The sequence below is a fragment of the Hyphomicrobium sp. genome, assembly GCF_041674905.1.
Classification (GTDB): domain Bacteria; phylum Pseudomonadota; class Alphaproteobacteria; order Rhizobiales; family Hyphomicrobiaceae; genus Hyphomicrobium_B.
The window spans coordinates 1-42,974 of record NZ_JBAYUV010000032.1 but is presented as its reverse complement, the minus strand read 5'-3'; the positions used below and the strand labels follow the sequence as shown (position 1 = coordinate 42,974).

41 protein-coding genes and 2 tRNA genes are annotated in these 42,974 nt (G+C 61.1%); 28 read left to right on the top strand and 15 right to left on the bottom strand.

Going from position 1 to position 42,974, the window contains the following annotated elements; translation table 11 throughout:
* The first annotated feature begins 568 nt into the window (after window positions 1-568).
* From WC026_RS12830 to WC026_RS12815, 4 genes are all read left to right on the top strand, one after another.
* Window positions 569-967 carry a hypothetical protein gene (locus WC026_RS12830; RefSeq protein WP_372711403.1) on the top strand — a complete coding sequence of 133 codons (399 nt, stop codon included), beginning with the start codon at window positions 569-571 and terminating at the stop codon, window positions 965-967.
* A 4-nt stretch (window positions 968-971) separates the two neighbouring features.
* The gene (locus WC026_RS12825) at window positions 972-2,444 is read left to right on the top strand and encodes an ATP-binding protein (protein ID WP_372711402.1); all 1,473 of its coding nucleotides are present in this window, start codon (window positions 972-974) and stop codon (window positions 2,442-2,444) included.
* The gene (locus WC026_RS12820) at window positions 2,441-3,091 is read left to right on the top strand and encodes a response regulator (protein ID WP_372711401.1); all 651 of its coding nucleotides are present in this window, start codon (window positions 2,441-2,443) and stop codon (window positions 3,089-3,091) included. Before WC026_RS12825 ends, WC026_RS12820 begins: the two co-directional genes overlap by 4 nt.
* 110 nt (window positions 3,092-3,201) lie before the next feature.
* The gene (locus WC026_RS12815; protein ID WP_372711400.1) at window positions 3,202-3,849 is read left to right on the top strand and encodes a hypothetical protein; all 648 of its coding nucleotides are present in this window, start codon (window positions 3,202-3,204) and stop codon (window positions 3,847-3,849) included.
* Between the two features lie 66 nt (window positions 3,850-3,915).
* Here WC026_RS12815 and WC026_RS12810 read toward each other — a convergent pair whose 3' ends face one another.
* A complete protein-coding gene (locus tag WC026_RS12810; protein ID WP_372711404.1) occupies window positions 3,916-4,332 on the bottom strand; it encodes a DUF3617 domain-containing protein in 417 nt (138 codons plus the stop codon).
* A gap of 288 nt (window positions 4,333-4,620) precedes the next feature.
* Between WC026_RS12810 and WC026_RS12805 the strand changes: the two genes are divergently transcribed.
* Complete coding sequence (locus WC026_RS12805) at window positions 4,621-4,923, top strand: hypothetical protein (RefSeq protein WP_372711399.1); 303 nt, start codon at window positions 4,621-4,623, stop codon at window positions 4,921-4,923.
* 830 nt (window positions 4,924-5,753) lie between these two features.
* A complete protein-coding gene (locus WC026_RS12800) occupies window positions 5,754-5,969 on the top strand; it encodes a hypothetical protein (protein WP_372711398.1) in 216 nt (71 codons plus the stop codon).
* A 330-nt stretch (window positions 5,970-6,299) separates the two neighbouring features.
* On the opposite strand, the gene WC026_RS12795 is transcribed toward WC026_RS12800, so the two are convergent.
* Window positions 6,300-6,385, bottom strand: a tRNA-Leu gene (locus tag WC026_RS12795).
* Between the two features lie 167 nt (window positions 6,386-6,552).
* Here WC026_RS12795 and WC026_RS12790 point away from each other — a divergent pair.
* Window positions 6,553-7,527 carry a complex I NDUFA9 subunit family protein gene (locus WC026_RS12790; RefSeq protein ID WP_372711397.1) on the top strand — a complete coding sequence of 325 codons (975 nt, stop codon included), beginning with the start codon at window positions 6,553-6,555 and terminating at the stop codon, window positions 7,525-7,527.
* Between the two features lie 74 nt (window positions 7,528-7,601).
* Here WC026_RS12790 and WC026_RS12785 read toward each other — a convergent pair whose 3' ends face one another.
* Window positions 7,602-7,886 (bottom strand): DUF1150 domain-containing protein, encoded by a 285-nt coding sequence (locus WC026_RS12785; protein ID WP_372711396.1) that lies wholly within the window; start codon window positions 7,884-7,886, stop codon window positions 7,602-7,604.
* 141 nt (window positions 7,887-8,027) lie between these two features.
* The gene (locus tag WC026_RS12780) at window positions 8,028-8,474 is read right to left on the bottom strand and encodes an Hsp20 family protein (RefSeq protein WP_372711395.1); all 447 of its coding nucleotides are present in this window, start codon (window positions 8,472-8,474) and stop codon (window positions 8,028-8,030) included.
* 276 nt (window positions 8,475-8,750) lie between these two features.
* On the opposite strand from WC026_RS12780, the gene WC026_RS12775 reads away from it, so the two are divergent.
* Window positions 8,751-9,398, top strand: coding sequence for a hypothetical protein (locus WC026_RS12775; RefSeq protein WP_372711394.1), 648 nt, complete (start codon window positions 8,751-8,753; stop codon window positions 9,396-9,398).
* Window positions 9,399-9,547: 149 nt separating this feature from the next.
* Entirely contained in the window at window positions 9,548-9,637 is a 90-nt protein-coding gene (gene pqqA / locus WC026_RS12770; protein ID WP_015598624.1) for a pyrroloquinoline quinone precursor peptide PqqA, read from the top strand.
* 92 nt (window positions 9,638-9,729) lie between these two features.
* Here pqqA and WC026_RS12765 read toward each other — a convergent pair whose 3' ends face one another.
* The 3 genes from WC026_RS12765 to WC026_RS12755 all read right to left on the bottom strand — a co-directional run bounded on the left by WC026_RS12765 (window position 9,730) and on the right by WC026_RS12755 (window position 13,897).
* Entirely contained in the window at window positions 9,730-11,553 is a 1,824-nt protein-coding gene (locus WC026_RS12765) for an ABC-F family ATP-binding cassette domain-containing protein (RefSeq protein ID WP_372711393.1), read from the bottom strand.
* Between the two features lie 73 nt (window positions 11,554-11,626).
* The gene (locus WC026_RS12760; RefSeq protein WP_372711392.1) at window positions 11,627-11,842 is read right to left on the bottom strand and encodes a YbdD/YjiX family protein; all 216 of its coding nucleotides are present in this window, start codon (window positions 11,840-11,842) and stop codon (window positions 11,627-11,629) included.
* Window positions 11,843-11,845: 3 nt separating this feature from the next.
* On the bottom strand, window positions 11,846-13,897 hold the full coding sequence (locus WC026_RS12755) for a carbon starvation CstA family protein (RefSeq protein WP_372711391.1): 2,052 nt from the start codon (window positions 13,895-13,897) through the stop codon (window positions 11,846-11,848).
* A gap of 168 nt (window positions 13,898-14,065) precedes the next feature.
* Here WC026_RS12755 and WC026_RS12750 point away from each other — a divergent pair, with 168 nt between their 5' ends.
* Complete coding sequence (locus WC026_RS12750; RefSeq protein ID WP_372711390.1) at window positions 14,066-14,428, top strand: excalibur calcium-binding domain-containing protein; 363 nt, start codon at window positions 14,066-14,068, stop codon at window positions 14,426-14,428.
* 185 nt (window positions 14,429-14,613) lie between these two features.
* Here the strand turns inward: WC026_RS12750 and WC026_RS12745 are convergent.
* Window positions 14,614-14,689: transfer RNA gene (locus WC026_RS12745), tRNA-Ala, on the bottom strand.
* 92 nt (window positions 14,690-14,781) lie between these two features.
* Entirely contained in the window at window positions 14,782-15,162 is a 381-nt protein-coding gene (locus WC026_RS12740; RefSeq protein ID WP_372711389.1) for a TIGR02300 family protein, read from the bottom strand.
* A 220-nt stretch (window positions 15,163-15,382) separates the two neighbouring features.
* On the opposite strand from WC026_RS12740, the gene aroA reads away from it, so the two are divergent.
* Both aroA and cmk read left to right on the top strand, forming a co-directional pair.
* Complete coding sequence (gene aroA / locus WC026_RS12735) at window positions 15,383-16,723, top strand: 3-phosphoshikimate 1-carboxyvinyltransferase (RefSeq protein ID WP_372711388.1); 1,341 nt, start codon at window positions 15,383-15,385, stop codon at window positions 16,721-16,723.
* Window positions 16,720-17,361, top strand: coding sequence for a (d)CMP kinase (gene cmk, locus WC026_RS12730; protein WP_372711387.1), 642 nt, complete (start codon window positions 16,720-16,722; stop codon window positions 17,359-17,361). The genes aroA and cmk overlap by 4 nt, the downstream gene beginning before the upstream one ends.
* Window positions 17,362-17,398: 37 nt before the next feature.
* Here cmk and WC026_RS12725 read toward each other — a convergent pair whose 3' ends face one another.
* Window positions 17,399-17,662 carry a hypothetical protein gene (locus tag WC026_RS12725; RefSeq protein WP_372711386.1) on the bottom strand — a complete coding sequence of 88 codons (264 nt, stop codon included), beginning with the start codon at window positions 17,660-17,662 and terminating at the stop codon, window positions 17,399-17,401.
* A 182-nt stretch (window positions 17,663-17,844) separates the two neighbouring features.
* On the opposite strand from WC026_RS12725, the gene WC026_RS12720 reads away from it, so the two are divergent.
* The 16 genes from WC026_RS12720 (at window position 17,845) to WC026_RS12645 (ending at window position 33,411) form a co-directional block, all read left to right on the top strand.
* Window positions 17,845-19,074: an MFS transporter gene (locus WC026_RS12720; RefSeq protein ID WP_372711385.1), complete on the top strand. Its 1,230-nt coding sequence runs from the start codon at window positions 17,845-17,847 to the stop codon at window positions 19,072-19,074.
* Window positions 19,075-19,264: 190 nt separating this feature from the next.
* Window positions 19,265-20,380 carry a hypothetical protein gene (locus WC026_RS12715; protein WP_372711384.1) on the top strand — a complete coding sequence of 372 codons (1,116 nt, stop codon included), beginning with the start codon at window positions 19,265-19,267 and terminating at the stop codon, window positions 20,378-20,380.
* A 286-nt stretch (window positions 20,381-20,666) separates the two neighbouring features.
* Window positions 20,667-22,385 carry a 30S ribosomal protein S1 gene (rpsA, locus tag WC026_RS12710; protein ID WP_372711383.1) on the top strand — a complete coding sequence of 573 codons (1,719 nt, stop codon included), beginning with the start codon at window positions 20,667-20,669 and terminating at the stop codon, window positions 22,383-22,385.
* Between the two features lie 190 nt (window positions 22,386-22,575).
* On the top strand, window positions 22,576-23,541 hold the full coding sequence (gene sppA, locus WC026_RS12705) for a signal peptide peptidase SppA (RefSeq protein WP_372711382.1): 966 nt from the start codon (window positions 22,576-22,578) through the stop codon (window positions 23,539-23,541).
* Window positions 23,542-23,574: 33 nt separating this feature from the next.
* Window positions 23,575-23,874, top strand: coding sequence for an integration host factor subunit beta (gene ihfB / locus WC026_RS12700; RefSeq protein WP_372711381.1), 300 nt, complete (start codon window positions 23,575-23,577; stop codon window positions 23,872-23,874).
* Window positions 23,875-23,903: 29 nt separating this feature from the next.
* The gene (locus WC026_RS12695) at window positions 23,904-24,254 is read left to right on the top strand and encodes a hypothetical protein (protein ID WP_372711379.1); all 351 of its coding nucleotides are present in this window, start codon (window positions 23,904-23,906) and stop codon (window positions 24,252-24,254) included.
* 15 nt (window positions 24,255-24,269) lie between these two features.
* Window positions 24,270-24,506: a hypothetical protein gene (locus WC026_RS12690; protein ID WP_372711377.1), complete on the top strand. Its 237-nt coding sequence runs from the start codon at window positions 24,270-24,272 to the stop codon at window positions 24,504-24,506.
* Window positions 24,507-24,516: 10 nt separating this feature from the next.
* Window positions 24,517-25,167, top strand: a complete 651-nt coding sequence (locus WC026_RS12685; protein WP_372711375.1) for a phosphoribosylanthranilate isomerase — start codon at window positions 24,517-24,519, stop codon at window positions 25,165-25,167.
* 35 nt (window positions 25,168-25,202) lie between these two features.
* Complete coding sequence (gene trpB, locus WC026_RS12680; RefSeq protein ID WP_372711373.1) at window positions 25,203-26,444, top strand: tryptophan synthase subunit beta; 1,242 nt, start codon at window positions 25,203-25,205, stop codon at window positions 26,442-26,444.
* A gap of 2 nt (window positions 26,445-26,446) precedes the next feature.
* Complete coding sequence (gene trpA, locus WC026_RS12675) at window positions 26,447-27,274, top strand: tryptophan synthase subunit alpha (protein ID WP_372711371.1); 828 nt, start codon at window positions 26,447-26,449, stop codon at window positions 27,272-27,274.
* Between the two features lie 178 nt (window positions 27,275-27,452).
* Window positions 27,453-28,535: an acetyl-CoA carboxylase, carboxyltransferase subunit beta gene (gene accD, locus WC026_RS12670; protein ID WP_372711369.1), complete on the top strand. Its 1,083-nt coding sequence runs from the start codon at window positions 27,453-27,455 to the stop codon at window positions 28,533-28,535.
* Between the two features lie 35 nt (window positions 28,536-28,570).
* Window positions 28,571-29,920 carry a folylpolyglutamate synthase/dihydrofolate synthase family protein gene (locus WC026_RS12665; RefSeq protein ID WP_372711367.1) on the top strand — a complete coding sequence of 450 codons (1,350 nt, stop codon included), beginning with the start codon at window positions 28,571-28,573 and terminating at the stop codon, window positions 29,918-29,920.
* A gap of 217 nt (window positions 29,921-30,137) precedes the next feature.
* Window positions 30,138-31,658 (top strand): aldehyde dehydrogenase, encoded by a 1,521-nt coding sequence (gene adh, locus WC026_RS12660; protein ID WP_372711365.1) that lies wholly within the window; start codon window positions 30,138-30,140, stop codon window positions 31,656-31,658.
* Between the two features lie 126 nt (window positions 31,659-31,784).
* Window positions 31,785-32,159 carry a DUF779 domain-containing protein gene (locus WC026_RS12655; RefSeq protein ID WP_372711363.1) on the top strand — a complete coding sequence of 125 codons (375 nt, stop codon included), beginning with the start codon at window positions 31,785-31,787 and terminating at the stop codon, window positions 32,157-32,159.
* A gap of 73 nt (window positions 32,160-32,232) precedes the next feature.
* Window positions 32,233-32,661 (top strand): DUF779 domain-containing protein, encoded by a 429-nt coding sequence (locus tag WC026_RS12650; RefSeq protein ID WP_372711361.1) that lies wholly within the window; start codon window positions 32,233-32,235, stop codon window positions 32,659-32,661.
* A 150-nt stretch (window positions 32,662-32,811) separates the two neighbouring features.
* A complete protein-coding gene (locus WC026_RS12645; RefSeq protein ID WP_372711359.1) occupies window positions 32,812-33,411 on the top strand; it encodes a cysteine hydrolase family protein in 600 nt (199 codons plus the stop codon).
* A gap of 83 nt (window positions 33,412-33,494) precedes the next feature.
* Here WC026_RS12645 and trxA read toward each other — a convergent pair whose 3' ends face one another.
* From trxA to tsaE, 5 genes are all read right to left on the bottom strand, one after another.
* Window positions 33,495-33,827 carry a thioredoxin gene (gene trxA, locus WC026_RS12640; protein WP_013216267.1) on the bottom strand — a complete coding sequence of 111 codons (333 nt, stop codon included), beginning with the start codon at window positions 33,825-33,827 and terminating at the stop codon, window positions 33,495-33,497.
* Window positions 33,828-33,925: 98 nt separating this feature from the next.
* Window positions 33,926-37,516: a double-strand break repair helicase AddA gene (addA, locus tag WC026_RS12635; protein WP_372711357.1), complete on the bottom strand. Its 3,591-nt coding sequence runs from the start codon at window positions 37,514-37,516 to the stop codon at window positions 33,926-33,928.
* Window positions 37,513-40,629 (bottom strand): double-strand break repair protein AddB, encoded by a 3,117-nt coding sequence (gene addB, locus WC026_RS12630; protein ID WP_372711355.1) that lies wholly within the window; start codon window positions 40,627-40,629, stop codon window positions 37,513-37,515. The genes addA and addB overlap by 4 nt, the downstream gene beginning before the upstream one ends.
* Window positions 40,629-41,384 (bottom strand): nucleotidyltransferase family protein, encoded by a 756-nt coding sequence (locus WC026_RS12625; protein WP_372711354.1) that lies wholly within the window; start codon window positions 41,382-41,384, stop codon window positions 40,629-40,631. Before WC026_RS12625 ends, addB begins: the two co-directional genes overlap by 1 nt.
* A gap of 22 nt (window positions 41,385-41,406) precedes the next feature.
* Window positions 41,407-42,948, bottom strand: a complete 1,542-nt coding sequence (gene tsaE, locus WC026_RS12620) for a tRNA (adenosine(37)-N6)-threonylcarbamoyltransferase complex ATPase subunit type 1 TsaE (RefSeq protein ID WP_372711352.1) — start codon at window positions 42,946-42,948, stop codon at window positions 41,407-41,409.
* Window positions 42,949-42,974: the final 26 nt, after the last annotated feature.

Sequence of the window (42,974 nt, the reverse complement as noted above, 5' to 3'; positions counted from 1 at the left end):
TGGTGGCCGCGCCCATCTGCATGGCAGCAGCTAACGCCATGCAGGACGCCGACATCAGCATCGATGTGCTAACGAGTCTTTTCATGCCAATTTAACCTCGCGTTTCCAATCCCAGCTATTGTTCTGGTACGACGGGCGCGTGGCGAGAGACGGGAACCCGCCGCCACAACATCCGTCCTTTAGTCCGAGGGAAATATGGGCAACTCGACCGCCCATCTTGCCGCTCTTCGTAGGCGTACCGCGCGCTCGGATTACTGGTGCTCCGATGACTTCGCGTTCAGCACGGGCCGGACCGTAACAACGTAACTAGCGGTGGTCTTCAGTGTGATCGGCAAATAGCGCCGGGAAGATTCGGCAAAGAACGCTGCAGAGGTTGTCCTGGAAGTTGGGCGTTGTCTCTGTCATAGGTCGCTTGCAAGACGGCGATCACATCGGGTGTTCTGCGGCTTTGCAACTTGCGAGAGCAATGAAATCTGGAAATTTCTGGCTTCTGTGTGGGTGCGCCCTGCTTTTCGTGGGATGCACCGATGACAACCAAAAAAATCAGCACACTGATCAACGCTCGGGATTGACGCGAGCGCAAGCACAGCCGAGTTGGCTCGATGCGATGTCGGAAATCGAGCCTGCCTCGTGGCTCATTGCGCGTGAGGCAAACGCCGGCAGGGCTCTGAAGGCGGAGGATGCAGCCAAGATCAGGCAATCGATCGCAACGGCGGCGAAGGTATTCCAAGAAGACCCTCGTATGATTGCGAACAGGGCCGTCCAGCTCGAAGCGATGCTCGATCCGACCGATGGCCGCGAAACTGCGGTGGGGCTGATCGCCGTGCTGACGGATGTTGTCCGCGAGCCGGGAAAGGTCGAAGGCTTTGGCGCCATCGGCCAACAATATTACAATCTGCGCAAGACGGGACTGAGCGAGCGCGATGCGCTCAACGATCTCTCGCGGCGCTATGGATCGCGCGGCTAGCCTGATGTTGGATCGCTTCGTTCGCAATGTTTCAGGTGTTGCTTGGTTCGGTCGTTCCATCCGGCACCAGGTCTTGCTCGCAATCTCGCTCATGCTTTTGATTGCGACCGTTGCCGCCGGCACGATTGCGGTCGTCAACGGGCGCAATGCCGCGAACGTCGAGATCGAGGCCTCGATGGATTTCGCGGAGGGGCTCTTGCGCGAACTCGTCCGGCGCATCACGGCCGAGAACCAGCTTGGAAACCTCGATTATCTCGTGTCGCGGGAAGTCGAGCACATGCGCCACGCGCGCATCTATGTGCAGGACGCGGGCACGCCGCCGAAGCTGCTGCGCTCGGCGGCGTCGTCCGACGATGGGCCATCTCCGTTAGGTGAAACGCCAGACTGGTTCGAGCGCCTGATGATGCCCAAGGGCGGTGAGGACCACACGCGCGTGATCCCTGTACCGAACAGCGAGCGGCAGATCATTCTCAAGGGCGATCCCGATGATGAGATCGCGGAGAAATGGCAGCAGCTCTCGTCCCTCGCGATCGTTGCTTCGATCTCGATGCTTCTTCTCGTTGGAGCATTTTATTTTGTGCTCGGCTGGATACTGACGCCGCTTCAGGCGCTGGCGCGCGGCCTCGTGGCGCTCGAAGCCGGCGAAAGTGCGCGCCGCCTTGAAATTCCGCGAGTCGTCGAAATCGCCGACATTTCACTGAAATTCAATTCGCTCGCCGCGTCTCTCGATCAGACGCGAGCGGAAAATGGCGAGCTTTACAAGCAGATTCAGTCCGTCCAGGAAGACGAACGGCGCGAAATCGCGCGCGAGCTTCATGACGAAGCCGGTCCTTGTCTCTTCGGCATCACGGCGAGCGCGGAGTCGATCAACAGGATTTCAGGAAAGCTCGATGACGAGTCGGCGCGACGCATAACAACGCGGACGGATGAGATCCTGTCGATCGCCGATCGCCTGAAGGCGATGAACCGCGCGCTACTCAAGAGATTGCATCCGGTCTCGATCGGCAAGGTGCCGCTGCCTGCATTGATCAAGGATCTCATCAACGATTTCGATCGTCGTCACCCGGAAATCCACATCATTGCGGACATGGGCGCTTTTGTTCGGGCCTATGGAGAGAAAGTCGATCTGACCGTCTACCGGGCGACGCAGGAAGCTCTGACGAATGCTGTTCGCCACGCGCAGGCCGATAACATCACGATTGAACTGCGCGAGGAAGCCGCCCGCGCGGGTTCGGGTGATCTGGTTCCCGGTATCCTGATCAGCTTGCGCGTGAGCGACGACGGCATCGGCCTCAAACCCGGGGCGCGCGCTGGGTTCGGGCTCTCCGCGATGCGGGAGCGCGTTCTTTCTGCCGGCGGCACGCTCGCTGTCGAGGCGCGCAACCCTCGCGGCACGGCCATCTCGATCAAAATTCCCGCGCGGCCGAGCGAAGCTGACCATCTGCACGTACGAGAAGCTCCACGGATAACATCATGACAAAAATTCTTGTGATCGACGACCATCCTGTCGTGCTGCAGGGATGCCGCCGCGTACTGGAGGATGCGGGCATCGAAAACATCATGCTGGCGTCGAATTTGATCGACGGCTTCCGCGCCTATCGGAACGATAAGCCGGATGTGATTATTATCGATCTTGCGATCAAGAAGGGCGTTCTTGTAGGCCTCACATTCATTCGGCGTTTGCGTGTGCATGACAAGCATACGCCCATCCTCGTGCTGACGATGCATGAAGATCCGATGATCGCTAGCCAGTCGCTGCGCCTTGGCGCCAACGGTTACATTTTGAAGGACACATCCTCCGTCGATATCATTAAGGCGCTGCAGGCGGTGCGTCAGGGCAGGCCGTTCCTCAGCCATACCGTGGCATCCGCAATTGCCGTCATGGAGACCAAGGGCCGTAGCAATCCTTTGAGTGGCATGACGCTTCGAGAGCTGCAGACCTTGGAGCTGATCGCGCAAGGTAAGCAATATGCGGCGATCGCCGAGGAACTGCACGTCAGCTACAAGACGATCGCCAACACATGCTCGCAAATTAAAGCCAAGCTTGGAGTGAAATCCCTGCCGGAGCTGATGCGCATCGCGATCGATCACCTCCCGGAGATGGCGGGACAAAGACCGAAGTGACAGGCGCCGAGCTGTTCGGGAACTTTTGGCAACAAAGTGTGCCGTGACTTGGACATCGCTTTCGGGCGATTCATAGACCTCTTGCAATTCGAACCTTTGGTGCTGAACCTATGCGTATCATTCTCGCTGCCAGCCTCCTTTTCATATCCGGTCCGGCATTCGCCGACGTCAGCTGCAAAGGACAAGTCGATGCGGCGTTCGCGAAACTGCGCGAAGCCGGTAAGTTTCGACTGGAAACGACAATCAAGAACAAGGACGGAACGCTGAAAATGCAGGCAGACTATGTGCTGCCCGACCGCATGCACCAGACTGTGACTCTCGGCGGCGAAGGTGCTGCGATGGAGATGATCGTCGTCGGCAAGAAGGCTTGGTCCAACCAGGGCGGCGGCTGGGCTGAATTGCCGGAGGCGTTCGCGCAGACGGTCGCGAACCAGATCAAGGACACGGTCTCTGACGCTCCGAAGGTATCAACGGACTACAAGTGCGTCGGCGACAAGGAATTCGAGGGTAAGACCTACACGCTCTACCAAGGTGTTCTGTCGATGCCTCTCGCTGCCGATGCAAAGGACAAGGGTCCGCGCGTGACCTCGCTGAGTGCCCCCAATCTACAAAACGTCTACGTCGATAAGGAAACGGGCGTTCCCGCGCGCAACATCGTGACGCCCGTGACCGATCCAGAAAGCCGCGTGTTCGATGGCAAGTTCACGATCGTCAAGGAGTTGAGTATCGAGCCGCCGAAAGTGGTTCTGCCGAACTGACTTGCTCGCGAGCCTGCCGCATTTGGCCCGCCAAACGCGGGCCAAATGCGAGATTGATAGGTCCCGCTATTTTGCTGCGGCCGCATCGTCGGCCGCACAATCCTTGCCGAGATATTTCCCGTCAACGATGACGCCAAGGTGGGAAACGCCATCCTGAGGCGGATCGAAGGTTATTTTCGTAACGGCTCGATACCACGTGCTGAAATCGCCCGTGAGCAACGTGCTGATTTTTTGACGGCTGTTTCCTGCGGGGCACGTGACGTTGACGAATGTTTCATTCGCAATTGTTTTGACGTCGACGGGGCCGCAGTTTTTTGCATTTTCGCCGAGAACGACATCGTCGGTCGCGGTAATGCAGGTTTTTACCGTCCGCATTCCCATTGAATCCGACACTGTCGTAAGCTGCCATTGGCCCGGCGTTCTTAACGGAACGTCGGCGGCCCAAGCGTGACCACAAACGCCGCTCAACGCTGAGGCGCACATATAAATTACGCCGGAAATCCGGTACGTCATGACGTGTTTTCCTCGGGAAAATATCGTTCCTTTATTCCGATACTTCGCACTCGTTTAGCTCGAGACGTCAAATTATTTATCCGTCATTCTTCGGATACTGAATGAAGTTATTGGGCGTATTGCCAACTGTCCCGCATGAAATTGCAAAACGTGCCATTGCGAAAATGTTGAAATAAGGCGCCGCTAGCGGTGTTGCCGAGGGAAGAGCGTCAAGCTCGACCGAACGGGACGCAATAAAATAATATTGGGAGAAGACGCATGACGAGAGCCATATTCGCGACTGCTGCAATTCTTCTGTTTTCCGGTGCAGCGTATGCTGACGATTGGGCCAGCAAGTTCAAGCAGCTCGACACGGACGGGAACGGATCGATCAGCCGCACCGAGTGGGAAGCCAACGTTGGCAGCCTGAAACTCGATCCGGCTCCAACCTTCACTGCGATGGATCAGGACGTGAATAACAGCGTCGATACGGACGAATGGGCCACCGCTGAGAAAATGGCAAAGGCCTTCCCCACCGCGTGCAAGTCCTCCAAGGAATCTTGGTGTCCGAAGCAGTACTGAGTTTTGGGTAGTTGAACGTCGTCCGAAACTCGGAGGCAACTTTCGGGTTTCGGACTTGCCTTACGGGTCAGCGGCGCTCGCTAGAAGCGTCGTGTCGCGCTGAAGACCTCTGATGGACTTGGACGCCGAGGCTGATACCAGCGTCGGTCCGCCTCCCCAACGTGCCGCCGTCGATCACACGTCGATCCTATGACGGAAGCGCGGTTTGACGTGCTGCCGATTGGCCCGAAGCAAAGCACGTTCTCACGTGAGACAATCGACCTTCGCTAAGTCAGCTGTGCGACAAGGACTAGCCCAGACTGGCGATCACGATAGCGCACCTAGGGAACGCATGTTCGGCGCTCAGGCGAAATTCGAACGTGGTCAGATAAGCGAAGGCGCGAAAGCCGGTACGGCGGCCTCTAGAATCCGCAGGGATCAAGCTCGGCGGCCCCGCGAGAAATGTCGGATATAAATGTAATTCCTTCGTGCCAACCGCTGATCGTCCCGCTTCAAAGTGACGATAGCGCAGCGTCAGGTTTGCTCGGCCATCCGCGGACGTTGCAATGATGCGTTACGGAAGGCCCCCACAACTAAATTGCCACAAAGGGAAGTTTTCTGCGGACTATCAAGGGCGTCACTTCTATAAACGGCCATGACAAGTCTTCCTTGCTTTCCCGGAGCATGGCAGGGAGATTTGCACGGCTAACCAGTCACATTTCCCATGCCATCTGGACTCCTCTCGACGACTGCGCGACGCCGAAGATTGGTGCTGCCGGTTTAAGATTTTTCGCAAATTCTTCAGCAATCAAGCGTCTTGCGACTATTGTGATACGACCAAAGGTAGACAAATGATCCAATGGAAGGCTGTCGGCGAGTATGTTGAACCCAATTGGGTGAAGCTTGGAACAGACCTACCGCCAATTCTATTCTGGCGTCCGGTGAAAGGCGCAGTTCTCGGCTTCCTGCGAGACGGTGAGCTTTTTGACTCGAAGTGGATCTACGTCTGCGATGCCAACAAAGTATCGCACTTCTCGGCCGTGAATATCCCGGAGACATCCTCATAAAGTGAGGATGCGGACTAAGAGCAAAACGCATCGGAAGCCCACAAGCGCTGATACCCGCTCCGCTTCATGTGCTTTCGCGCTCTAAACACTCTACCTAAATTATAGATTGGCGCGCATGGCGCCTTGGACACCAGACACCATCTTTGTTGAAAGGTTTTGCGGCTTGCGGCTTGTGGCCCGCGGCGGGTCTCCCTGGCGAACAGTTTGACTGTTCTGCTCCACGGATAAGCGTACCGCTATGCGGACAACCTTATGGCCGGGGCTTCTATGAAGCTTCCCCGGAGTCGTATTGTTAAACCTTGATTTGTCGAGGTTTTTTGACTTTAGGGATGGTGCCCAGAAGAGGACTCGAACCTCCACGCCTTGTGAGCGCTGCTACCTGAAAGCAGTGCGTCTACCAATTCCGCCATCTGGGCCTGCGGTGTCACGTAGATTGTGTGCGCGCGGAAGTCAATTGCGCCGGGCGGTCGCCCCACGGCGCGACGCAAATTCTCAGCTTGAACTTGATCCGTCGGCTTCCCAGAGCCGCTTCTCCCCGGTAGACCGTCAACCGGCGCAGTCTGCGCCGAAATCGAGGTGAGACATGGCGGCAACCGGCAAATTTGCGACGGTCTTCGGGGGATCCGGGTTCGTCGGACGTCAAATCGTCTGGAGTTTGGCGCGCCGGGATTACAGGGTTCGCGCCGCCGTCCGCAGACCTGATCTCGCGGGCTATCTGCAACCCATGGGCGTCGTCGGGCAGGTCCATGCCGTGCAGGCCAATTTGCGGTTTGTTGACTCGGTCGTGCGCGCTGTCGAAGGCGCCGAAACCGTCGTCAATTCCGTCGGCATCCTGGCGCCGTCGGGAGCCCAGACGTTCCACGAGGTTCACGTCGAAGGCGCCCGCCGCATCGCCAAAGCGGCGCGGGAAGCCGGCGCGAAGCGGCTTGTCCACATCTCCGCGATCGGTGCGAATAAGGACTCGAATTCTAGGTACGCGGTAAGCAAGGCCGAGGGTGAAGCGGCCGTGCTCGCGGAATTTCCGTCCGCGATCATTCTCCGTCCGTCGATCGTATTCGGTCCGGAAGATCAATTCTTCAATCGGTTCGCGGCGCTCGCGCGCGTGAGCCCGATTCTACCGCTGGTCGGTGGTGGGCGAACGAAGTTTCAGCCGGTCTTTTCTGGTGACGTTGGAGAAGCCGTTGCGAATGCCGTGACGGGCGAGGGCAAGCCCGGCGCGGTTTACGAACTCGGCGGACCTCAGGTCGTGACGTTCCGGGACATTCTCGAAGCGACGCTGCGTTACGCCGGACGCCGGAAAGTCCTGCTGCCGGTGCCGTTCTGGATGATGCGGCTTCAGGCGCTGCTGACGTGGCCGCTGCCCAACGCAGTGCGCCCGATCACCGTCGACCAATTGCGGCTTCTGAAGCTCGACAACGTCGTGTCGGATGCAGCAAAAAGCGAAGATCGGACCATCGCGTCGCTCGGCGTTCCGCAACCAGCTTCGATTGAGGCGATTGTTCCTCAGTATCTGGAGCGGTTCAATCCCAAGGGCCAGTACGCGAGCTATCGCGTCTAAGCGCCGCTTGAAATGCATCGAGCCGCCCGTCGCCGCGCGGCTCATAATGCAAAGCCTATTCGCCGATCACCCGTTTAGTTCAGCGGCGCGATGGCCAGTTCATCCTCGTGCGCATGCCCGATAGCCGCCTGCAGCGTGTCCGTGAGTGCGATCGGCGTCCCGTCGGCGGCATGCAGAGAAAACAGCGGAATGCCCTTCGGCAAGCCTTCGATCTGCGGGAACATGTTCAAGGCCTCGTCGGAGGTCAGCGTCTTGATGTACGCGACCTCGCCGCCGCCGAGCCGAGCAAGTTCCAGCTCGGTCATTACGGGCGCTACAACATGGTCAACTGTGGCTCTTACGGTGGTCTTGTTATTCATGACGCTCTTCCTCCAGGTGTCGAGGTCGGGCTCCAATCGCATATCCGGAAACGTCTGCCGTTCGTCTCAGGCTGGCCGGATAGCTCGTGTCCTCCGATCCTCCGACGATTCGGTCGCCGGGGCTGTGACGAGAAAGACTCTCTACGATCGGGTTTTGATCCGCTGAGGCGATCCGATCTCTATTCGTCTAACGAGTCTTTCCGGCTCCAACCGTTGCAAATCGATCGCCAAAAGGCCGTTTGCCAGATCCGCGCTCTTAACTTCGATGCCGTCGGCGAGGACGAACGTTCGCGAAAACTGCCGCGCCGCGATCCCGCGGTACAAGTACTCTCGCGCTTTGTCGTCCTGCTGCTTGCCGCGAATTGAAAGCTGTTTGTCCTCGAGTGTGATCTCGAGATCTTCGCGGCCAAAGCCGGCGACAGCGAGCGTGATCCTGAGCAGCCCGGCATCGTCGCCGTTCTGAGCAATCCGCTCGATGTTGTAAGGCGGGTAACCGTCGCCGCCACCCTTGGCGGCGCGATCGATCAGGCGTTCGATTTCCTCAAAGCCGAGCAAAAGCGGATTCGAGAGCGTAGCCATGCGTGTCATGCGAAGGCCCTTTTGTAAGCGACCATCCTCGGAGCGCCGGTTCCGGCCGCCCCGTCCGGCCACCAGCATTGCTGCCTGGAGACCGTTTCTATGAAGATATGGGAGTGGCTCGCCGGTCTTCAAGCGGCAGGCACAACTATCTGAGAGCGCTTGAACAATAGGCCGGTTGGCGGGGCGTCTTTGCCATAGTCCCGCCCGGCTGCGGAGGCATCAAGACCGCTGTTCATATGGACCGTCACCAAGGGGTTTTCGATGGCCGCGATGAAGCAACGTACCGTGATACGAACTGCACTTCTGATGCTCGCCATGATGATGGCCGTGCCGGGCCAGCCTTCGGTTGCCGCCGAAGCCGACAAGTCTGTCGATGCCGACGTCAACCTCACGCCGCAAGAGCTGGTCGAGAAGGAAGCTCGCAAGGCGTGCAAGGTCGACATCTGCAAAGCTCTGCATTCGAAGGGCGCTTCCGGCGACGTTGCCTGTCACGTCATTAAGAGCTGGCGCAAGGAACAGCTCGTCAAGCTTGTCGGTAAGCTGAAGGTCACCTGGCCTTACGACGGCGCGCAATGCTCGATGGATCTCAGCGTCAAGCGTGATGACCTCGCCCGCGCCATCACCGAGCCGAAGGTTGAAATCGAATTTCAAAAGCACACGGTCACGTGCACAATCGCGAGCGAGAAAAAAGGTGCGACCGACTTCAAGTTCGATCTGACGCCGAAGGTCACATTCGAGAATGGTAAGGCGACGAAGGCGCACGCGAACTGGGGTAAGATCGAGGCGCCCACACTGATCAAGAGTGCGATGTGGACGGCGACCGCCGCCGACAACACCGTCAATCTGCTTTCCAGCACGATCGTCACCGAAGTTAACGACTTTGTGTCTCGTCGTTGCGATGAAGTGAAGGATCAGTGGGCAGTGCAGCATTAGCGCGCGAAATCGCTGCGCAAATTGAACCGTTATATTGTTATCAGCCGCGCTTATGATGCCGTAACATAAATGCGATTGGAATTTATTGAATATTGCAATTAGACAAGGCGCCGTAGTGAAGCTTTGCACTGACACTCTTGGAGGAACCCATGAAGACGTGGTCGAAGCCTGAAGTACGCGAGCAGGAAGTTGGTCTTGAAGTAACCAGCTATCTTCCGGCTGAAATTGACGTCATCTGAATTCGGATGGTGTTGACCTAACGGTCGAACATTAAGCGGTGGCCGATATTTCGGTCACCGCTTTTGTTTTGCCGATCGGATTTTTCAATGCGTTATCCCGCAGTGTCAATTGCGACGCGCTTTTCTTCAAGCTCAAGCCATTGCGTCTCGGCGTTTTCGAGTTGGCGCTGAGCGCTCGCGAGGCCCGCGTTTGCTTTCTCGAACGCGGCACGATCCCGCGCATAAAGTTCGGAGTCGGCGAGTTTTGCCGAAAGCGTTTTGATGTTCGCCTCGAGCTTGGCGATTTCATCCGGCAAGACAGAAAGCGCGTGCTTTTCCTTATACGATAGCTTGGCTTTTGCTGCGCTCGTTGTGGCTGCCGGAAGGTCGTCGGACGATTTGCGCGCCGCTGCGGAACTTTCCGCCTTTGGCGATTTTTTCAGATCGTCGCCCTTGCGCTGGGCGAGCATGTCCGAATATCCGCCCGCGTATTCCGTCCATTGCCCGTCGCCAGTCGGCGCGAGAACGCTCGTCACGATGCGGTCGAGAAAATCCCGGTCATGGCTGACGAGCAGCAGCGTGCCCGGGTAATCCGACAATAATTCCTGCAGCAGATCGAGCGTTTCGAGATCGAGATCGTTCGTCGGCTCGTCGAGGACGAGAACATTCGACGGCTTCGCAAGCGCGCGTGCGAGCATGAGCCGGGCGCGCTCGCCGCCCGACAGAACCCGGATCGGCGACAACCGTTGCTCCGGCAGAAACAGAAAGTCCTTCATGTAGCTTGCGACGTGGCGCGCCTTGCCGTTGATGACGACCTGATCGCTGCGACCGCCCGTCAGCGCATCCGAAACTGTCCAGTTCGGATCGAGTTCATCGCGCCTTTGATCCAACGCGACGATCTCGAGATTGGCGCCGTGCCGGATCGTGCCGCTGTCCGGTGCAAGCTGGCCGGTCAAAAGCTTGATGAGCGTCGTCTTGCCCGCGCCGTTCGGCCCGACGATGCCGAGCCTGTCGCCGCGCATGACGCGCAGGCTGAGGTCCGACACGATCGCAGGCCCGTCATAATTTTTCGAGACGCCGGACATTTCAACCACGAGTTTTCCGGAGAGATTGCCCTCCGCGGCATCCAAGCGTACCGCGCCGACCACATGGCGCTGGTCCCGGACGTCCTGGCGCATTGCTCTCAGTTCGCGCACACGCCGGACATTGCGTTTGCGGCGTCCCGTAACCCCGCCGTGCATCCACTGATCTTCGCGCACGATCTTGCGGTCGAGCTTATGGCGTTCGATTTCTTCTTCTTCCAGAACCTTGTCGCGCCAGTCCTCGAACGCCGCGAAGCCCTGCTCCAGACGGCGCGTCTTGCCGCGATCGAGCCAGACGGTGGCGCGCGACAGCGTTTCGAGAAAGCGGCGGTCGTGGCTGATGAGAAGCAGCGCCGACCGGCTCGCCTGCAACGTCTTTTCCAGCCATTCGATGGCAGTGAGATCGAGATGGTTTGTCGGCTCGTCGAGCAGCAGGACGTCGGGTTTTGCGACCAGCACGCGCGCCAGCGCGGCGCGCCGGGCTTCGCCGCCTGACAAGCGTTCCGGGTCATCATCGCCTGAAAGACCAAGGTCGCCCATCAGATATTCGGCGGAATAGGGATCGTCGGTCGGCCCGAGGCCGGCTTCGACGTAGGCGCGAACCGTGTCGAAGCCATCGAAATCGGCTTCCTGCGGCAAATAGCGGATGCTGGCGCTGGGGTGCGCGAAACGCTCGCCGTGATCCGGTGTCACGAGGCCGGCCGCAATTTTCAGCAGCGTTGATTTGCCGGAGCCATTACGCCCGACCAGACAGATGCGGTCGCCAGGCGCGGCCGTCAGCTCCGCGCCTTCGAGCAACGGCGTGCCGCCGAAGGTCAGATGAATATCTTTGAGCGTCAAAAGAGGAGGTGCCATGTGGCCACCTCGTAGCGGTCGCGGACGAGGCAATCAACTGCGACCGAACGGAAGCGATAAAAGATGGTGCCGATCAGCAGCAGCGGCTGATCTTGCCGCCGTTTTCGCCATACCGGCTCGCCTGGCGCTCGCGAAAGAACTCTTCGTAGGTCATCACGGGGTCGCCGGGATGGACTTGCCGCCGGTGCGCGACATAGGCCTCGTAATCCGGGACGCCGACCATCAGACGCGCGGTCCGGGCGAGCGTGTCGCGGAGGAGGCAAAACAAGGATGTGTCAGGCTTCCGCATCGTTCACTCCGCCGCCACGAAGCCGGCTTCCTGGGCCGAGACGTTCGGGTTCGCGAGCGCCCTGGAAATGGCAGCCAAGGCAAACCCGATCATCGCGATGACGAGCGCGATCAGCAAAGCCGTCAGCGTCGCGTTGATATAATCATTGAAGACGATGCGGTTCATGTCGGCCATCGATTTTGCCGGAGCCAGCAGCTGGCCGGAATTCGTGGCGGTGCCGAACTTCTCCGCATGCGCCAGAAATCCGATCGCTGGGTTGTCGCTAAAAATCTTTTGCCAGCCCGCCGTCAGCGTGCAGATCGCGACCCACGTTGCGGGCACGATCGTCACCCAGGCATAGCGCTCACGTTTCATTTTAAAGAGAACGACGGTGCACAGGATCAGCGCGATGCAGGCCAGCATCTGGTTGGCGATGCCGAACAGCGGCCACAGCGTATTGATGCCGCCGAGCGGATCGACGACGCCCTGATAGAGAAAATAACCCCAGCCCGCGACCGCTATGGTCGTCGCAACCACGTTCGCGGTCCATGAGCGCGTGTCGCGAAACACCGGCGTGAACGTGCCGATCAGGTCTTGAATCATGAAACGTGCGACGCGCGTTCCCGCGTCGATGGTCGTCAGGATGAACAACGCCTCGAACAGAATGGCGAAGTGATACCAGAAAGCCATCATCGCTTTGCCGCCGATGGCGCTGGAAAGGATTTCCGCCATGCCGACGGCGAGCGTCGGAGCGCCGCCCGTGCGCGATAGGATCGTGCTTTCGCCGACGTCCGCCGCCGCTTGCCGCAGCATGTCGGGTGTCACGGCGAAGCCCCAGCCAGAAATCGCGGCCGCCGCGGTTTCAGGCGTCGTTCCGATGATGGCGGCAGGGCTGTTCAGCGCGAAGTAAAGGCCGGGCTCCAGCGTCGTCGCGGCGACGAGCGCCATGATCGCGACGAAGCTTTCCATCAGCATCGCGCCGTAGCCGATGAAGCGCGCGTTCGTTTCGTTGTCGAGCATCTTCGGCGTCGTGCCCGACGAGACGAGAGCATGAAACCCGGAAACCGCGCCGCACGCGATGGTGATGAACAGGAACGGAAACAGATTGCCCGCGAAGACCGGACCGGTGCCGTCGACGAATTTCGTCACAGCAGGCATCTTGAGGTCCGGCAGCACGAAGAAGATGCCGAGCGCGAGCCCGACGATCGTGCCGATTTTCAGAAACGTCGAGAGATAGTCGCGCGGCGCGAGCAGCGTCCAGACCGGCAGCACGGAGGCGACGAAACCGTAGGCGATCAGCATCATCGAAAGCTGCTCGCCGGAATAATCGAACATGGGGCCGAGCACGGGGTCTTCCGCCACGTGGCGGCCGTAGATGAGCGAGGCCATCAGCAGCGCGAAGCCGATCAGCGACATCTCGCCGATCCGGCCGGGGCGGATGTAGCGGCCGTAGACGCCCATCAGGACGCCGATCGGGATCGTCATGATCACCGTAAAAGTCGCCCACGGGCTTTGCTTCAGCGCCTTGACGACGACGAGCGCCAGCACAGCGAGCAGAATGACCATGATCAGCAGCACGCCGATCATCGCGACGGTGCCCGCCAGCGCGCCAAGCTCGGAGCGGATCATGTCGCCCATCGAGCGGCCGTCGCGGCGCGTCGAAGCCCACAGCACGATGAAATCCTGCACGGCGCCTGCGAACACGACGCCGACGATCAGCCACAGCGTTCCGGGCAGGTAACCCATCTGCGCCGCGAGCACGGGGCCGACGAGGGGACCGGCACCGGCGATGGCCGCGAAGTGGTGGCCAAATAGAACGGTGCGATCCGTCGGGCAGTAATCGAGCCCGTCATTGAATCGCTGGGCGGGCGTCGCGCGAGTGGGATCAAGACGCACGACGCGGTCGGCGATGAAGAGCGCATAGAAACGATAGGCGAGGAGATATGAGCAGACCGCCGCGAGGACGAGCCACACCGCGTTGATCGTCTCTCCGCGCGATAACGCAACAATGCCGAGTGACAGCGCGCCGAGGATCGCGACGCCCGTCCAGGCGAATTTCGCTCGAATGTCGATCATCGCTTTTGGTCCCCGGTGCACGTGTTTTTGTTGGCGCGGATCGGCTGCGCAATTCCGTCGCGGCGGAGACTATCTAAAAAGCGCGCGCCGGTCAGCCACCTGACGATAGCGCCTTCGTTTACGTTCTTTTTTAGCAGCTTGGTAACTGCGGCCGATCGAGAAGCAGGGATGGCCAGAAAACCTATCACGCTTGAGAACTATCATCGGCAAGGCCGGGAAGCTGCAGCTCGACGCAACAGAACATCGCTTGGATTGGCGAAGACACGCTTCGCCTTGCCTGCACTAAATTCTTATCTCGCCAGTCGCTGGATCGCATGGGGGCTGATGGTCGGAACTCTGCTCGGTCTCGCATCCACGTCGCCTTGGGCGTCGACGTCCGCTGTTCTCCACGCACTCGCCAGGAGAAATTGTGCAAGCGCAAGCGAGTTGGGCCTAGCGCCGGCTCGGCGTGGGGAGCTTGGGTACTGGGAGAGTAACGACAGGGATGGTGACGGCATCGCCTGTGAAGCTTGGCCGCGTCGGCACCATTGATCTCTGACTAAAATCGCAATGTGTGTATGAGGTAGCGCAGGGAAGGGAGCGTATCTCGCGTCCGCCTGCGTCGCTTTAAGCGACTTCGGCGCGACATCCTTCGCCCTTCAGCCTCCGGCTCGCCGAGCCGTAGCCCGCAGGGCGAAACGCGCAGGGTTGGCGGGCGGCCGCGCGCAAATTAAAAGTGGTGGAGCCAAGCGGGATCGAACCGCTGACCTCTTGCATGCCATGCAAGCGCTCTCCCAGCTGAGCTATGGCCCCAAACCTTCGGGAGCGTAGGAACGTGCTCGTCCGCTACGCAGAACCCGCCTGATAAGTCGTTCAGCGGGAAACATCAAGAACGTTTGTTTGGGTTAGGGCTCTTCGTCGCCTTCGCCCGCCGGGCCGCCGATGATGGTGGAAACATCGCCGCCCGCTTCCTCTTCTTCCTCGAGGAAGGTTTCATCGTCGTCACTGGCGCCCGTATCGTCGGTCTCGACGTCGGCGAGAGCCTCTTCGCCCTCGACGGCCGGCAACTCGCCCTCGTCATCCGATGGAACAGGCTTCTTGGCCTTCTTGGCAGCGAGGTCTCGCTGCTGCTCGGCCTGCAGCGCCGCGAGTGCCGTGGGCGACGAGGCGATCACGTATTTGCTGCCGCAGAACGGGCAGACAATCGGGCTTTGGTCGAGATCATAGAACCGCTCTTCGCAGCCCTGGCAGGTCCGCTTCGTCCCGCGCGCTTGCTTGGTCGCCATAAATCTAGCCTCGAAACTTAAAAAATATGAGGGAAGCCCTCTGCCATAGCCGGTGCGGGCTGTCAAAACGAAAAGGTGGAGATTGTCGTGCGTGCGTCAAGGACACCTTGACCGCGCGGGCGCAGTAGCGTTGACAGGGCGGCGCGGCGCGGGCCCATATCGCCTGCAATTCAAGCACCAGTTTTGCGCGCCGGTAGTCTCTTAGCCTGGATTTTCGATCTTGAAAGCCACGACTGCGAAGCCCCTTGCCGTGATGCGTGCGTCTCCCTTGCGGGGCCGCGTCCGGCTCCCTGGCGACAAATCGATCTCGCACAGGGCATTGATTTTCGGGGCGTTGGCGACCGGGACGACTCGCATTCGCGGCCTTCTCGAAGCGGAAGACGTCGTGAATACCGCCCGTGCCGTCTCGGCCTTGGGCGCGCGTGCTGAAAAGCATGGCGATGTCTGGGAGGTGAGGGGCCGCGGTCCCGGGGGGCTTCGCCAACCGACGGCGCCGCTCGATTTCGGCAATTCCGGAACCGGCGCGCGGTTGATGATGGGCGTCATCGCCGGACACCCGATCACGGTTCAGATGATGGGCGACGCGTCATTGTCGCGGCGGCCGATGCGGCGTGTGCTCGGGCCTCTGATGCAAATGGGGCTCGAGGTCGTCGAACCCGGTAAGGAAACGCTGCCTCTGACGCTGCGTGGCACCAGCGAGCTGATCCCGATCGTCTATCCGCTGCCGGTGCCGTCGGCGCAGGTGAAAAGCGCCGTTCTGCTTGCCGGCCTTCATGCGGCGGGCGAGACGACCGTCATCGAGCCCGAAGCGACGCGCGACCACACCGAGCGGATGCTGCGCCATTTCGGGGCAGACGTCCGGATCGTCGACAAGGAAGGCGGCCGCGCCATCACGGTCAGGGGCGATGCCGAGCTTTCCGGGCGCGACATCCTCGTGCCGGGAGACCCGTCGTCGGCCGCGTTCCTGGTGGCCGCCGCGCTGATCGTGCCGGGCTCCGATGTGACGATCGAAGGCGTGCTCGTCAATCCGACGCGCACGGGGCTGTACACGACGTTGCAGGAAATGGGCGGCGACGTCACGCTGCTGAACGAACGAGAAGAGGGCGGAGAGCCCATCGCCGACATCCGCGTTCGCGCGTCCGAGCTGAAGGGCGTCCGCGTGCCTGCCGAGCGCGCGCCGTCAATGATCGATGAATATCCAGTCCTCGCGGCGATTTCAGCGTTCGCGAAGGGCCCGACGCAAATGGACGGCCTCGCCGAGCTCAAAGTCAAAGAGAGCGACCGTTTGCAGGCGACGGCGACGGGCCTTGAAGTCAACGGTGTCACGGCGCGCATCGACGGCGATAGCCTGATCGTCGAAGGCAAGCAGCGCATGAAAGGCGGCGGCCGCGTCGCGACGCACCTCGATCATCGCATTGCGATGGCGTTTCTGACGGCGGGCCTCGCGAGCGAGAAGCCAATCGCCGTCGACGATACGACGATGATCGCGACGAGCTTCCCGGAATTCCGAGGCCTGATGGAGACGCTCGGCGCGACCTATCAAGAGGCGCCTGAGCAATGAACTCTCGCTTCGTCATCGCGATCGATGGGCCTGCGGCGTCCGGCAAGGGAACGGTTGCAAAACGACTCGCTGAGCATTTGGGCGTGCCATATCTCGACACGGGGCTTCTCTATCGTGCGGTTGCGCGCGACGTCGAGGCACGGGGCAGCCAGCTTGAAGACGCGGCGGTTGCGGTCATTGCCGCTCAGTCGATCGATGCGCGAACCTTGTGCGACCCAGCATTGCGCGGACCGCTTGCAGGCGATAAAGCCTCGATCATCGCGAAAATCCCGGCTGTCCGCGCAGCCCTGCTCGAGTATCAGCGCAACTTTGCACGCAGCGGCGCGCAAGGAGCGGTTTTGGACGGGCGCGATATCGGAACCGTCGTTTGTCCCGACGCCCATATCAAAATTTTCGTAACGGCATCGGACGAGGCGCGCGCGCAACGGCGCCACCTCGAGCATCAGGGACGCGGTGAGAATGTTGCCTACGAAGTCGTGCTCGAGGATTTGCGCCGGCGCGATGCGCGTGACCGCGATAGAAGCGTGGCGCCACTCGAAGCGGCAAGTGATGCGCTTCACCTCGATACGACCACACTTGATGCCGACGCCGCATTTGCGGCAGTCCTGGCGCTGGTCGCGACTCGATTAACACACTAGCCATACAAAAAAAGGCGCCCCAAAGGGCGCCTCTTCGTTATTTTCCGTTCTCTCGTTTGTACTGAGCGACATCCTCAGCGGTGACCTCACTGGATTTGCCCAGTGCTTTGATGCATTCCGCGGCGAGCTTATGGCGATGCTCGCGCATGCACGACTTGAGAGCAGGTGTGCCGACTTTGAAATTGCTGCAAAACGCAACATAGTCAGCGCTGCAAGCGTCTCTCACCACTTTGCTGACCGCGAACGCTGAGCCCGTTGAAAGCAAAAGCGTGAACGCCGCGAAAACCGCGACTTTCTGCATATCCGTCTCCCTGGAATGATACATGGCCCTTAACGCCGGCTCGGCGACCGTGGTTCCCCTCGATACGGAACCACTCTGCAGTGATTCAGATGCATTGCCAAATTACTTTGTGAAATGACGGCGATGAGTTTTATGCAAGGAAAGTCTGAAGGTTCGCGCGTGACAAAGTTTATGGAACACCGATGACATCGCCACTGCTCATCGAGCCGACGCCCGCGAGACTTCTTGCGCACCGTCCCTTCTCTCTTTTTCTCGGCGCTCGCACGTTCAGCGAATTTTCGACGCAAGTCGCGGTCGTGGCGCTCGGCTGGCATGTCTATGCATTGACGGGTAGCGCCTTCGATCTTGGCATGATCGGGCTCGTGCAGTTTTTGCCGATGGCTGTGCTCGTCTTTATCGCCGGACATGCGGCCGATCGCTTCAAGCGTCAGCACGTCGTGCGGTTGTGCCAGCTGGTCGAAGGCGTGACGGCGGCCTTCCTGGCATGGGGGACGGCGCGTGGCTGGTTGACGGTGCATCAGATTTTTGCGTCCGTCGCCGTCCTTGGCGTGGCTGCGGCGTTCGAAAGCCCGGCGGAAGCAGCGCTTTTGCCGAACGTTGCGCCGGAAGGCATGCTGCAGCGAGCGACGGCCCTTTCGACGGGCGCGTTCCAGGTGGCGATGATCAGCGGCCCGGCGGTCGGAGGATTTGCATACGCGATTTCGCCGGCGCTCCCCTTCGCCATGATGGCGGCGTTTTGGTCGGCCGCCGCGCTCATGAGCGGAGCCATTCGCGTGCGCGTGCTCGCGGCCGATAAAGAGCCGCCGACATGGAAGTCGCTGTTCGCGGGCGTGGCGTTCGTTCGCAGCAATCCGGCGATCCTCGGCACCATCTCGCTCGATCTGTTCGCGGTGCTACTCGGCGGCGCGACCGCATTGCTGCCGATTTACGCGCGCGACATTCTCCATACCGGACCGTGGGGGCTCGGCGTGCTGCGTGCCGCGCCCGCTATCGGCGCCTTGATGATGACGGCCTACATTGCACATCATTCGATCACGCGTCGGATCGGAATGCGGATGTTTCAGGCGGTCATCGTCTTCGGTGCGGCGACGGTGGTTTTTGCACTGTCGCGGTCCGTTCTGTTGTCGCTTGCCGCACTGGGCATAGCCGGAGCAGCGGATACGATCAGCGTCGTGATCCGCATCTCCCTGGTCCAGCTCGCGACTCCCGATGCCATGCGCGGACGCGTGGGCGCGGTGAACTATCTCTTTATCAACGCCTCGAACCAGCTCGGGGAATTCGAGAGCGGGATGGCGGCGGCGCTGTTTGGAGCGATGCCTGCCGCCGTGCTCGGCGGCATCGGGACGATTCTCGTCGCGCTGCTGTGGATGCGGCTATTTTCGTCCCTCCGCGACGTCGAACGGCTGGAATGAGTGAGAAGTGGCGTGCCAGTGGGTGACTTTTGCAACTCCCGTTGAGTGAACCACGTTCCATTAATCCGTCCAATGAATATAGGGGATACATCTGTTTCGCCCCTCTCTGATTAATGCCTAATCACCCCTTCGAGCCAAACGCCCTTGCCGGTTAAGCAGCGGCCGGGGCGACGGACCATTGGGGGTAGCCATGAAGCGCATGATCGCAGCCGTGATTGCGGCCTGTCTGGCTCCGGCAGCCGGTCTTTGCGAAGAGACCGACGACGATCTCAAGCGCTTCGAAAGATTTGCGACCTACGACTTCAAAACGCGCGAATGCGACGGCGACGATAAAGGCCGCTACCAGTATTCCTGCAAGAAGATCGAAACTGGCGACGTCAGCGGGTATCTCAACGCGGATACGTTCAAGAAAAGTGCGACTGGGAGATTTTTGGAAAAATACTGGGGCACGGGCGACCGCCTAAAATTCATAGGAATCGCTTGCGGTCGTGGCGACACCGAAGATGCCGCCAAAAAGGCGGCAACGTCCCGCGCGTATGAACTGGTGCGTCGCGCCGTCGAAGGTATGGAAACGAATGTTCTTGTGGGCGATTTTCAGCCGCTCGGATACCGGAAAGATGAAGAGCGCTATCGTTGCATTTCAACCCCGCGCGGGGAAAAAACAGCCAGCAGCGAAACGCCAGTCCCGGCGCCAGGCCCATCATCGGATAACGATGGCTCTTCCTACAGCGCCACTGCTGAAGCGGAGACGCTCGAACGGCAGCGGAGGGAGAGGGAGGAACGACAGCGTCTTGCCGCGGAGCGCGAACGGCAAAGCACGGTGCTCGTATTCGATGTCAAAAATCTCGACAAATATGCAGTTGAGCTGTCGTTTTTTTCCGACACCTACCGCAACCGGGTTTGGCCTGGTGGCTCGCAGATCTACTTGCTGAACGACAGCGGCGCGCACACCTACCGGCTCAACTGCCGGAAAGGTGAGAAGATCTGTTACGGAGCGTGGCGACGCGGCAATCCCGATTCCTGGTGGGGGGCAGGCTATGGCGGCCGCAAGGGCTGCACGAACTGCTGTCATATATGCGGTGGGTCGGCGTCCCATACGCTGATGGCGGGGGCCGAGACACCTTCGGGAGGCGGGTCAGGCGGCAACGCGGCTAACGCCTTTGCTGACATTCTGGGCGGAGTTGCTGCCGGTATAGGAGCCGCCAACGCCGCACGGCCACGATCGGCCCCAGTTTATCGGCCAGCACCGACGCCTACACCTCAAGGTGTAAACCGCCGACAGAGCACGATTTCTGGGGGGCGCTGACGCCGCCTCAACCCGTCGATGCCCCTTGCGTGCGGCTACCACCTTCGCTATATCCTCGCGCATTCGACGTCGCCGTCGGATTGGTCATGAGGAAGATCAGCCGGTTGGGTCCTGTATAGCAGGCCTGAATTTTGACCGGCAGGGCTGAGGCCCATCACGGCGGCATCACACATCCGACATCCGCGCCCTTCGAACAGGCATCGCGCTCGCGCGGGTCTGCTTATTGGCGTTCAAACCACAATTCGCGCCTGTGCGAGCAGGCAGTTCCATTCAACAAGGAGACCGAATGTCCGCTGAAGTATCACGAGAGATGAACCCGTCGCGCGAGGATTTTGCCGCGCTGCTCGCCGAGAGCCTTGCCAAGGACGACCTGTTCGAAGGTTCCGTCGTTAAGGGCAAGATCGTCGGCATCGAAAAAGACATGGCAATCATCGACGTCGGCCTGAAGATGGAAGGCCGCGTGGCGATGAAGGAATTCGGGGTCGGCGGCAAGCCGGGCGATCTCAAGGTCGGCGATACCGTCGAAGTCTACCTGGAGCGCGTCGAAAATGCGCTCGGTGAGGCTGTGCTGTCGCGCGACAAGGCTCGCCGCGAAGAAAGCTGGACGCGCCTCGAACGTTTTTATGAAAAGGGCGAGAAGGTTACGGGCGTCATCTTCAATAAGGTCAAGGGCGGCTTTACCGTCGACCTCGACGGCGCGGTTGCGTTCCTTCCCGGTTCGCAGGTTGATATCCGCCCCGTGCGCGATATCGGACCGCTGATGCATCAGCAGCAGCCGTTCCAGATCCTGAAGATGGATCGCCGTCGCGGCAACATCGTCGTCTCGCGCCGTTCGGTGCTGGAAGAGAGCCGTGCCGAACAGCGCACGGAGATCGTCGCGCGTCTCGCCGAGGGCCAGATCATCGACGGCCTCGTCAAGAACATCACCGACTACGGTGCGTTCATCGATCTCGGCGGCATCGACGGCCTGCTGCATGTCACCGACATGGCATGGCGTCGCGTCAATCATCCGTCCGAGATCCTGAACGTCGGCGATACGGTGAAGGTGCAGATCATCCGCATCAACCCGGAAACGCAGCGTATCTCGCTCGGCATGAAGCAGCTTCAGTCGGATCCGTGGTCGTCGATCGAGGCGAAGTATCCGGTCGGTGCACGGGTCAAGGGCACGGTCACGAACATCGCCGACTACGGCGCGTTCGTCGAGTTGGAGCCGGGCGTCGAAGGTCTGATCCACGTCTCGGAAATGAGCTGGACGAAGAAGAACACGCACCCTGGCAAGATCGTTTCGACGAGCCAGCAGGTCGAGGTTCAGGTTCTCGAGGTCGATCCGCAGAAGCGCCGCATCTCGCTTGGTCTCAAGCAGACGCAGGAAAATCCGTGGGATGGCTTCCTGACCTCGCATCCGAAGGGCTCGATCGTCGAAGGTCCGATCCGCAACATCACCGAGTTCGGTCTGTTCATCGGCCTCGACAACGGCATCGACGGCATGGTCCACCTCTCCGACCTCGACTGGCAGAAGGCGGGCGACGAAGTCATCAAGGACTACAAGAAGGGTGACAACGTCAAAGCCATCGTGCTCGACGTCGACGGCGCGAAGGAGCGCATCTCGCTCGGCATCAAGCAGCTTGCGGGCGACCCGGCCGATGCCATGGCGAAGTACAAGAAGGGCGACGCCGTAACCTGCACGGTGACCTCGGTCAGCGAAGCCGGCATCGAAGTGAAGATCGCCGACAGCGAATTGACGTCGTTCGTCAAGCGCGGCGACCTCTCGCGCGATCGCTCCGAGCAGCGCCCCGAGCGCTTCAACGTCGGTGACAAGCTCGACGCGGGCGTTATCTCGGTCGACAAGGCGGCACGCCGCATCGCAGTTTCGGTCAAGGCGCTGGAGCTTGCCGAAGAGAAGCAGGCGGTGGCGCAGTACGGATCGTCGGATTCCGGCGCTTCGCTCGGCGACATCTTCAAGGCCGCCATCAAGAAGCGTGAGGGAGCCGAAGACGGCGAGTGATCGTTGCGTCTTCAACTGAATAGAGAGGCGCGCGGCAATCTTTGTCGCGCGCTTAACTTTATCCGCGAGGCATATGGACGTCTTGGTTGCCCGCGGCCTGAACCTTGCCTACCTTTCGCCCTTAAGAACGCCTCGTCAAAGCTTTGCCACGAAACGAGGCGTCATCCGTTGATGGAAAGGCACTCCCCCCATGCTTGAGACGGAAACAGTTCTGGATCGCCGCCGGCTTCGCCGCTCGGTCTCGCTTTGGCGCGCTGCCGGGCTCGCCGCGGTTCTGATTGCCATCGGCGCGCTGACGCTCAGTGGCGACAAGCTCGCGACGCTGGCTGGTGAAAAGCAGATCGCGCGCATCACCATTGAAGGCACGATCTCGGAAGACCGCGATCAGCTCAAAATGCTGAAGGATATCGCCGACGACGCCAGCGTCTCTGGCGTGCTCATGTATGTAAACAGCCCCGGCGGCACGACGACCGGCGGGGAGGCGCTTTATGAAGGCCTGCGCGCGCTTGGCGCAAAAAAACCGATCGTCGCCCAGTTCGGCACCGTCGCGGCGTCGGCGGCTTATATCGCCGGTATTGCCACCGATCATATCGTGGCCCGCGGCAACTCGATCACCGGCTCCGTTGGCGTCATCGTCCAGTGGCCTGAATTCGTGCAGCTCCTGGACAAGGTCGGCGTCAAGGTCAACGAGGTGAAGAGCGGACCGCTCAAGGCATCGCCATCGCCGTTCGAGCCGCTGGATGAAGGCGGTAAGCAGGTCGCGCAGGGCATGGTCAACGACGGATTCAAGTGGTTCGTCGGCCTTGTGGAAACCCGCCGTGGCGTCAAGGCGGCCGACATTCCGGGCCTTCTGGACGGCCGGATTTTCTCGGGCCGCGAGGCGCTGCAGGCGAAGCTCGTCGACCAGATCGGCGGCGAGGACGAGGCCGTCAAATGGCTGAAAGACGAGAAAAACGTGCCCCAGAACGCCAAGCTCGTCGATTGGAAGCCGTCGGCGCCGAACAGCTACGGATTCGCCGGGATGTCGGCCCACATAGCGGGCTTTTTATTGGGTTCGAACGCCGGGGAACTTGTAAATTTCCTCAGTCAAGAGCGCTCGTTTTCAACGCTTGGTCTTGACGGTCTTCTTTCGGTTTGGCATCCTTCTGAAAAATAAGGAAAAATGATCGCTGTTGCTGGGGAGCGAAACGTGATCAAATCAGAACTCGTTCAAAAAATTTCGACTGCAAATCCGCATCTTTATCATCGCGATGTGGAGCGTATCATCAACGTGATCTTCGATGAGATCGTCGATGCGCTGTCGCGAGGAGATCGTGTCGAGCTGCGAGGCTTCGGCGCCTTCACCGTGAAGCATCGGGCGTCGCGCCAGGGCCGCAATCCGCGCACCGGCACGACTGTGGCGGTTGCTGAAAAGTTCGTGCCGTTTTTCAAGACCGGCAAGGAGCTTCGCGATCGTCTGAATACGCTCAACGGCCACCAGCCTGCGTAAGACGACATCGAAGGTAGCGAGGTAGGATTGTGTTTAGGCGTATATTGGCGCTCTTCGTTGCGTTCCCTCTCGGGGCCATTCTCATCGCGATCGCGGTTTCAAACCGGCAACCGGTTGCGCTGATCCTCGATCCCTTCGTGCCGGAAAATCCGGCGCTTTCGATCCAGTTGCCGTTCTACGCTTATCTGCTCGGCGCGCTCGTCGTCGGCGTTATCCTCGGCGGTGTCGCAACGTGGATGGGGCAAAGCCGCTGGCGGCAGACGGCCCGCGCGCAAGGTCAGCGCGCGCAACGCTGGCAAGCCGAAGCCGATCGCTTGACGCGCGAGCGCGAGACGAGCGCTCCCGCAACGAGATCCGACCTTGCCATCGCAAGCCGATGATGCGGTGAGACTTCAATGACTTTCGATGCATTGACACTGTTCGGTCTCGTCGCCGTGTCGCTGATGCTGCTGTTCTATACCTTCGAGGAGAACAGCCCTTGGTGCATTTTCGGTTTCGCGATCGCCTGCGCGATGGGATCGGTTTACGGCTTCTTGCAGGGCGCTTGGCCGTTTGGCCTAGTGGAAGGCGTTTGGACATTCATCGTTTTAAAACGCTGGCAGAAGCGCCGTCTGACAGGCGCGCCGGCTTAACGGTTTGCATATGACGGCAGAAGCCAAGATTTGCGGAATCAAGACGCGCGAAGCGTTGACGGCCGCCCTCGACGGGGGCGCCGATTACGTCGGTTTTGTTTTTTTCGCGCGGAGCCCCCGGCACCTCGATATTGCGACAGCGCGAAGCCTTGCGGACGAGGCGCGCGGCAAAGCCAGGATCGTTGCGTTGACGGTTGATGCCGACGACGCCGCACTCGACGAGATCGCAAGCGCGATTGCTCCGGATTTCTTTCAGCTTCACGGCAGCGAGACGGCCGAACGCGTTGCCGATGCTAAGGCGAAGTTCGGACGCAAGATCATCAAGGCCGTCCCGGTCAGAACGTCGGAAGATGCGTCGGCGGCGCGAACCTATACGAAGGTCGCGGATCTGATCCTCTTCGACGCCAAGGCGCCGTCGGGTGCGACGCGTCCAGGCGGGCACGGGCGAACATTCGATTGGAGCGTTCTAGCGGCCATTTCTCGGGAAATTCCGTTTATGCTGTCGGGCGGCCTCACACCCGACAACGTCGAGGAGGCCATGCGGGCAACACGTCCACAGGCAGTCGATGTTTCCTCGGGTGTTGAAACGTCGCCGGGAGTCAAAGATGTGGAGTTGATCCGCCGCTTTCTTCAAGCCGCAAAGACGGCTAAGCAGGGCTAACAGGATCAAACGCGGTTCGCGGCTTGGATAGATCGATGGCGACGACGCAAAAGAAGGCTGGGGAAGCGAAGCTCAACAGCTACGCGACCGGCCCGGACGACAAAGGCTTTTTCGGTATCTTCGGCGGCCGTTTCGTCGCCGAAACCTTAATGCCGCTGATTCTCGATCTCGAGCGCGCCTATGACACGGCGAAAAACGATCCTGAGTTTCAACGCGAAATCGATTTTCTCAACAAGCATTACGGCGGCCGTCCGAGCCCGCTCTATCATGCCGAACGCATGAGCGCCGAGCTTGGCGGCGCGAAGATCTATTTCAAGCGCGAAGAACTCAACCACACGGGTTCGCACAAGATCAACAACTGCCTCGGGCAAATCCTGCTCGCGCGGCGCATGGGCAAGACGCGCATCATCGCCGAGACGGGCGCGGGCCAGCACGGTGTCGCCGTCGCGACCGTCTGCGCCAAGTACGGGATGCCGTGCGAAATCTACATGGGCGCGACCGACGTCGAGCGCCAGTCGCCGAACGTCGCGCGCATGGCATTGCTCGGCGCCAAGCTCAATCCGGTAACGTCCGGCGCGGGCACGCTCAAAGACGCGATGAACGAAGCCCTGCGCGACTGGGTAACGAACGTTCGCGACACCTATTATCTGATCGGCACTGCGGCAGGCCCGCATCCTTATCCGGCGATGGTTCGCGATTTTCAGGCAATCATCGGCAACGAAGTCCGCGCTCAGATAATCGAAGCGGAAGGCCGGCTGCCGGATACGATCGTCGCGTGCATCGGCGGCGGCTCGAATGCGATCGGAATTTTCCATCCCTTCCTCGACGACAAGGACGTCGCCATTTACGGCGTCGAAGCCGGCGGCCACGGATTGAACGTCGAGAACGGCCACGCCGCGTCGATGAATGGCGGCTCGCCCGGTGTCCTGCACGGAAACCGCACCTATCTTTTGCAAGATAGCGACGGCCAAATCCTCGAAGGCCATTCGATTTCGGCGGGGCTCGATTATCCCGGCGTCGGACCGGAGCATTCATGGTTGAAGGACATCGGCCGCGTGACCTACGTCGCGGTGACCGACAAGGAAGCGCTTGAAGCGCTGCAGGTCTGCACGCGGCTCGAAGGCATCATTCCGGCGCTGGAGCCGAGCCACGCGCTCGCGCACGTCATGAAGCTCGCACCGAAGCTGCCGAAGGACAATCTGCTCGTGGTGAACGTCTCGGGCCGCGGCGATAAAGACCTTTTCACCGTCGCCAAACACCTCGGCATGAAGATCTGAAAATGACCGCACCCACTCGCATCGACGCGCGCTTCGCGGCGCTGAAGAAAGAAAAGCGCCCGGCACTGATCACCTTCGTCACTGCGGGCGATCCGGATATTGAAACGAGCAAGGCGATCCTCGGCGGTCTTGCGAATGCAGGCGCCGATGTCATCGAACTCGGCATGCCGTTCTCCGACCCGATGGCCGACGGACCGGCAATTCAAGCCTCATCGCAGCGGGCGCTGAAGGCTGGACAGACGATGGTCAAGACGCTGCAAATGGTGCGCGACTTCCGTGCCGTGGATGACGCGACACCGATCGTCCTTATGGGCTACTACAACCCGATTTATGTCTACGGCAACGAACGCTTCATCGCCGACGCCAAGGCCGCCGGTGTCGATGGGCTGATCGTCGTCGACGTGCCACCTGAGGCTGACGACGAGCTTTGCCTCCCCGCTCTCCGCGCGGGCCTCAATTTCATCCGTCTGGCCACGCCTACAACGGACAAGGCACGCCTGCCTGCGGTGCTCCAGAATACTTCGGGTTTTGTCTATTACGTCTCGATCACGGGCATTACCGGCGCGGCCGCCCCGGTTGTAAACGACGTTCAAAAACAGGTCGGCGCGATAAAAAGTGCCACGCCGCTGCCTGTGGTTGTAGGATTTGGCGTAAAATCGGGTGATCAGGCCCGCGCGCTCGGCCAGAATGCCGATGGCGTGGTCGTCGGCTCGGCCATTGTCTCGAGAATAGAAAAATCCCTGGGGGCAAAGGGCGAAGCGACCCCCGGGACGACCAAAGATGTGCTGGAACTGGTGAAGGAGTTAAGCTCAGCATTACGCGGCGGCTAGCACCCCGGGGCGATTAGCTCTATTGGAAGGCCACCGCCGAGCCCCCATTTTTGTGCAGTGCCCTAGCGCAGGCCGGACGTGTGGCGCTAAATTGAAGCTGCCCGGCCGAGAGCCTGCCCACCGTGCCCGCACGTGAAGGCGGCGCGCCGCTGCAGTGGACGACGAGGAGCCTACCCGAGTGAATTGGATCAACAACGTTGTCCGCCCGAAGATCAGCGGGCTGTTGTCGACAGCTAAGCGTGAGGTGCCGGACAATCTTTGGGTGAAGTGCCCAGAGACGGGAGAGATGGTCTTTTATAAAGACCTCGAGGCCAACGAGTTCGTCGTTCCCGGTTCCAACTATCATATGCGGATGGATTCGCAGCAGCGCCTGCGCCATCTGTTCGACGGCGGTGACTATCGCACGGTCGCCATTCCAGCCGTGCAACAGGACCCGCTGAAGTTTCGCGACGGGCGAAAATATACCGACCGTCTGAAGGACGCCAAGGCGACGACGAAGCTCGATGATGCCGTTCTCGTCGGCGAGGGTCAGCTTGACGGCCAGCCGGTCGTCTCGGCCGTGCAGGACTTCCGCTTCATGGCCGGTTCGCTCGGCATGGCGGCGGGCGAAGCGCTCATCACCGGCATGCTGCGCGCGGTCGAACTCAAGACGCCCTTCATTCTTTTCGCGGCCTCCGGCGGTGCGCGCATGCAGGAAGGCATCCTGTCTCTGATGCAGATGCCGCGCACGACGATCGCAGTTGAGCGCCTGAAAGATGCGCGACTGCCCTACATTGTCGTTCTGACCGATCCGACGACCGGCGGCGTGACCGCCTCTTATGCGATGCTTGGCGACGTCCATATCGCGGAGCCCGGCGCGCTCATCTGTTTTGCGGGGCCCCGCGTCATCCAGCAGACGATCCGCGAGCAATTGCCCGATGGTTTCCAGCGCGCCGAGTATCTGCTTTCGCACGGCATGGTCGACATGGTCGTGCATCGCCATCAGCTGCGTGAAACGCTGTCGCGCGTCTGCAAGCTTTTGATGGGCGGAGCGCAGGTGGCGAAAGCCAAGGACACGCACAAGATGAACGGCAAGCCGTACATGAATGGCTCTCCGGTCGACAGCAAAGTTGTGGAGACGGCGGCTCGCGAAAGCGGAGCCGTGGTTGAGCCGGAAGTCGTCCCGAACAGCCAACGCTTCGAGCCGGGCAAATCGGACAAGAAGCGCGACGAGCCGGCGTCACCACAGCAGAACGTCAAGGACGCGCCGCACGGCGCCTGATCAGGCAACCAATCAGCAGACGTACGGCAGCCATCATGATCCCGTCGAAGACACGTCCGTCGAGCGACGCTCTGCTCGGTGATTTGATGCTTCTTCATCCGAAGCTCATCGATTTATCGCTTGGCCGTGTCGAGCGTCTGCTCGCCAAGCTCGGCCATCCCGAGCGGAAGCTGCCTCCCGTCGTCCATATCGCGGGCACGAACGGCAAGGGCTCGATCACGGCGTACCTCCGCTCGTTCATGGAGGCCGCCGGCAAGCGCGTGCACGTCTATACGTCGCCGCATCTGGTCCGTTTCCATGAGCGCATCGTGCTCGCTGGCCCCGACGGCACGGCACGAGCGATCGACGAAGAGTCTCTCGTTGACGTTCTGATGCGCGTGCAGGCCGTGAACGACGGCGAAGACATCACGCAGTTCGAGATCACGACTGCGGCTGCATTTCTTGCCTTCTCCGAGACGCCCGCCGACATCTTGTTGCTTGAAGTCGGCCTTGGCGGCCGCCTCGATGCGACGAACGTCATTCCCGATCCGGCGCTGACGGTCATCACGCCGATCTCAATGGATCACGCCGAGAAGCTTGGCCCGACGATCAGCAAGATCGCGGCCGAAAAGGCCGGCATCCTGAAGGGCGGCGTTGCCGGTGTCATCTCGCAGCAATCGAACGAAGTTCTGGCGGTCATCGAAGCACGCGCGCGCACCATCGGCGCGGAGTTGACGGTCTTCGGCCGCGACTTCGATGCCTACGAGCAGACCGGCCGCCTGGTCGTCCAACGCGAGGAGCGTCTACTCGACTTGCCGCTTCCCGCGCTCGTCGGCAGGCATCAGATTGGCAACGCCGGAACCGCGGTCGCGGCGGCTCTTGTCCTTGGTGAACGAATTCCGGCGTTGAGGCTCGACGAAAGCGCCATAGAAATCGGCCTCCGCACGGTCGAATGGCCAGCTCGGATGCAGCGGCTGTCGTCCGGCCCGTTACCGGACATTCTAGGAGATGAAGCCGAGCTTTGGCTCGATGGCGGGCACAATCCCGCGGCGGGAGACGTGATCGCCGACACGCTTGCCGCTCTCGATGAGAAATCGCCCAAGCCCGTCTATCTCGTCGTCGGTATGATGGGTCAAAAGGATGCGCTGGGTTTCCTCGCGCCATTCCGGGGCTTGGTGCGCGCCATCTATACCGTGCCGATCCCCGGCGCGACCGAGGCTCCGCATACGCAGGAAAATCTCGCGGAGACGGCGCGGGTCGCCGGTATGCAGGCGACGGATCGCGAAAACGTGATCGACGCGCTGCAGACGATTGCTGCACTGCCGAAGGGACCGAAGCGGGTCTTGATCTGCGGCTCGCTCTATCTTGCGGGCTACGTTCTCACGCTCCAGCAACAGTCACATTAGCGTCGCATGGCGAACCGCTTACGCGCTTGAGCGCAGCATTTTTTTATCAAATGATGCGGCGCGGATACTTTCAGCGCGCTACACTGCGGCTGGCGTTCGCGCATGGCTCGCCCTACTAATGAACAAGACCAGCGCTATGGCTTGACGAGGTGCGCCTGGGTTATCACTTCGCCCAAGAAGCTGCCCCAAAGCACAAATTAATCGGAGGAGATCTGCGATGCAGCACGTTGCTATGGATAAACTCAAAGGCCGGCAAGTCATCAAGGCTCGTTACGACAACTTCATCGGAGGCAAGTGGGTCGCCCCGGTTCGTGGGCAGTATTTCACCAACGTCACTCCGATCACGGGCCAGCCCGTTTGCGAAATCGCACGCTCGACGGCCGAAGACATCGAACTCGCTCTCGACGCCGCTCATAAGGTCCGCGAGTCCTGGGGCAGCACGTCGCCCGCGGCGCGCGCACGCGTCCTGGCGAAGATCGCGACCCGGATGGAAGAGAACCTCGACGTTCTCGCTCTCGTCGAGACGATCGACAACGGCAAGCCGATCCGCGAGACCACGCACGCGGACGTACCGCTCGCGATCGATCATTTCCGTTATTTCGCGGGCTGTCTCCGGGCGCAGGAAGGTTCGATTTCCGAAATCGACAACGACACGGTCGCGTATCATTTCCATGAACCGCTCGGCGTCGTCGGCCAGATCATTCCGTGGAACTTTCCGCTGTTGATGGCGGTGTGGAAGCTCGCGCCGGCGATTGCTGCTGGCAACTGCGTCGTGCTGAAGCCCGCCGAGCAGACGCCGATGTCGATCATGGTTCTGATGGACATTATCGGCGACATTCTTCCCGAAGGCGTGATCAACGTCGTCAACGGCTTCGGCGTCGAAGCGGGCAAGCCGCTCGCCCAGAACAAGCGCATCGCCAAGATCGCCTTCACCGGCGAGACGACGACCGGTCGCTTGATCATGCAGTATGCGTCCGAAAACATCATCCCGTGCACGCTGGAGCTTGGCGGTAAATCGCCGAACATCTTCTTCGCGGACGTGATGGATGCGGATGACGAATACTTCGACAAGTGCCTCGAAGGCTTCACGATGTTTGCCTTGAACCAGGGCGAAGTCTGCACCTGCCCGAGCCGGGCGCTGATCCAGCGTTCGATCTATGAGAAATTCATGGAACGGGCTCTGCAGCGCGTCGTGAAGATCAAGCAGGGTCATCCGATGGACGCCACCACGATGATCGGCGCCCAGGCTTCCAACGATCAGCTCGAGAAAATTCTGAGCTACGTCGAGATCGGCAAGGGCGAGGGCGCTCGCGTGCTGACGGGCGGCAAGCGTGCCGACCTCGGCGGCGAGCTGTCGTCGGGCTACTACGTCGAGCCGACGGTTCTCGAAGGCCACAACAAGATGCGCGTGTTCCAGGAAGAAATCTTCGGACCGGTGCTCGCGGTCACGACCTTCGAGGATGACGCGGAAGCTCTCGCCATCGCCAACGACACGCTCTATGGCCTCGGCTCGGGCGCGTGGACGCGCAACGGCACCCGCGCCTACCGCATGGGCCGCGCCATCCAGGCCGGCCGCGTCTGGACAAACTGCTATCATGCCTATCCGGCGCACGCTGCGTTCGGTGGCTACAAGATGTCGGGCATCGGCCGCGAAACGCATAAGATGATGCTCGATCACTATCAGCAAACAAAGAACCTGCTCGTCAGCTACAGCCCGAAGGCGCTCGGCTTCTTCTAAGACTTTTTGAATGTAAGAGTTTTGGGCGGGGCGCGTTCGGTCAACGAATGCGCCCCGCTTTCATTTTGAGGACTGGCGTTGGACATCGTCTGTCAACTGACGACCTCATCGGAACGCGAGGATCGAATGTCGTCCGCGCAGATCTCAGCCACTCCTGAGGCATCCGCTGCCTTGCGGCGCGCCACGACGGAGCATGGACCGCTGATGTTCCATACCAGCGGCGGCCGGGTCGGAGGCCGGCAATATCCGATCTGCCTTCCGGCCGAGACGTTGCGGCTCGGCGCGCGCGATCATCTGCTTGGCGAGGTCGAAGGCGTTCCGGTCTACGAGATGGAGGATCGAGAGGGCGGCATCGCCTGCCGCGCCGATGCCTACGTTCTCGATGTCGCCGCCGGCCCTGCCATCGGATTTTCCATTAGAGCGGCGCCGGGAAAACGCTTTGTGCTGATGCCGGTTGCAGAGAACGCCTGCACGGATCATATCAAGAGGGAAGAGACGTGACGTGGATCGATCCCGCGGACCGGATTTTACGTTTCGGAAGGGTCGCGACACGATACATGGGCGGAGGAAACAGATGTCCGTTGTAACACCAGAAAGGCCCGCGACGACGACAACGCGCGTCTCGTGCACTGAGCCGTCGCAGAACCTGATCAAGAAGCTCGAAGGGCTTCACGGGCCGTTGCTTTTCCATCAATCCGGCGGCTGCTGCGATGGCAGCTCGCCGATGTGCTACCCGCGCAGGGAATTCAAGGTCGGCGCGCAGGACGTTTATATGGGCGAGATCGGCGGCCAGCCGTTCTACATGGGCCGGTCACAGTTCGAATATTGGCAGCACACCCATCTGATCATCGACGTCGTTCCAGGTCGCGGCTCGGGATTTTCCGTCGAGTCGCCCGAAGGCGTTCGCTTCCTGACGCGGTCGCGTGTCTTCACCGACGCCGAGAATGATGCGCTCGATGCAATCGGGCCGCCGCCGACAGGTGTCGAGCATCCGCCGGGCTAGAGTGCTTCCGGAAAAGTGGGAACCGGTTTTCCGATAAGAAGCACGATACAACAAAGAGCTAGAGCCGATCCGCGATTCAACAAAAAGCGGAAAGGCTCTAGGAGCGGCTAGCGGGCTGAACTCAAAAACACAACATCAGGGAAGCATCGAATGTCTGCATCAAAGACCCTTCGCGAGATCACGGGCATGGGCAACACGCCGACGACAGTCGGCAAGTCCGCGCTCGTGCTGATCGATTGCCAGAATACGTATCGCGAAGGCCTCATGCAGCTTGAGGGCGTCGAACCGGCTCTCGCTCAATGCGAGAAGCTTCTTGCGCGCTATCGCGATGCAGGGCGGCCCGTCATCCATATCCAGCACGACGCTGGCGCCGGCACCCCCTACGACGTCAACGATCGCATCGGCGCCATCGCCGACCCGGTGAAGCCGCGCGACGGCGAGCCCGTCGTCGTCAAGAATTATCCGAACTCGTTTGAGAAAACGAACCTCGACGAGCTTCTCAAAGGCTATGGCGTGGAGGATGTCGCGTTCGTCGGTTTCATGACGCACGTCTGCGTCAACTCAACGGCACGCGCGGCGTTCAATCACGGCTATCGCGCGACGGTCGTCGGCAATGCGACGGCCACGCGATCGCTGCCGAGCCCGACCGGCGGCGTGACGTCAGCCAAGGACCTGCACGAAGCAAGCCTGACGGCACTGAACGACATCTTCGCGGTCGTCGTGCCGAGCACGGACGACATCGCGAATTAGGCACCGGCACGCTTGCAGCCCGCGCAATAAAAAAGGCCCCGCCATGCGCGGGGCCTTTCTTATTCGGGAAACGGCGTGCAGATTTATACGGACGCTGCGACGCTGGAATTGATCCAGTCTTCGAGTTTCTTCTTCTGCACGATGGCGCCGGTATGCTGCGCCGCGACCTTGCCCGCCTTGAAGATCAGCAGCGTCGGCATGGCACGGATGCCATAAGTGCCGGTGACGCGCGGGTTCTCGTCGACGTCGACTTTTACGACCTTGATCTTGCCAGTCATCTCCTTGGCAACCTGATCCAGCGCCGGAGCCATGGCCTTGCAGGGCCCGCACCACGTGGCGTGGAAGTCGACGAGGACCGGCTCGTTCGACTTTAAGACTTCGTCGTCGAAGCTTGCGTCAGTTACTGCATTAGCCATTGATTTTTCTCCATTTCGGGCCGGGGGTTGGGGGAGCCGGACCCGCTTAGTCGCGCACGCGCGTGGCCATAAAACCGATCCCACAGGTAGGTATTTCGTCAAGGAGCGTCAAGGCTCTGGACGTCAAGATCCCAAAGCCGTGACTGATAGCCATCGAGCACATCCTCGGGGACTTCCATAAGCCGCGGCCCATCCGTCCAGAGCAGGGCGGCCCGGACGCGGCGGCCCGGATAAATCTCCCCGAGAGCCAGCCGGTAGGCCGCAAGCTGGTAAAGGTAGGCGGCCGCGACAAACCGCACGTCCGAGGGTGGCGGCCGGTTCGTCTTGTAGTCGACGATCAAAACTTCCTCGTCGGTCACCGCAAGCCGGTCGATTTGGCCGGAGAGGTCGAGCGCCGGCCCAGAGCCTTTCGGGCGCGGAATGACGGCGGCAATCGGAACCTCGGCCATGCTGTTCGGCCCGAACAGCGGCGCGAAGTCTGTCGACGAGAGGATCGCCAGCGTCTCCTGGACGATGCCAGCGCGAGCTTTTTGGGACAGTGGCGCACCGCGCTTGGCGACAAAGGCGGTCGCAATCGTCTCGCGGTCGTTCGCCGCCACGGCGGGCAGATGCTGCAACAACGCATGCGTCAGCGTTCCACGCAGGAAGCGATGCTCGCTGTTTCCGGCGAGCGGCGACGGCGCATCGTACGTCGCGGCGGCATCGGCTTTGACCGGCATGATGGGCTCACCTTCCGCGTCCGGAGCATAGGGCTCGAGCCGCGACGGCGCGAGCGGCACGGAAAGCTTCGGCTCCGGCCGTGCGGGCTTCGACGCGAAGGCAGGTCTTGCCTCGCTTTCGCGTTGTCGCGTTTTCTCTTCGCGCGGCTTTTCAAGTTCGGCGGTTTGACCCGTTTCGATGCGCCAGATTTTTTTGCCGCCGTCCTCGATCTCTTGCGCGATGGGCAGCAGCGCATCCGATATCGCGTCATACCAGCAGAAATCCGCGCGGCCTTTTTTGCCCTCGAACCCTGCGATGTAGAGACGGTCGCGGGCGCGCGTCATCGCAACGTAGAGAAGGCGGTTGCGCTCCTGATGCTCGCGGCCTTCACGCGCGCGACGCGCGTCTACCACCGCCTCGATCCGCGATGTTCGTTTGACGGTCCAGACAATCGGTTCCGGGATGTTGTCAGGGCGCGGAAGGCGCGGCAGCCGGACGAGGCTCGCCGCCGAGATATCGCCCGATGCCGTCGTGCAGGTATCGGGGAGAAATACGATCGGAGCTTCGAGTCCTTTCGCGCCGTGCACCGTCATGACGCGCACTTCATCGCGCCCGTGGTCCATGTCGCGTTTGACTTCCGGCGCGACGGCGCGCAGCTCGGCGAGAAATTGCGTGAGCGATGGCGGTGTGCCGTCGTCGTAGCTCAACGCAAGATCGAGAAATTCGTCGATCACATCGGCGGCTTCCGGGCCGAGGCGGCAAAGCATCTTCTCGCGCGCTCCATCGCGATCGAGCACGCTCGAGAAGAATTCGAACGGCGGCGTGAAGTCGGCCTTGGCGCGCCAGCGCTTCAGCGTTTCCGCGGCGAGCTTGTACTCGGATTTGACGTCCGTGTTGTCGAGCAGCGCCGACCACAGCGTTTTGCTTTTGCGACCCGGTGCGATGGCCAGCAGGTCGTTGTCGTCGAAACCGAAAATCGGACCTTTCAAGACGCAGGCAAGCGCCAGATCGTCTTCCGGCAGGATCAGGAAGTCGCCGAGAGCCATCAAATCCTGCACGGCGATCTGGTCGGTCAGCGCGATCCGGTCCGAGCCCGCGACCGCAATACCGCGACGCTTCAAGGCCGCGACCATCGGCACCGCGAACGGATTGCGTTTGCGCACCAGGATCAGGATATCGCCGGCACGAATTGGTCTTCCTTGCGACACCAGGTGCTCGCCGCTATCGAGCCAGCCTTTGATCGTGTCCGCGATGTGTTCCGCGAGACGATTGGCGGGTGATCGCTCGCTCGTATCCGTGAGCGGCGCCCACGGATCGGCGGCGGTAAGCTCATCGGATTTTTCCGTCGGCCAGATCTCGACGAGACCGGCCTGTCCGAGCCGAATGGCATTGTGCTTCGGCGGCGGCCCTCCGGCCGTTAAGCCCGGCGTTTTCTCGGCGTCTGCGAACACGGCGTCGACGGCGGCCAGAACCGGCGTCACCGTGCGAAACGACATGGTCAGCTCGATTGGCTTCCAGACAAGTCCCGCATCGCGTGCCAGCGCCGCGAAGCGGGTGCCCGCATCCGCGAACATTTTTGGATCGGCGCCCTGGAAGGAATAGATCGATTGCTTTTCATCGCCCACGGCAAACACAGTGCGCGGTGACCCATCGCGCGTGGCAGCTCCAATGAAGAATTCGTTCGCCAGAGCTTTGACAATGTCCCATTGCTCCGGGCTCGTGTCCTGCGCTTCATCGACAAGGACGTGATCGAGACCGCCGTCAAGCTTATAGAGCACCCACTGTGCCTGGCCGCCTTTGCCTTCGAGCAGCGATTTAGTTTTCAAAATGAGATCGGCGAAGTCGAGCGCCCCGGCGCTGCGGCGTGCTTCGGTGTAGCGTTGCAGGATGATGCCGGCAAAGGCATAGAGCGCCATCGAGGATTCGACGAGCGTCAGCGCCCTGAGTTCGTTCGCCAGCGCAACGAGCCTCTGCTGCGCGACGAGACAGCGATCATTGAGGCCGGGCTTCGCCGACGCCAGCGCCTTGGTCATCAGCGATTTGCGCGGCTCGCCTTCTGTCGTCAGGAAATAATTGGAGAGCGCTTCGAAACGGCGCTGCGCATCCGTCAGACCGGCAGCCGTCTGCAGCGTCGGCACATGGCCAATATCACTCGCCTTGCCCGTCGCGAGGTGCTCCGCAAGCTCACGCAAGTCGGCGTCGGAGAGGACGCACGCACAGTCCTGATAAATGTCGCGAACGGCGATGGCCGCGCGAACGCCCAAGCTCGCGCGCAGATGCGTTTCGATCGCCGTCACGTCTGCGAGCGTCGCGCCAGCGCCGGACTCGCGCTGTTTTGCAACGTCCAGCCAGCGGCGCTCCTCCACCGCGTTGCTGATCAATTTCTCGAATTGCGTATCGGTCGCGTAGCGCACGATGATGTCCAGTGCGCGCCCAAGCGGCGTCTCGGGGTTTGACGTCGCGTCCAGCAGCGTCTGCTCGATGGCACGTGCCTTCAAATCTTTTGCGGCGGCATCATCGAGAATCTTGAAATCCGGCGGCACACCAGACTCCAGCGGAAATCGCTGCAGCAAGCGCTCGGCGAAAGCGTGAATCGTCTGAACCTTGAGGCCGCCAGGTGTCTCGATGGCGTTGGCGAAAAGGCGCCGCGCCAATTGCAGGGTCTCGACTGAGACGTCGCCGCCTGTCACCTTGACGATGTCTTCTTTCAGCGCTTTGGCGTCAGTGGTGACCCAGCCCGCGAGGCGGTCGAAAACGCGGCGCGACATCTCGGCGGCGGCGGCCTTCGTATAGGTGAGGCAGAGAATTTTTTCGGGCGACGTTCCAGCGAGCAGCAAGCGCAGGACGCGCAATGTCAGAACGTGCGTCTTGCCGGTTCCGGCATTGGCCTTGACCCACGCGGAGGCCAGCGGATCGGCGGCGTTGCCCTGCTGCCGGTCGGTCTCCTGGCGCAATGCGTCGAGCGAAAGACGTTTTGTTTCGAGGTTCATTGCGCCGCCTCCTCGTCGACATGGGCGGACCATTCGGCGACGCGCGCCAACTGCGCGTAGGCGTCATAGTCGTAGCTATAGCTCGGACGCCGGAGCGCACGATAGGGCGTCGCGGGATTGTCGAATTCCGCGATCAGGCGTTCGAGTCCCGTGCGGGCTTTGTTCGCGAGCGCGGCGATATCGTCGGACTTGATCGCGCGTTCCTCGCCCGCTGGTTCGCCGCCCGACGCGCGAATGTAGCGAAGCGCCTCGACCGTGCGGCCCGCGAGATTGGGAAATCCGGTGTCGCCGAGCGCGATGGCGGCTTCGAGAGGCAGCTGCGGCGAGCGCCCATCCACGACCCACTCCTGCTTCGGGATCGCGCCCGTCTTGTAATCGGTGATGACGAGGGCGGAACCCGTGTCGTCGATCCGGTCGGCGCGCGCCGTGAGCGTGAACGGTTCCGGCGTCGGCGCGAGCACGAGGCTTCCGGAGATTTCGGCGATGACGTTGCGAACGCCGTCACGCCGTTTGTCTTCGCCCTCCGCGAACCATGAAAGAAAGCGCTTCAGGCGCGGCATCCAGAATGCGGCGATGCGTGCGTTTCCGGTGTAGCTATGGAGCACATCGGATGCGATTTTTTCCAGTTCCGCCAGCGGATTGTCCGGCAGGCAATTGGGAAACGCGTTTGCAAAACGCGACAGGACGTCGTGGACGAGTGCGCCGCGCAGGCTCGCGTCCGGCGATGCGCCCAACGGCGGCAGGGGTTCCAGCTTCAGGATATGACGCGCGTAAGTCGCGTAAGGGTTTGCGATCCAGCGTTCGATGTCGGTGACGCTCATCCGGCGCGGCCGGAGAGCGAGCGCCGGGCGCGGCTCCGGTGGCTTGATGGTCGTGCGCTTGCCCGCGATATGGTCGCGCGCGCGGGCCCAGGCGAGCCACGGCTTATCGGCATCGAAAACGGCTTCGAGATTCATGCCCTTGAGTAACGCGCGCATGCGCATCAGCCAGCGGGACGGAACCGTCGGCACGCCGTCGACTTTCTCGGCGCGCGTGAGATAGATCGTCTTCGCGCCGAGCAGCGAGGTGAAATCGTGCGCGGCCCGGCCGATTTCTTCTTCGGGAGACGGCAATCCAAGATCGCGCCGCATCGGGCGGTTGAGCCAGGCTCCAGGCTCCGCGGCTTCCGGCCACGTGCCTTCATTGAGCGAGCCGAGCACCAGAACATCCGGTTGCTGCAGACGCGCTTCGAAAGGTCCCCAGATGGAGATGCGCGGATGAACAGCCGTCCGCTCGCGCACGTTCTCGCGCGCCAGCAGCATCGCATAGAGATCGGCGTAGTCGGCGGCGCGAATTTCGACCGGCGGCGTTGCATCGTCCAACAGCTTCGCGAAAAAGCGCGACGCGGTTTCTCCCGCTTCGCCCTGCCAAAGCGGATTGACCGATGCGTCCGATGAGGCGTCGTCCTCGGGCAGCGTGGCGAGGGCTTCTGCCGCTTCGGCATGAGCACGCGCAAAAGCCGACAACGGTAGGTCACCGCTTGCGGCATAGAGATCAGACAACGGCTGGAAGGCGGCGGCTAATCGGGTGATCAGCTCACGCGCGCCGTCGCAGTCGTCAGGCCAGAGCCGACGCGCGGCGGAATGCATCCGCTTTTTTTCCGCGCGGTCGCGTTCGGCCGTTTCGAACGCGGCGCGAACGCCTTCGAGCCCGTGCCCGAGGTACGAGGTGCGGAAGGCGCTGATTTCGAGCGCGCGCGCGAATTTCCGGATATCAAAGGGGGTGAACCTCAGCCGGCACAATGGGTGCCGCAGCAGGGCCATCGTCTCCGCCGGTGAGAAGTCGCTGACGATGGCGCCGACGACGAGCGCCAGAAATGCGCCAGGCACGGTTTTCGCGAAGGGCCGTCCGGCACTGTCGTCGACGCGGATGCCCCAGGCTTCGAGCCGGATCGCGACGCGCCGGGCCAGAACGCGATCGGGAGAGACGAGAGCCGCGGTCTGCCCTGGCGTTTCGATGGCTTCCCGCAAAATCAATGCGACAGTCTCGGCTTCGTCCTGCGCCGACGGCGCTTCGATCAGCGATATGCCGGCGAGCCCGCGTCCGAGCTGGTCTTTGTCGGCGGTCGTCGCATAGCGATGCCATTGATCGGTCGACGACGAAGGACGCATGGCTTCGCTGACGAAGGCCGCGCGCGTTCGGTCCGCGGCATCGGACGCCAATCCCGGTAGCGTGAGGACCGCGCCACGTTCGACTCCGAGAGCGTCCAATAGTTTCTTCAAGCCGAATTGCGGATGCTCGGGATGGTCGCGAACGATGCCGCTCCAGCTTGCGTCGTCCAGCGTGTGATCGAGGGCGGGCAGCACGATTGCGCCGGATGAGCGGGCAGCAACCGCGCGCATCAATTCGACGGTCGCCGGAATAGATCCCGTGATCCCGGCGACGATGACGATTTCGTCCGGCTCTAGCTTCGAGATGCGCTCGGCTTCGGCGAGGATCAGCGCATTGCGCCGTGCTTCCGGCGACGTCATGCCGTTGGCTTCGAGATACGCGGGCCAGAACTCGGTTACGATCTTCAGGAAATCGACGGTCTTCTGCCAATGCTCGGCATAGGTTTCCGGAACCAGATTTTGAATGCCCGAAAGCGAGACGTTCTCGCGCTCGATGTCATCCATGAGCTTGCCAAGCTCAGCCGCGAGGCGCGCAGCCTGAGATGGCGTCGAGCCGGAACTGCGGTCGGCGTCGGATTGCGCCGTCGTTGCGCGCCAATGACTGATGAGCTGCATCAAGACGAGCGTCCGGTCGAGCGGATCGATCGCGGGCGGTTGATCGAGCGCGGCGAAGCCGGAAAGGCCATCGCCTGAGAGACTTGAGATCAGCGAACGATCGTCGTCGCCTTCGGAAATCGGCCGGATGCGCGGCATGATGATCGCGGACGCGTCGGCAACCGACAGAAACGCCTCGCGCGCTGCGCGAGAGGCGCGCCGCGTCGGCAGCAGCAGCGTGATGTTCGGCAGCTTGATGAGATCGGGTGCGGTGCCGTTTGCTGCTGGCAGGTCGCCGTTCAGGATCGCGCGGGCGACGGCTTTCAGGAACGGCACACCGGGTGGCAGCGTGAAAATGTTCGCGGCCATCAATCTTCTCCCGGAAGTGTGGAACCGGCCGCCATGGAATTCGCGATGGCATTTTCAGCTTCGCCGATGGCGTCCGGCGTTCCGACGTGCATCCAGATTCCTTCGAGCCGCACGCCGAAAAGACGTCTTTTCGCGATGGCGCCATTCCATAGTGTGTTGAGTGAGAATGCTCCCTTCGGCGCGGTGTCGAAGAGGCGTGGATGGGCGATCGAGACACCCGCGAAGACGAACGGTGCGAGGCGCGCACCCGTCTGCCGTGCCAGTCGCCCAGTCGTGTCCATCTGGAAATCACCGGCCCCGTCGTAACCGATGCTTGTTGCGATGGGTGCGACAAGCATCAGGCTGTCCATCGCCGCATCGTCCCAGGTATCGATCAGCCGGTCGAGATTGGACCCCATGCCCTCGATCCAGATCGAGTCGGAGTTGTGAATGAGGAATGGCGCATTGCCGAGTTTTGGAAGCGCCTTCGCCACGCCGCCTCCGGTATCGAGCAATTCGCCGCGTTCATCCGAAATGGTGATCTTGGGAGTCTTGCGATCACGGAGATGGTCTTCGATCTGATCGGCGAGATAATGGGCGTTGACGATCGCCTCCGTGATGTGCGCGTCCGCCAAGCGGTCGAGCACCTGATCGATCAGCGGCCTTCCGGCGACGGAGACGAGAGGCTTCGGTCGCGTCTCAGTCAGGGGTCGCATCCTCTCGCCCTTTCCGGCGGCTAACACAAAGGCGCGGGTCGGGCGCTTCGTGGAGGTCATCGGCGGGTTCTCCGGAATTCGGTTAAATCGTCAGCGGTTGCGCCCGCAGCTTCGGAGGCAGGTTCCGGTCATACCATGCCGAAAGTGTCAGCAGTCCCTCATGTCTGAGGTCGCGCTCGAGATACCCCCAGATCCTTGGCAGATGGGCGAGGTATTGCCGCTTCCCGTCGCGCATCGCGAGTCGCGCGAAAATACCGAGGATTTTCGTATTGCGCTGGGCACCGAGAGCCGCGTAGGCGAAACGGAATTCCTCTGAATCGAATGCCGCGTCGCGCTCGCCCTTAGCGGCAATGTAATGCTCGAGCAGGTCGCGTTCTATGGCCTCGGGAACGTCGATTCGCGCGTCCTGCAGCAACGACACGAGGTCGTAGGCGGCAGGTCCTTGCATCGCATCCTGGAAGTCAATGAGGCCGACGTCGCGCGGCGGCGCGCGATCATCGAGCGCGATCAGATTTGGTGAGTGATAATCTCGTAGAAGCCATGACCGCCGTTGCTGCAAGACGCGTTCGAAAGCACGGCGCCACTCGGCGGTGAATTCATCACGTGCGGCCTGAGGCGCTGCAACACCATGCAGCGCTGGCCAGTACCAATCGAGCAGCAGTTGCGTCTCGATTTCGAGAACGCCCTCGTCGGCATCGGGTAGCGTGAAATCGGTGCCGTCCGAGAGCCGGATGTGTGGCGGGGGCGGAACGGCCTGCAGCGCCAGCAATGCATCGGTGGCGCGTAGCCACAGAGCTTTCTGATCGCCGCCACGTTGAACCTCCGGACCGAAAACCTTGTCGCCGAAATCCTCGACGATCAGCAGGCCCTGAACGAAATCTTCCGCGAGAATCTCCGGCGTCGAAACACCGGCTTCGCGCAGCGCATTGGCGATGGCGACGAACGCCGTGACGTCTTCGGCGAGATGCGCGATGGCGCTGTAGGGCTTTCCATCGTGGATCGGCGGTCCATCGGGACGCCGTGGTGAATCGACCAGAAGCGCGCGAGCGCCGTCCGCCTTGGTGAGGCGCGCATAGCGGCGAGGCGAAGCATCACCCTGCAGATAGACGAGGCGTGTTTCCGTCCCGCCCCAGCCCGAGGCTTCGACGAAGGCGCGGATCGCAGCAAAGCGCTGCAGCCGTTCGACGAGCGAAGCCGCCGGCGTTATCGTAACCGTTCGCAGGATTTCGCTATCGCCTTCTTCGAGCAGCAGCGCGACGCCATCTTGAGGGATGCGATTGCCGCCGCGCGACGGCCATTCGATGACGGCAACGCCGCGCTTCAGTGCCGTTTCGAGTCCAAGCTCGTCGATCTCGTCCGGATCGGTCAGGCGGTAAAGATCGAAATGCGCAACCTCGAAGCGTGGCGTCTCGTAGCTTTGCGTCAACGTGAAGGTCGGGCTCGGAACGTCGAGCGCGGGATCGCCCGCGAGCGCCCGTATCAGGGCGCGTGCGAACGTCGATTTGCCCGCGCCGAGGTCACCTTCGAGACAAAGCGTGTCGCCGGATTGCAGAAAAAAAGCCATCTCGTCGGCGAGACGGACGACGTCGTTTTCGGACAGATCGCGAAACTGAAATGAACTCATCGGACCTTGAACTTATGCTGCCCGCC

Coding starts and splice junctions, on each gene's coding strand:
- WC026_RS12790 (WP_372711397.1), top strand. CDS start 6,553: ATGGCGGCAACCGGCAAATTTGCGACGGTCTTCGGGGGATCCGGGTTC.
- sppA (WP_372711382.1), top strand. CDS start 22,576: ATGCTTGAGACGGAAACAGTTCTGGATCGCCGCCGGCTTCGCCGCTCG.
- WC026_RS12760 (WP_372711392.1), bottom strand. CDS start 11,842: ATGCGGAAGCCTGACACATCCTTGTTTTGCCTCCTCCGCGACACGCTC.
- addB (WP_372711355.1), bottom strand. CDS start 40,629: ATGGCCGCGAACATTTTCACGCTGCCACCCGGTGTGCCGTTCCTGAAA.
- WC026_RS12690 (WP_372711377.1), top strand. CDS start 24,270: ATGACTTTCGATGCATTGACACTGTTCGGTCTCGTCGCCGTGTCGCTG.
- WC026_RS12785 (WP_372711396.1), bottom strand. CDS start 7,886: ATGAATAACAAGACCACCGTAAGAGCCACAGTTGACCATGTTGTAGCG.
- addA (WP_372711357.1), bottom strand. CDS start 37,516: ATGAACCTCGAAACAAAACGTCTTTCGCTCGACGCATTGCGCCAGGAG.
- WC026_RS12750 (WP_372711390.1), top strand. CDS start 14,066: ATGGCCAGAAAACCTATCACGCTTGAGAACTATCATCGGCAAGGCCGG.
- WC026_RS12815 (WP_372711400.1), top strand. CDS start 3,202: ATGCGTATCATTCTCGCTGCCAGCCTCCTTTTCATATCCGGTCCGGCA.
- adh (WP_372711365.1), top strand. CDS start 30,138: ATGCAGCACGTTGCTATGGATAAACTCAAAGGCCGGCAAGTCATCAAG.
- tsaE (WP_372711352.1), bottom strand. CDS start 42,948: ATGAGTTCATTTCAGTTTCGCGATCTGTCCGAAAACGACGTCGTCCGT.
- WC026_RS12725 (WP_372711386.1), bottom strand. CDS start 17,662: ATGCAGAAAGTCGCGGTTTTCGCGGCGTTCACGCTTTTGCTTTCAACG.
- WC026_RS12740 (WP_372711389.1), bottom strand. CDS start 15,162: ATGGCGACCAAGCAAGCGCGCGGGACGAAGCGGACCTGCCAGGGCTGC.
- WC026_RS12755 (WP_372711391.1), bottom strand. CDS start 13,897: ATGATCGACATTCGAGCGAAATTCGCCTGGACGGGCGTCGCGATCCTC.
- WC026_RS12810 (WP_372711404.1), bottom strand. CDS start 4,332: ATGTGCGCCTCAGCGTTGAGCGGCGTTTGTGGTCACGCTTGGGCCGCC.
- WC026_RS12715 (WP_372711384.1), top strand. CDS start 19,265: ATGAAGCGCATGATCGCAGCCGTGATTGCGGCCTGTCTGGCTCCGGCA.
- rpsA (WP_372711383.1), top strand. CDS start 20,667: ATGTCCGCTGAAGTATCACGAGAGATGAACCCGTCGCGCGAGGATTTT.
- WC026_RS12625 (WP_372711354.1), bottom strand. CDS start 41,384: ATGACCTCCACGAAGCGCCCGACCCGCGCCTTTGTGTTAGCCGCCGGA.
- trpB (WP_372711373.1), top strand. CDS start 25,203: ATGGCGACGACGCAAAAGAAGGCTGGGGAAGCGAAGCTCAACAGCTAC.
- WC026_RS12655 (WP_372711363.1), top strand. CDS start 31,785: ATGTCGTCCGCGCAGATCTCAGCCACTCCTGAGGCATCCGCTGCCTTG.
- WC026_RS12780 (WP_372711395.1), bottom strand. CDS start 8,474: ATGACACGCATGGCTACGCTCTCGAATCCGCTTTTGCTCGGCTTTGAG.
- WC026_RS12645 (WP_372711359.1), top strand. CDS start 32,812: ATGTCTGCATCAAAGACCCTTCGCGAGATCACGGGCATGGGCAACACG.
- trxA (WP_013216267.1), bottom strand. CDS start 33,827: ATGGCTAATGCAGTAACTGACGCAAGCTTCGACGACGAAGTCTTAAAG.
- trpA (WP_372711371.1), top strand. CDS start 26,447: ATGACCGCACCCACTCGCATCGACGCGCGCTTCGCGGCGCTGAAGAAA.
- WC026_RS12765 (WP_372711393.1), bottom strand. CDS start 11,553: ATGGCACCTCCTCTTTTGACGCTCAAAGATATTCATCTGACCTTCGGC.
- pqqA (WP_015598624.1), top strand. CDS start 9,548: ATGAAGACGTGGTCGAAGCCTGAAGTACGCGAGCAGGAAGTTGGTCTT.
- WC026_RS12800 (WP_372711398.1), top strand. CDS start 5,754: ATGATCCAATGGAAGGCTGTCGGCGAGTATGTTGAACCCAATTGGGTG.
- WC026_RS12685 (WP_372711375.1), top strand. CDS start 24,517: ATGACGGCAGAAGCCAAGATTTGCGGAATCAAGACGCGCGAAGCGTTG.
- WC026_RS12665 (WP_372711367.1), top strand. CDS start 28,571: ATGATCCCGTCGAAGACACGTCCGTCGAGCGACGCTCTGCTCGGTGAT.
- WC026_RS12825 (WP_372711402.1), top strand. CDS start 972: ATGTTGGATCGCTTCGTTCGCAATGTTTCAGGTGTTGCTTGGTTCGGT.
- WC026_RS12820 (WP_372711401.1), top strand. CDS start 2,441: ATGACAAAAATTCTTGTGATCGACGACCATCCTGTCGTGCTGCAGGGA.
- WC026_RS12650 (WP_372711361.1), top strand. CDS start 32,233: ATGTCCGTTGTAACACCAGAAAGGCCCGCGACGACGACAACGCGCGTC.
- WC026_RS12720 (WP_372711385.1), top strand. CDS start 17,845: ATGACATCGCCACTGCTCATCGAGCCGACGCCCGCGAGACTTCTTGCG.
- WC026_RS12805 (WP_372711399.1), top strand. CDS start 4,621: ATGACGAGAGCCATATTCGCGACTGCTGCAATTCTTCTGTTTTCCGGT.
- cmk (WP_372711387.1), top strand. CDS start 16,720: ATGAACTCTCGCTTCGTCATCGCGATCGATGGGCCTGCGGCGTCCGGC.